Origin of the sequence: Chryseobacterium sp. CH21 (assembly GCF_004119445.1) — a bacterium.
Taxonomy (GTDB): Bacteria; Bacteroidota; Bacteroidia; order Flavobacteriales; family Weeksellaceae; genus Chryseobacterium.
On sequence record NZ_QICI01000034.1, the window covers coordinates 1 to 57671 of the forward strand.

The window sequence follows — 57671 nt, forward strand, 5'->3', positions numbered from 1 at the left end:
TAAGTATACGATCTACAATGCCGCAGGACAGGTGATTGCAAACGGTATCTTACTGAACAACCAGATCAATGTAAGTAAATTGATCAACGGTGTTTATGTGATAGATATTGAAGACAATGGTAACACTGTTCAGAAGAAATTTATCAAAGAATAGATAAGTTTAAATTTCAAATAGAATAAGCCTCCAGCAATGGAGGCTTATTTTTTATAGACACTCTCCCACAAAGTGTGTAAGTTAAAAAGTCAGGGCTTAGATTTTATAATCTGAGCCTTTCTTCAAAAATAATCATAAATTGATTGAGAACAATACCCCAATTCTGGATGGGCATGGTCCATTTTTTAGTAGCTTCTTTTAATGCCAAATAAACTGATTTCATTACGGCATCATCCGTAGGAAAAGACATTTTATTTTTGGTGTATTTACGGATCTTTCCGTTGAGATTCTCAATTAAATTGGTGGTATAAATGATTTTACGGATCTCTAAAGGAAATTCAAAAAATACAGTGAGCTCATCCCAATTGTTTCGCCAGGATTGGATAGCATAAGAATATTTGCTTTCCCATTTGTCTGCAAAATCATTGAGTGCCTGTTCAGCTGCTTGTTTTGTTGGAGCTGTATAAATATATTTCATATCGGCAGAGAATTCTTTTCTGTCCTTCCATACCACATATTTGCAGGCATTTCTGATTTGATGGACAACACAAATCTGGGTTTTAGATTCAGGAAAAACAGAAAGGATAGTCTGGGTAAATCCATTTAAATTATCGGTAGCGGTGATGAGAATATCTTCCACACCACGAGCTTTTAAATCTGTGAGAACACCCATCCAGAAGGCTGAGCTTTCATTTTTTCCAAGCCACATTCCCAATACTTCTTTTCTCCCGTCCCGATTTAATCCAACAGCCAGATAAACAGTTTTATTAATGACTTTTGAGTTTTCCCTTACTTTGAAAACAATCCCATCCATCCAAACAATGAGATACAAATCTTCAAGCGGGCGGTTCTGCCAGCTCATCACTTCACTTGCAATGGCATTGGTGATTCGTGATATGGTGGAAGTAGAAACCTCAAAATCATACATCTCACGGATCTGTTCTTCAATGTCTGATACGCTCATTCCTTTAGCGTAAAATGAGATGATAATATTCTCCAAACCATCGATAATGTTGTGCCTTTTGGGAACTAATGCGGGCTCAAAATTTCCTTCACGATCTCTGGGAACTTTAATTTCAGACTCTCCAAACGACGACTTTATTTTCTTGCTTCCGTGACCGTTTCGGTAATTTCCAGTGGTAGATTTCTGATGCTTCTCATTATCCAAATGAGAGTCCAGTTCTGCATCAAGCATATGCTCTACAGCTCGTTTGTGCATTTCTTTGAAGAAAGAAGTTAAATCTTCTCCACTTTTAAAGGACTTATAGAAATCCTTATTGTTTAATAATTCTTCTTTGTCGATCATAAATATGTAATGGTTAAAAATAATAAAAAGTTATTTCCGTAAAATTTTTTGAGCTCTTAGGGCTCTAAATTTTCCAGAATAACTTTTTAACTTACACAGTTAGTGAAACACTACCTTTTTATACTATGATCTCAGGGAAATTACTCTTCAGAAATTATTTTTTGCATAAAAAAACTCGTTAGAAAAGCTTCTAACGAGTTCTTATTTATTCAATACTGAAAATCACCTTTTCAGTCTGTTCTTTCAATTCTTCCAGATTGGTATTGTTATACACGATACAATCTGCCATTTTAATTTTATCCCTTTCAGGCATTTGTTTTTCCATCACAGCCTCTACCTCTCGATAGGTTTTGTTATCCCTGTCCATTACTCTTTTAATTCTGATATTATCCTCAGCAGTTACCAAAAGAGATTTGTAACATTGTCTGTTAAGTTTTAGTTCAAACAAAAGAGCTGTTTCTTTAAAAACTAAATACTTGCTTTGTTTTTTGACCCAGTTTTCAAAATCAATCTTTACTGCGGGATGTATAATTTCGTTTAAATGCTGAAGCAGATCTCTGTTATTAAAAACTTTATCGGCAACAAATTTTCTGTCATACAACCCATTTTCATCATAAGACGCTTCACCCAGAAGTTCTTTGATTTTGATTTTCAGATCATCACTTTCATTAACGATCGCTTTAGCTCTGTCATCGGAATAATAAACCGGAAAGCCGAATTCTTCTATAAAGCGTGCAACTGTAGTTTTTCCAGAGCCTATTCCGCCTGTTAAACCTATGATCTTGGGTGCTGGTTCCGGTTCCGCCTGTTGTGTTTCTGAATGTAATTCTTCCATGATTAAAAATTAATATCCAAAAACATCATTAAAGCTAAACGTCTCATCAAGTCTTACCCCTTTTTCGGTCATTTTAAGACTTGCCAGTTCATGATGAGCATCGTGTTCAAAGAACAATAAATATTCATTGTCTACACACTGTTTCAGGAACTTTGCTTTCTCTTCCATTGTTAAAAGAGGTCTGGTATCATATCCCATCACATATACCGGGTTGATATGTCCTGCTGTAGGAATAAGGTCTGCAGCAAAAACAACTGTTTTTTCCTGGTATTGGATTACCGGAAGCATCTGCTTCTCTGTGTGGCCATCTACAAAGATCACGTCCATTTTCAAATCTGGTGCAAAACCATAATTTCCGGTAGTAGGAAGAGGTAAATAGTTAAGCTGGCCGCTTTCCTGCATTGGCATAATATTTTCCTTCAAAAAGCTGGCTTTTTCTCTCGCATTAGGCTCTGTTGCCCATTGCCAGTGATTTTCATTAGTCCAGAAGTTGGCATTTTTGAAGGCTGGTCTGTATCCGGTTCTGTCATCATTCCATTCGATAGCACCACCACAGTGATCGAAATGAAGGTGAGTAAGGAATACATCCGTAATATCCTCCTTTATAAAGCCGTATTTTTTAAGATTTTTATCAAGAGTATCATCTCCCCAAAGAGAATAATGTCCGAAAAATTTATCATCCTGTTTGTTACCAAGACCACAGTCTACAAGGATCAGTTTTTTTCCGTCTTCAATAAGCAGGGAACGGGTTCCCAGCTCGATTAGGTTTTTTTCGTCTGCAGGATTCGTTTTTTCCCACAAACTCTTCGGGACGACTCCAAACATAGCACCGCCGTCCAGTTTAAATTTTCCACATTGTATTGGATATAACTTCATATGTATATTTTGATTATTTTTTTATTGCTTTCATTTTCTCCGCAATTTTTCTTGCGTTATCATCAGATTGTTCAAGTTGAGTAATAATGTTGTTAAAATCATTCTCTTTTCTGTTCTGAGAAAGTTTTTGTTTGATAAATATTTCGGTCGGAATTATTTTAATCCCGAAAGCACCCTTCATTTCCTTTTCCACAAATTCTCTTCCCATGTCTTTTACCATCATTGGGCATTGCTGAAAACTTTCGTACTTGGAAGTCAATTTGTCCAAGTGAGCATACAACTCATCATGATTCATTATTTCAACTTTTCCATGGATCTGCACCGCTTCATAATTCCAGGTGGAAACATTAATATGATCATACCAGCTGCTGGATATATAAGTATGGGCCCCTAAAAAATCACAAAGAACTTCATCACCGTTTTTTAAGGTTTTAGCCTGTGGGTTAGCTCTTGAAATATGAGTTTCAACATACCTATTTTCAGGATCATCTTCATTGAGCATCATCATAGAATGAGTGGCTCTTATCTTATCTACGGAAGAAACCAGTAAAGCAAAAGAATTTTCTTTGATGATCTTCCTCATCACATCAAAATCTTCACTTCTGTATAATTTCGGTATAAACATATACTAATCAATTCTCATTAACTCTAAACCCTAAACTTTGAACTTAGAAAAGCTCTCCCGGATTTTTAGGTCTTGTAATATTTAAATGTTTGTAAGCCTTGTCGGTCACTTCTCTTCCTCTCGGAGTCCGGATAATAAACCCTTCCTGAATCAGAAATGGTTCATAAACTTCTTCCAGCGTTTCAGGATTCTCTGCAATAGAAGTTGCCAGAGCAGAAATACCGACCGGTTTTCCTTTGAAGTTTTCAATCATAACACGCATGATCTTATTATCCATTTCATCCAGACCAAATTCATCCACATTCAGAGAATCCAGAGCATATTTTGTGATCTTAATCTCAATTTCACCATTCCCTTTGATCTCGGCGAAATCACGTACTCTTCTTAATAATGCATTGGCAATCCTTGGTGTTCCACGGCTTCTTCTGGCAATTTCTATCGCAGCATCTTCGTAAATGACTACTCCTAAAACCCTTGCACTTCTTTGAATAATCATAGACAAAAGTTCAATAGAATAATATTCCAGCCTGCTTTGAATTCCGAATCGGGCAAGCATTGGCTTCGTAAGCATACCACTTCTTGTAGTAGCTCCTACTAGTGTAAAAGGGTTGAGTCCAATCTGTACACTTCTTGCATTAGGCCCTGTTTCCAGCATAATATCAATCTTGTAATCTTCCATTGCAGAATACAGGTATTCCTCTACCACAGGAGAAAGACGGTGAATTTCATCGATGAAAAGAACATCATTTTCTTCCAGATTGGTCAATAAACCAGCTAAACTTCCGGGTTTGTCCAGTACGGGACCCGAAGTAATCTTACAGTTTACTCCAAGTTCATTGGCGATAATATTGGCTAGTGTAGTTTTACCCAATCCCGGAGGACCGTGTAATAAAACATGATCTAGTGCTCCGCCACGTCTTTTCGCAGCGGTAACAAAAACCTCAAGGTTCTCCAGCGTCTTTCTCTGCCCCGCAAAATCTTTAAAGCTCTGGGGACGGATCTGTTCTTCCTGCATCAGCTCCTCTCGTGAGTAGTTTTCCTTATCTGGATGTAAAAAATCTGGCATTAATTCATTTCATTTACTTCAAAGATAGCAAATTTCGACTAAGGTTGAAGGGCAGATTGAGAAAACGTTTAGATTGATACGGAGGTTTAAGCCAGTGTTGAAAATGAGAACACCTAAGATTTAAATAATTGGGATATTTTAAGTATTTTTGAGAGGAAAAATTATTAATAAAAATTAATAAAATTTTGAATGTTTAGAAAACAAGGATTGATGTAAGAATTGATCCGTGCGAATCTAAACGTTACACTAACTTTAAATCAATGAAATTAATAGGACCATTTAAGCAGGTGGTAACGCTTGCTAACTTACCCTTAAGAGGAAAACTTTCCGATGAACAACTGGAAATTATTGTAGACGGAGGAATTGTAGTAGATCAGAATATTATTCAGAAAGTTGGAAATTTTGAAATATTAAAAGCAGAAAATCCCAGCATAGAAATTGAACCGATTGAAGGAGAGCAGATTGTTCTTCCTGCTTTTGTAGATTCACATACCCATATCTGTTTTGGAGGAAACCGCCCCAATGATTTTGCCATGCGTAATGCAGGGAAAACCTACCTGGAAATTGCAGAAAGCGGCGGTGGAATCTGGAGTTCCGTGCAGCATACAAGAAATGCTTCAGAAGAAGAATTATTGAAAACTCTGGTAGAAAGAATCAACTTTTTGATTGATCTGGGAATTACTACCATTGAAGTGAAGAGCGGTTACGGACTGGATGTGGAAAATGAGCTGAAAATGCTTAGGATTATTAAAAAAGCACAGAACGAAACCAAAGCAACTTTAGTTCCTACCTGTCTTTCCGCCCACTTAAAACCGAGAGATTTTGAAGGAAGCAACCCCGAATATCTGGAATATATCATCACCGAAATTTTACCAAAAGTAAAAGAAGAGGAGCTAGCGAATAGAGTAGATATTTTTATCGAAAAATCTGCTTTTCAGCCGGAAGAAAGTAAAGAATTCTTACTGAAAGCAAAAGAATTAGGCTTTGAAATTACCGTTCATGCAGATCAGTTTACCCCTGGAAGCTCAAGAATTGCAGTAGAAGTAGGAGCGAAGTCTGCAGACCATTTGGAAGCCACAATAGATGAAGATATCCAATTTCTGGCAGAGTCTGATACCGTAGCAACAGCTCTTCCGGGAGCAAGCTTGGGACTGGGAGAGAAATTTACTCCAGCAAGAAAGCTATTGGATGCAGGAGCTATTGTAGCCATTGCAAGTGACTGGAATCCCGGTTCTGCACCCATGGGAAATTTAATTACCCAGGCATCTATTTTAGCTACTTTCCAAAAACTAACTACTGCTGAAGTGTTGGCAGGAATGACTTTCCGTGCTGCTTATGCATTGAATCTTGAAGATAGAGGACAGTTGGAAACCGGGAAAAAAGCAGATTTTGTCACTTTTAAAATCAACAACTTCCAGAATATACTGTATAATCAGGGGAGTTTAAAAGCTGAGAAGGTGTATATAGATGGAAATCTGATATAAAAGTATTATTTTGAAGGCAATTAAAAATTTTATAATTTATTTGGTATTACTTGTAGTATCTTTTAATGTGACTATTTTTTGCAATCCCTTTGGAATAATGATGAAGTAATAAAAGAAGTGAAGGTCTCAAGAATATTTTATTCCGGATTGGCCTTTGTATCTTTTCTATTAACAGCTCTGTTATCTTTTTATTTTTTTATCAGAGCCATATTTTGTATTTTACAAATAATAAAAAGTGCATTCGTTATCTTGGTGGGTAAAAACGGACAATTAAAGAAATAGTTTAATTTGATTGCACTTAAAAAGCAACCTACAAATTGGAATTATTTAATAATGAATAATATTTGGCAAGGCAGATTGGACGGAGAAGAGCTTCTCTATCACAGATTATTTCAAAGAGTAAAAGAAGAACGTAATTACGACAACATTTCTGCAGGAGATTTTGCATTGCATGGTTTTGCTGTGGATGAAGGAGTAAGGAGAAACAAAGGCCGTCAGGGGGCGAAAGATGCTCCGGATGTAATCAGGAAAAATATGTCTAATTTTCCTGTAATTCTTCCTGATTTTTCTATGCTGGATTTTGGGAATCTTACCTGTGAGGATGGAAATCTTGAAAATACTCAGAATAATCTTGCCAAAAATGTCTCCAAAGTCCTTTTGAAAGGAGGGAAATCTCTTGTTCTGGGCGGAGGTCATGAAGTGACTTATGCCCATTATCTAGGTGTTAAAACAGCCTTTCCGGAGCAAAAAATAGGGATTATTAATATTGATGCTCATTTTGATAACCGACAGCCGGAAAAAGGAGTAGGACCGAGCTCCGGAACAGGATTCTGGCAGATTGCACAGGATGGTCCCATTAATTCTTTGCATATCGGAATTCAGAGAAACTCCAATACGTTGAAGCTCTTTGATACAGCTCATCAATATGGGATGAAATATATTCTGGCAGACGAATTATTTTTTGAAAATCTTACCTCGATCTATCAGCGTATTGATGAACTGTTGGACAATGTAGACTATGCCTATCTTACCATTTGTATGGATGTTTTTAATGCATCAATCGCTCCCGGAGTTTCTGCTGCGGCATATAATGGTATCTTTGCAGATACTGCTTTCATGCATTTTTACAGACATATCTTAAAAAATAAAAAATTGGTGGCACTGGATGTAGCGGAAGTTAACCCTTCTTTCGATATCCAGGACAGAACCGCAAGACTGGCAGCATGTCTTGTGAATGAATGGCTAATGATGTAAGATAAAGTTATATTCTTCCGATAGAGAAAATCATTATTTTATTGACCCTTAAGGAATGGAATTTGCTGATTTCACCGTGCTTTTAAAATAAAAGCGCTCATAAATTCATTAGCTGAATTTAAAACAGAAATTTATATTATGGAACAATTAATTGAAAGCAAGCTTATTAAAGCAGATAAAGCGTTTTCAGTGTGGAGAAAAGTGCCGTTTGAGGAAAGGCAGAAGTTAATTGCAAAAGCAGCGGAAATTTTAAAGAATAATTCGGAGAAATTTGGAAAAATAATTACAACAGAGATGAATAAACCCATTTCAGAATCTATTTCTGAAGTGGAAAAGTGTGCTTTAATGATGAATTATTATGCAGCCGCTGAAAATATTTTACAACCTGAAAAAGTAGAATCAGAATTTGCTTATTCTGAAGTTCACTATGCTCCGAAAGGGGTGATATTAGGCGTAATGCCTTGGAATTTTCCTTTTTGGCAGGTATTGAGATTTGCGACTCCTGCCATTTTAGCCGGAAATACAATCGTTTTAAAACATGCTTCAATTTGTTTCGGAAGTGGAAATGCCATTGAGGAAGTTCTTTTGGAAGCAGGTTTTCCGGAAGGAGTTTTTCAGAATCTGGAAGTAGGGCATAAGGCTGTAAAAGAAATCCTTGAGCATGATGCTGTAAAAGGAGTAAGTCTTACAGGTAGCGGAAAAGCAGGAGGAGAAGTAGCTTCAATTGCGGGTTTAAATATCAAAAAATCTTTGCTGGAATTAGGTGGAAGTGATGCTTTTATCATTTTTGAAGATGCCAATCTGGAGGAAGCGGCAAAAGCGGGAGCAAAATCCAGGCTTCAAAACTGCGGGCAAACATGTACTGCTGCAAAAAGATTTATCATTGATGAAAAAATCGAAGATAAATTTTTACCTATATTCATTGAAGAATATAAAAAATATGAAATCGGAGATCCTTTAGATAAAGAAACCAAATTGGCTGGAATGGCAAGACCGGATCTGGCTGATGAATTAGAAGCTCAGTTCAACAGAGCGCTGGAAAATGGTGCTGAAATTATCATTCCTCTGGAAAGAGTTTCTGAAAATGAATTTAAACCTGGTTTAATCAGAGTTCAGGAAGGTAATCCTATTTTAAAAGAAGAACTTTTCGGGCCTCTTGGTATGATTATGATTGCAAAGAATGACGAAGAAGCTCTACAGATGGCTAATGATATTCCTTTCGGACTTTCGAATTCGGTATGGACAAAAAACAAAAACCGTCAGTTATTCTTCATTGAAAACCTTGAGTCAGGAACGGTTAATATCAACCGTATGACAAGTTCTGATCCACGTTTTCCATTCGGAGGATCAAAAGCTTCAGGGTATGGTACAGAACTGTCTTTATTAGCTTTAAAAGAATTTGTGACAGCTAAAACTATCGTAGGTAATTAAAAGGGAAAAATGTTATTCTTAGGAGCTTAGGGATCTCAGTGATTCTTCACTTCATTCCGTTTCGTTCAGAATGACAAACTACCATTATAAGCTAGAATTATATTTTACATTATACATAAAAACTCCCGGAAATTCATTTCCGGGAGTTTTTTATATGCTTTAACAAAAAGTAATTTTGCTTATTGCTTATTGCTTATTGCTTATTGCTTATTGCTTATTGCTTATTGCTTATTGCTTATACTGTAGTCAGTCTCAATGTATTTGTTTTTCCACCTTCATATGATGGAGTAGCATTGATATTAATTACGAAGTCTCCTGTTTCGATATAACCGTAATTGTGCGTTAACATATTTACCTGAATGATTGTTTCGTCCGTAGATTTCTTCATATCATAGTAATAGGCATGAACACCCCAAAGAAGGTTCAGCATGGTGATTACTCTTCTGTTCCCGCTATATACGATAATGTGAGAGTTTGGTCTGTGTGCTGCAAGCTGGAAAGCTGTATAACCAGAGTGAGTAAGTGTTACAATAGCAGAAACGTTTGTTGTTTTAGCAATTCTTACTGCGGCAAGACACACCCTGTTTGTAATGAATCTTTCGTCAATACAGTTATAATCTTTTTCGATAGGCTCATTTTTGTGTTGGTAAAAATGAGTTGTTTCGATATTCTTTACAATTTTAGCCATGTTTTCCACAACCTGTACCGGATATCTACCTACAGATGTTTCTCCGGAAAGCATTACCGCATCAGCTCCGTCCAATACAGAGTTAGCAACGTCATTTACTTCTGCTCTTGTTGGCGTTAAGCTGTTGATCATGGTTTCCATCATCTGGGTAGCGATGATTACCGGCTTAGAATAGAATCTAGCTTTTTCTACCAAGTTTTTCTGGATGGCAGGAACTTCTTCCATTGGAACTTCTACTCCAAGGTCTCCACGGGCAACCATTAATCCATCACATTCAAGAAGGATTTCATCGATATTTTTAACACCTTCAGGTTTTTCAATCTTCGCAATAATCGGAGTCTTGAATTTACCGTTTGGATGGCTTGCAATTAATTCTTTCAGGTCAATGATGTCCTGTGCGTGACGTACGAAAGAAAGAGCAATCCAGTCAACTTCCATGTCAAGCATGAAATTAGCATCCTGAACATCCTTTTCTGTCAAAGCAGGAAGAGAAACATTCGTATTAGGAAGGTTAACTCCTTTTTTAGAACTTAACGGACCTCCTTGAATGGTTTTCGCTTTTACAGTATCTTTTTCATTGGTTTCAATAACCTCCAACATTAGTTTCCCATCGTCAATAAGGATTCTTTCTCCTACTTTTACATCTTGTGGAAACTGTTGGTACGTCATATACACCTTTGTGGAATCTCCCTCCATCTTTTCATTGGTGAAGGTAAGAATATCACCCGGATTCAGGTAAGACCCTTCTTTTACAACTCCCACTCTCAGCTTAGGTCCCTGAAGATCTCCCAGAATTCCTACTGAATAACCATACTCGTTGTTGAGCTCTCTAATTATTTCAATATTTTTTCGAACTAAGTCGTAATCTGCATGGGAAAAATTTATTCTGAAAATATCAACACCCGCTTTCATTAAATCTAACATTACCTCCTTCGACGATGAAGCAGGTCCTAGTGTTGCGATAATTTTTGTCTTCTTTAAATACTTATTCATAATACTGGATAATTTGATAAAGTTCCTCTTCAGAACTCAGTGTATAATCTTGAATTGGAAACACAAGATTTTCAGGGAGCAAAATTACGGAAAAATCAGGAAACTGTTCCGAACTATGCAGAATATATTCCACATCTACCTGATTATTTAATAAAAATTTAATGTTTTCTTCTTCTGTAAAGAGTTCTGTCTGAATTTTTTTTTGCTTACTTTCAGAAGATTTATTGGAAATGAAGGTAAAACAAGTCTTGGAAAACTTGTGGTAGGCTTCATATCTTGGGAAAAAATAATCATAATATCCCCCATGAAAGACAAGGTCTTTCTTTCTTGAAAAGCTGAGGTTGTTGGTTTGATTTATTTTGTAGAAAAACTCATGAGCAGGTATATCTTTGGCTAATCTTACCAATCCTATGGCAATATCTTCAAATTCTATATCATCAAGATCATAAAGTTTTTGGATTTCCAAGTATATTTTCCTTTTTATTTAAAATATAAAATGCCCTCTGTGCTGCCTTTTCCTCTGCTTTTTTCTTGGAAGTCTCTGTTGCATTTGCAATTTTTTCGTCTCCCAGCCATACATGGCACCTGAATACTATAGATTTATTAGCTTGTATCTCCTCGCAGGTTTCGTATTTTATATTAACCTTCTTCTTCTGGCTCCATTCAAGAAGGAGACCTTTATAGCTTACAATTTTGTTTTCAAGCTTATTGATTTCGGAAGGGGTCAGCAGTTTTTCCAAAATAATCCTTTTGCAGGTATCATAATGGAAGTCTAAATATACAGCACCAATTAAGGCTTCGAATAAATTTCCGGAGATATTTTCACCCAAAGCTGCAGAACTGTTTTGCTTTTGCAAAAGGTTGGTAAGTTTGAGGTCTTCTCCTAATTTATTGAGATTTTTCCTATTAACAATTTTAGATTTCATTTGTGTCAGATATCCTTCATTAGCCTGAGGATAGGTCTGGAACAAATGACAAGAAATAATTGTACCCAAAACAGAATCTCCTAAAAATTCAAGCCTTTCATAGTTGCTGTCTTGATTTTTAGAAGAATTTTTCAAAGAAAAAGCTTCGCGGTAAAGAGCGATATTTTGTACCTCTGTACCCAATACTTTTTTAAGTTCGGTACTGAGAAAATACTCTCTCTCCGTTAGTTGTCTTTTTCTTTTTTTGAGAAGGAATTTAGAAAAGTATTTCTGTAACTCCATTCATTGAATTTAGATTTTCTTAAATAGAACGCAAGCATTATGCCCGCCAAATCCAAAAGTATTGCTCATGGCTACTTTTACATCTTTCTTCACAGCTGTATTAAACGTAAAGTTTAGTCTGCTGTCAATATTTTCATCATCAGTAAAATGGTTGATGGTAGGAGGAACAGTACCATGAATAATAGTTCCCAATGCAGCAATAGCTTCAATAACACCAGCAGCTCCTAAAAGGTGGCCTGTCATTGATTTTGTAGAATTAATCTGAATGTCATAAGCGTGTTCGCCTAATAATCTTGAGATTGCATTGGATTCTGCGATGTCTCCTAATGGAGTAGAAGTACCATGCATATTGATATGATCTACTTCATCAGCAGTTAAACCTGCATCTTCCAGGCAACTCTTCATTACCAGATAAGCACCAAGGCCTTCAGGGTGTGGAGCGGTCATGTGATGTGCATCAGCGCTTAAACCTCCTCCTAATAATTCCGCATAAATTGTAGCACCACGTTTTACGGCGTGCTCATATTCTTCAAGAATAATACATCCTGCTCCTTCTCCTAATACAAATCCATCTCTGTCTTTGTCAAAAGGTCTTGAAGCTGTTTTAGGATCATCATTTCTTGTAGAAAGTGCCATCATTGCATTGAATCCACCGACACCACTTGCTGTAACGGCTGCTTCAGAGCCACCGCACACAATTACGTCTGCTTTTCCTAGTTGGATCAGCATTTTGGAATCAATAATAGCGTTTGCTGAAGAAGCACACGCAGATACAGTAGTATAGTTTGGCCCGTGGAAGCCATACTCAATGGAGATATGCCCAGGAGTGATATCCGCGATCATTTTCGGGATAAAGAAAGGGTTGAATCTCGGAATTTCCGTATTGGCCCATCCTAACACTTCTGTTTCAAAAGTCTCTAAACCTCCGATTCCGGAACCCCAGATTACTCCAACTCTGTTTTTGTCCACATTGTCTTCAATAATTCTGGAATGTGATACAGCTTCTTTGGCTGCAACAAGTCCCAGCTGAGTATTTCGGTCCATTTTTTTAGACTCTTTCTTATCGAAATGCTGTAACGGATCGAAATTTTTTACCTCGCAAGCGAACTTTGTTTTAAAGTTTGTGGCATCAAAAAGAGTAATCGGAGCGGCACCGCTCTCACCTTTCACAAGATTTTCCCAGTATTCTTTTGCATTATTTCCTATTGGTGTTATTGCTCCAAATCCGGTTACAACTACTCTTTTTAATTCCATAAACTTTGTTTAATTTCTTTTTTGTTGAAGAATATTATTTATTTACTACTTCTTCGATGTAAGCGATAGCGTGTCCTACAGTAGTAATTTTTTCAGCTTGGTCATCAGGGATCTGAATGTTAAATTCTTTTTCAAATTCCATGATAAGTTCAACTGTATCTAGTGAATCAGCTCCTAAATCGTTAGTGAAGCTAGCTTCAGGAGTTACTTCTGTTTCTTCAACGTCAAGCTTATCAGCGATGATAGCTTTTACTCTTGATGCAATGTCTGACATAGTAAATTATTTTTTTAATTGTTAGATGGTGCAAATATATAAAATTCTTTACGATAAAACATTTTTTTAGTCTTTTTTGTGGAGAGGAAGCTTTCATTTTAGGTTGTGAAGTTTTAGTGTTTTAGTTTTCAGGTGGTTATATTTATGGGGACGGCATGAAGATCAATTTTGATTTCAGATAAGTGTTTTTTTTAGAACCGGAATATTTGAAATAGCTCATGATTTTGATTATTTGATTGAACCCCGAATAGGAAAATAGCTTTTTTTCATCTGTATCCTTACTCAATCATTAAATATAGGATGTTAATTTTTTGAATTGATAAATTCTATTTTTGGGAGTGATTATCTCATTATGGTTCTTCTGAATGAAATGAATTGTCTCCGACAGCTATATTATGATTTTGGGTTTTGGGCATTAAAAAAGAGAATCTGGTATTTAGATCCTCTTTTTATAGTAGAGCTGGAGAAACTATTTTATGGTTTGTCCATCAATGTGCTTATTTATTGACCAATATGTTTTTTTGGTATATATAATGCCTGTCAAATAATGGTTTCTGAATCATAATAGATAGACAATTTTATGCACCAGATTAAAAAATAATTTCTTCAGAATTTTTGGATGTTTTAAACAATTTTTTGAAAAAGTTTAAAATAATGTTTAATATTTTTTTCATATTAAAGAATTATAATTTGGAATATTAATTAGACACTTTTTGTTTTATTCTTCTCTACCACAATATGTTGATTGAGTAAACTTGATTTCTTAATATATATTTAATGGATAGAGTATATTATGGAAGTAATAAATGTTCAAACCTGAAACTGCAATAGATTATAAATGGATATTGTGTTATCCGGCAGAATTATTTTTCATTCCTATGGTGCTCAGGGTTTCGTATAATTTATTTCTATCCTGTTTAGGTAGTGGGGTTGCGTAGTAGGATAATTACCTGCCATCATCCAAGAGTCTGGATTGTTTAATGACTTTTAGTACAACATATAGGAGCATTGTAACTACGCATCCTATAATAAAAATGTAATTTAATTTCTCATGCTTTTTTACCACTTTTTCAATTATATCAAAAAAGCAAAATATGAGGAATAAAGCAAATAACCCATTTTTTTCTTGTTTGAGTACTTTCTTTATACTAAATGAAATATTGGACTTTTTAAATAAAAAGATATTTGGAATAAAAGTAGGAGTTTTGCTTGCCCATTCTGTATATTTATTTGAAAACTTTTTTTCAAGAAACTGTTCTTCTGCAAAAATTATTCTCTCATAATAAATCCAATAAAATAAAACAAAAAATATTACAAACCACAGGTTTCCAATAAATAATGCAAGACCTAGCCACATAAAAAAATTCCCTAAATATAATGGATGTCTCACTATGCTGTAGATGCCGGTACAATTCAGACTTTCAGCAATTTGCCCGTCGTTGGTGTTGCGTCCGGAAGTATTTTTAGCACTGTACCCTATAGTGTATACTCTAATCCCTAATCCTATAAAACTAACAAATAAACAATATATTTCGAAGTACACTTTGTAATTTCCAAAAAAGCTTTCATGCTGATTCGGTTGTAGAAATACAAGAAATCCAAACAAAAGAATTATTAATGGAAAATAGCTTCTATATTTGAATAGCCAACCACCCTGGTATTCCAATTCATTTCTTAAAATCATAGTTGTTGTTATTTTTATTTTGTAAAGTCATTGTCTTTTTAAGAGGTATAACAAGGTTATTTTTATTGATAACTCTATTATACTCTGCAAAACTATTCCTTAAGCTTTTCAAAAAAAATAACCTGTGTTATAATTTATATAGATGATTCAAAAAAGGAAATTACTTATAAATCAGAGGGGGATATTATTTTTTGTAAAATCTTTTAATACGCGATAAAGACTGAGGGTGTATACTCAGATAACTTGCAATATAATATTGAGGAATGCTATTAAGCAGATTAGGAAATTCTTTTAAAAAGTGTAAATACCTTTTGCTGGCATCCTGCTGGAGCCGTAGTATTTCTCTCTCTTCTTTCAGGATTAAAAATTTAACTAACAGAATATTAAAAAAGTTAGCCCAACACACTTTCAGCATCAATTCATCCATAAAGGACTTTGGCCATTCAAAAATAATGGTTTCAGTAAGGGATTTGCAGAAATTCCAGGAAGGTTCATTGCTTAGGTAGCTATATATAGAATAAGATCCAAAACTAGGTCCTACCAAAAAGTTACGGATAACTATTTCACTTTCCTTAGTATGAATCCCATAGCAAAGAATTCCTTCTGCTACAAATATAAATTTATTACAACGTTTTCCGGGCTCCATAAATGGAGTGCCTTTTTCTAATTTTTTTACCTCTGCTTTAGAGATGAAAATCATTCTTTCTTCCTCTGGAATGGACAGTTGTGTAAGAATAGTATCTAAAATTAATTCTTGCTTTTTCATAAGATGCTTTTGTTTTTGTATACGAGTTTTGCAAATGTTTATGAATGTATAAACAATTTTTCAAAAGTTTTGGTATATTCTCGGACACAAAAACAAAAAAGAGAAAATGTAATTATTTAAAATTCAATAAATTACAAATTCTCTTTAGCTTAAAAAGTGGAGTTGGAGGTTTTCGAACCTATTATATTTTAATATAATTCAAAATACGTAAGTGTTTTATTTATCAGTATTTTGGCTATATTTGTATAAACTAATATACTTAGTTTTTATGTTTAAATATAGAACAAGTAGCACCCAAACTGGCACCTGATGAATTATACTTTCAAACTCAAGCAACCCAATGGTACAAAAGAAACTTTAATTTATTTCCGTTCGTTTTTTAACAGCGAAAATAAAAACTTCATATACTCTACAGGTGAGAAAATAAAACCAAACGAATGGGATTTTGAAGGTAGGCAACCTAATGACTTAAACGGAAGAACTAAGAGGGCAGAAATTCATCGAAGTGTCAAAATGCAGTTAGATCGATATAGCAGTTATTTTACTGAGATTGTAAATCGCTATAAGAACATAAATGAAGAACTTACTGTTGATATTCTTAAACAAAGATTTGATGAAAAATTCAAAAAAATTACTGTTAAAAGTGATTTCTTTAGAATATACCAGGAGTTTTTAGAAGAGAAGGAAAACGATTACACTGGAAATTTGATTTCAAATTCAACTTTAAAACGATACAAATGTAATAAGACATTACTTGAAGAGTTTGAAAACTGTTATAAAGTTAAGGTTAGTTTAGGAAAATTTGATGATAAACTTTATAACAAATTTTTGAAATATTGCATTGAAGAGAAAAAGCATTCTGCAAATACTTTACATAGAAATGTTGGTTTATTAAAGACATTTCTTCTTTGGGCTTTAAATAAAAAATATACTTACAATAACAATTTTATTGCCTTCAAGAAACCTGCTAAATTTACAACTGATGAAATAGCTTTAAATTATGATCAAGTTGAATTCATCTATAATTATGATCTCAGTGAAAACAAAAGATTGGAAAAGGTACGTGATCTTTTTATTTTTGGTTGTACTACAGGAATGAGATTTGGCAATTACAGTACGATTTCAAGAAGTGATGTTGATGGTGATTTTATCCGAGTGATTGACTTAAAAAGCAGATCTAAAAGCTTAGCAATTCCTTTAAACAGTATTTCTAAATCAATACTTGAAAAGTATGATTTTAACCTGCCTAGTATTACAAATCAGAAGATGAATGAATACATTAAAGAGGTTTTTAAAAAGTTAGAATTCACTGATGAAATAAAGAAAACTATGAAATACGGTGATGAGTTAGTAGATCTAAAAGCTGAATTTTGGACAAGAATTTCCTCACACACTGCAAGGAGAAGCTTCATTACAATAATGAAGAACAAACGGGTTCCGGATAAAGTAATTATGAGTTATACAGGTCACACAAGTTTAGAAGTTTTTAATGCTTACTATAGACCAAGCGAAGAAGACAAGATCAATTATATGAACGAAGTTTTTAAATAATCACTACTTTAGATTATGGATCAAAAAAAGCTTTACGGACGTTGGTACTTTTGGGAAGAATTTGTAGGATATCCTATGATCATATATTATTGGTTAAAGGGAGAAAAAATTCAAAAGCTGTTAGCAAAAAGAATTGAAATAGCTAAACAGAAATCCTCTCAGCTCATTATTAATGAAAAAATGAAGAATGAGTTTTTGATTAAATATGAAAAGCTGGACAACTTCTTCAGTTTTCACTTCAAAGATATTGATACGTCAAGAAATCACAATTTTGAAGAGAAGATTCAATACTGCTTAAATCAATATAAAAAAGAATCCACCAGTTTGATAAGTTCAAGTAGTCTAATGAAGTTACATAGTAATTTTTTAAGTGGTGCTGAAACTACACTTTTTCTATATTTTGCTTTGGACAGCAAAACTAAAAGAGATATACGCTTATCAGATATTATGATTGGTGAAAACAGCTCTAAAATTTTTATTGCTTTTCTGAAAGGCAAAAAATTCATCGATGAAAATAATAATCTGCTTGTAGATCAGAAATCTTCATTTATAAGAATTCACCGTCTTTTAAGGATAATCATATTATTAATCCGGATTTTCAAGACACTACTGTTATTGAGGCGATGGAAAATGAATACAATACGAATTTTGACAAAGGAACATTTTCGAGAGCAGTAACTGTGAAACCAAATGATTTTGAAGAAAGTATATATCAGGAATTATATAAGTTATTTAATATCAGGAATTAAACTTTACGCAATTGAGTAAAATTGTATCATTAATTATTCGAATTATACAATTTTGTCTGCAAATGAATACGACAAATTATGCAGACAACAAATCCATTTCAAACAATTCTTGACGAATTAGAGGAAGTGAAAGACTTACTCTATTCTCTAAAAAAAGAACCTGAAATTGAGTTGAAAAAGAAACTGTATTCTATCAAAGAATGCTCAGAAATTCTCAAACTTGATTATCAAACTGTTCGCTCGCACATTTTAAAAGGAAATATTAAAGCGGAACAAATTGGAAGATTCTACAGAGTTAACCATTTTGATCTAATGAGTGCTTTAAACGAAGTTAAATCGCTTAAGTACAAGAGATAAATAGAAATCATATTTATCTAAACATTTTATTCTATACAGTATTTCCTGTACGGTATTAAATCTTTAAAATTATGAGCGAAAAAATTCCCTACCTAAGAGTAGGCACAACCTACTATAAAACCATTGAAAAACCATTAATTTCCGGTGATAAGATTTCAATATTAGTTCGTTGGAATCGTGAGACCATTGTTAGCGACCATGGTAAAATCTACTTTTCGAAAATTCCAAAATATGATGGCTTTTGCTGTATTCCATCGCACCTGAATTATGAGCAGATCATTGCTGGATTTTACAATATTTATAATGAAATTCCTTATCAGCCAATCGATGAGAATACAAGTTCTGAAGCTTTAGAAAATAGAATTCAATTCTCACTTAGATTTATGGAACATATATTTGGAGAGCAGCTGGAATTAGGACTGGATTATATTAAGATCTTATTACAATATCCAACCCAAATACTTCCGATCCTTTGTTTGGTAAGCAAAGAAAGATCTACCGGAAAATCTACTTTCATCAAGTGGCTGAAATCTATCTTCGGATTAAATATGACCTATATTAAAGGAGATTCTTTCAGCAGCCAGTTTAATTCGGACTGGACTTCGATGCTCATTGTCGCTATTGACGAAGTATTCTTTGACAAAAAAGAGATTACTGAACGTTTAAAATATCTTTCGACAACAGATAAAGATAAGAAGGAGGCAAAAGGGAAAGATCGTGAAGAAGTAGAATTCTTTGGCAAATTCATTCTTTGTTCCAATAATGAGGATAATTTCATTCAGATTGATGAAAATGAGATCCGATTCTGGATTGTCAAAGTAAAATCAATCAAAAGCGAGAACACTGAATTTTTGGATAATTTAAATAATGAGATTCCTTTTTTCCTTCGTTATCTGATTCAAAGACCTTTTCACAGCCGTAAGAAAACACGAATGTGGTTTACGGATTCCCAGATCAGAACCAAAGCCCTTCAGAAATTGGTTTGGAAAAACAATAATAAACTGGAATCTAAAATTATTGAACTTTTGTATGAGTTTTTTGAAAATACAGAAGACAACGAAATACACTTTATTCCCCAGGATATTTTCAATATGCTTGGAAAAATGTTTAGCAAACAGTATTGGACGGTCAACGATGTCCGGAAACTTTTAAAAGAAAACTGGAAACTCGAACCTCAGAACAATTCATTGGCTTACATCAAATATGATATTGATTACAGCGGAAGTTTCTATCAACAAAATAAAATAGGAAGGTATTTTACAGTGGAAAGAAACTTTATTCTACAAAAATTTGATGAAATGATGAGTTGATAGATAATGGATTTAATATCAAATCTTTACAACTCATCAAAAGCCTCATCAAATTTTTAACCCTTGGTTTTTGATGAGAGGCTGATGAGAATACTATTTTAAAGTTTGATGAGACGATGAGACTTTGATGAGTGTTTAAGTTGTTGTAAATAAATTAATTAGAGCGTTTTCTTATCAATTCATCAAAAATTACACAGAATCTAACCCGTCCGCTTGAACCGACAGGAAAGCTATTATTTATTACTTAAAATTAAAAATTACAAATGAACTGCAAACAATTCAACAGCATACCGTTGGAAGAAGTCCTCCTTTCTCTCGGACACCTTCCAACGAAACAAAATGAGAAAGAAGCTTGGTATCTCAACCCCTTTGCCAGCGAATCCCAAGCCTCTTTTAAAATCAATAAAAGTCTAAACTACTGGTATCTGTTTTCTGAAGGGATAGGGGGTAGCAATACTGATTTTATGAAGAGGTATCTAAACACTTCGGTAAATGAAGTTTTACTTTGGGCAGAAGGTCAGGGATTTTCTTCTTTTCAATATCAAAAAATTTCTAATCAGAAGTTGGAAGACCAAATTAAAAATTATGAAATAATTGACGTAAAACAAATCCAACATCCTGCACTCATAGAATATTTAAAGAGCCGAAAAGTTGAAGCTCAAAGTGAATTCTTAAAAGAGCTTCATTATAGAATGAACGATAATAACTATTTCGGAATTGGTTTCAAAAATGATTCTGGCGGTTATGAAATTCGCAATAAATATTCAAAAATCTGTTTAGGTAAGAAAGACATCAGCAGCATAAAAAATGGCTCAGATTCACTTCGCGTTTTTGAAGGCTTTTTCGATTTTATATCCTTTAAAAATGTAGAAACCTTCTTAGAAAAAGGTTCTTCTGACTATATCATTCTGAATTCGGTATCAATGATTTCTAACATTAAAAATTCACTTATAAATTATGATAAGATTGAGCTTTATTTTGACAATGACGAAGCCGGAAACCGTGCCATCGAAATGATTAAAAATGAAAATCAAAACACAGAAGACTGCGGGGTTTTGTATTCAGATTTTAAAGATCTGAATGATTGGCTAATTCACAAAAATCCATCCAATGAAAGGCAGATGATATAAAGGAGAAGATGAGTGAAATATTTGAAAGTGAAATTCGGTAGGTAGTTAGTGCAAAAAGTACCCAAAGTTTACAATAAGCGTGGCCGCTGATTGCAAAATTGGGCTTTTTGATTTCTTCCTATCGTCAGAAATATTTTTGAAAACACAAAATTAATATAATGGAAAAAGATTTTTTGAAAGAATTTATAATTGAGATTGCCAATGAAAATGAAAAGAAAATTGCTCAGGAAAAGAAGAAAAAATATTTTCAGGAATTAGGTAAAAAGGGTGGATTGAAGAAAAAGAATTCCCCTCATTTAAGCAAAGTGATTTCTTTTCGAGTGACGGAATTTGAATATGAAGAGAATATAAAAAATGCAATTAAATATAATATTAAACTATCTACCTACGCCCGGATGGTGTACATGGAAAAAGAGCTCAAGATTAACGAATTTCAAACCGATGAGATATTACTGCAATATGGAACTTATTTCAAAAAAATAACGAATCTTTTGCGAAATCGAGAATGGAATCTTTTTGAAAATAAAAAAGAAATTCTACAAGAAATTGAAATTATCATTGATCTGATCAAGCAGTATTTATATTCTAAGAAAAATGAATAATTCAGCAACAACCAGAGCGATCACAAAAATAGCTTTGGAATATAATGGCAATGATAAAGGAACAGCAGAAATGGTGGCTTCGAATTATCTTTTGAGTGATACTGCAGAAGGACAGTATCAGGAAATGAAAACTGTAGCCGAACGAAATCCTAAGGTGAAGAAATGGGCATTGACTGGTTATATCTCTCAGCCAGATGAGATCGGTAGAAAATTAAAGGATGAAGAATTAACACAAATTGCGATGAAAGCTCTTACAAAAGTGGGAGCAACAGACCGAAATCAATATAGACTAGATATCCACAATAGTACGAAACATAAGCATATTCACTTTGTCGTTAATAGAATTGATAGTTCGGGAAAATGTACTGTCAGATCACACGATATCGGAAGAAGATTTGGAGAAGCTGTTCGAGAAGTTTGTAAAGAGAAAGGTCTATTGACTGATATTGAAATTGGAGTTAAGAAAAAATCCGAGATGTTGAAAAGTTTAACCGAGGCTATGAGGTCTGAAGATAATTTTGATGAGCTGATATTAGCAATGAAGAAAAAAGGTTTTGAAATTCAATTGTCTTCAAATGTCAAGGATGGAATTTCGGGAATGCGCATTATAATGACAAAGGATATAAACCTTCAAACAGTCCGTCAGTACAAAGGCGGTTATAAATTATCTGAGATTTCAAATAAGTTAAAAATTTATGAAATAAAATCTTTATTTGAAATGAAAAAAGCGGTTAGGGAAGCACAAAAATATGCTTACAGCTTAGAAGAATTTCGGGAAAATCTTAAGCAAAAAGGATTTTCTGTAAAAATCCAATATGACGGGGAATTTAAACCCAATCAAAAAAATCAGATTAAAGATATATGGATAAATAAAATTAATAGCAGTCAAGAAAAAGACGGATTCTTTTTCCGGGAAAATATGGGATTCTCTCTTTCTGTTATAGATTCTAATTTAAGTAATCTGATAAACTCATTAAGTCAAAATAATGTAAAAAATGATGATGCTACTCATTTGAAAGCAGAGCCAAAAGAAAGCTTAATAGAAAATGCAGGTGTATTATTGGGTGACTTCCTTAAACCAACCTATGTTCCTCAGGATGAAGAGGAACTATGGAAAAGAGGCGAAAATTAAGAAAATAATTAAAAATAAAAAAAATAAATATGGAAAATGAAAATAAAGTGTCTAACAGTAATGGAATGGAGCTTTTAGAAAAGTTGATCCAATCAAATAAGGAAAACATTGAACAAAATGTCGAACTCAGGTTTGCCATTGAAGACCATACGACTTTATTACATAATTTACAGATGAGTTTGGAAGGAGGACAATCTCTCTGTGATGAAACTGCATCCCTCTTTAAATTGGAGCGGGCTAAAAGAGCTGAATTCATTGCCAGTATTCCAACTCGGGTAGAAACAGTTCTCTCAAAAGAAACTCGTAATTATTTGGATGATTTTCAAAATAATATAAAACGGGGAAAGAAATTTATTTGGGGTGGAATTGGAATTTTTGTTATTGCAGTTATAGTATTGATTACCTCCATTAACTTCGCGAGCAATTGGTACAAAGAAAGCATAAAAGCCAAAAGTGAATTACGCCAGGATATTTTAAAAGAAATTGCTGATGAAGGAAAAAAATCTACGATGAAAAAGAGGTGATGATATTGAGCGAAAATACCCAAATAATGCAATTGTGGATGAAAAGTAATCCTAAAAAAGCGGAAGATTTTTTAAGATTTAAAGATGGATTTAAAGCCAGTAAAGAAAATAGATGAAAAAATATTCCTTATTTGTGAGATATTTTAAAATGAGAGCATAGAATGTAAAAGGTTTTTACTGAATCAACGAACCATAACTATAGAATTTAAACAATATTTCCTTCGACCAATTTCAGGGGTAATTTTCCTGGCAAATGGTATTAATATAATTGACTCCATTGGAAAAATAGACTCCTGCATAATACCTCAAGCAGGAGTCATTCAATTACCTAAGTGAATTTAAAATCTTAGCATTATTCTAAATCTTCAATATCAGCCTGATCTATATTGTAATTTTTTAATAGCAAGTAAGCTTTTTCAGATATTGCTAAATCATTTTTTTTTGTAATAAAAAAGTCATCTCTATATGATTCCCCACTTATTTTAGCCCAAAAGAAGTTGGGTAGTTCCTTATTTGAATGTAGCTCTAAAAAAGTTTCTGATTGAGATAATATAACATCATCAAAGCTTATACCTGTGAGTTTCTCATGTTCTATGCCTGTTCTAAGCTTTTCTGTTACTATGTAGCATGGAAAAGATTCTAAAATATCATCTCCTAACCAACCCTCAAATTCATAATGAAGATTTATAATAAGAGGAGGAAAAAAAGAATTATCTATTTGGGTTTGTTCACCTAAGCCTCCGGCTACTTCTGGTTCAATAAGTTTATACATTATATTAATTATTTTAAAAATGAGAATGCTATATAAAGACAGCTTCACATAAAATATATTAGATATTTACTTCTCTTCAAGTAATTCTATAAATAAATCTTTTGTAATTTCAAATTTATTATTCATAATTATCTAAGTATTGTTGTAATAAATCATTAACATTTTCTTCTTCCAATTCATAATATTTATCATCCAATTCATTTAGCTGATCGAATAATAAATCGTCAAAATCTACAATTTTTGAGAATTCTCTGTTAAAAATTAAATGTCTAAACTTATCTTCTGTAAAATATTCCTCGTTGACAAGGTGAGTTGCAGAATCTAACAGATCGGCTCTTTGAGGTGCCTTTATTAATTTTAAATTTTTAATAGCTAAATAGGCAAATTGCCCATAAGAGTTGAAGAAATATTGATGAAATCCTCCATTTTCAATTTGCCAATTAAGGAAGATAACAGTGTAAGCAACTTGTTGTACCTTGGGCAAATTTAAAACATAATTATACCAGACATCACAGTCGTTTAAAATTTCTTCATCTAATTCTTTTACTGCTTCAGAATAAGTTTTATCAATAATATTCTCCATTTTATTTATTTTTAGCAAAGTTTACTGTACATCTTAAAAAAACAGAGCATTGAATTTCAATGCTCTGCTCTCATACTTTGGGTCATAAAATTAAGATAAAAGAATCTTTATTAATGCTTCATCTTCAATCTGTTTTGCAAAATCCAGTGTAGATCTACCAGTATTATTTTTTAGATGTTGCTTCAATTTATTTAATTATTGTTATTTCACACAATGATTTTTATATGAAAGCCCAAGAAAAGATGTGAAGTCTGTTATTGGAACCTCCTTATTTGAAGAATCATCAAACTTTTGAACAGCACCATCTCTCCAATGAGTAATAGAGCTTTTTAATACACTCATCTTTGTACTACAATTGATCTGTACATAAAACTCAGTAAATGCTATTCCAGGATTATTCTTTATGGTTTCTTCTATTTTGTGCCATACATAAACTTTATTCCCATCCTTTCTTTCTAACTTTTCATATATTTTGCTATCATATTGCCCTTTTGCCAGAAATTTATACTCATTTATTTGTTGAGCATATATTGATAAAGATGCAAGCAAACTTATCACAAATGAACTTTTCTTACTTATCATATTTCATTTTATTAATAAATGTTTATTATTTTTCCAAAATTATATTATTAATTTTTGTGGTATCGACCTTTATAGGTAATTCATTAATTTTCCATCCATTTAAAGGAATTTTGGAAGTATTATATATTGGATAAATATCTAAAATAACATTATTTAGAGGTTCTATTGAATCAAAAACTAAAAGATATTTTTGTCCCTTCTTTAAATCTAAATTTATTGTATTAGCATATTTTATATTATTTACAAAATATTCATAGTCTACACCTATTCCATTGGTATTTTTGTGATGCCAGTCACTTACTACTAATGCTGTAGTATATTTTTGCCTATTTGATACATTTCTAAGGCCATTTACTGAGCTAAAGTACCAATAACCAATCACGACTATGACTATGGAAATTAGAATAAAATGGAAGTTCTTATTGATTATTTTGTTCATTTTTTTATTTTATTTTCTATAATAACATCTGTTGTATTAAAGTAAATTCCAGGTAAAACGGTTGTACCCAAATAACCACTAAGGTAGCCATTTGTCAAACCATTATAATTTCCCACTCCCATTCCAAAAATACCAGTTAACGCTTTTGCGCTATTTACAGTAATATCATTCATAAATCCTTTTTTTCCTCCATCATAATATGAAGTACCAAAGTTATTAAGCATATTACCTCCGTAATTTAACCAATTCACTTTGATAGCTCCTAAGCCTTGTCCACCTCCTATAAATGCATTAATACCAGTTTGTTTCCAGTCAATGCTTCCTTTTATAGTTTTTTGTAATGTCATATCCGCAACTCCTCTTATTAAAGCCCCCTGCAGATAACTAGTTGCTGTTTCTCCTCCAAGTGTAGCAAGATAGGATCCCACAAATGGTGCGGCTAAAGCACCTCCAAACATTAAATAAAAATTTCTTTCTACTTTATCTGCTCCTGTTCTTGCAACTTCACTATAATAAAAAGCTCTATTTTGTTGCAAATTCCATTCCCTGAGTGCACCAGTGAGCTTACTCTTCATAAGATAACTGTTGTAACCATAATTTTTAGAATTATTCCAGGTAGATCTATTTCCATGAACATTTATAAGGAGCATTGTATAGGTCCAGTCTCCCATACTGAAAAATATCATCTTCAATATTTCAAAAAAACTATTTTATTTGTGCCAGCTATCCAAATATCAATTCAAATTTCTATTCATATTATTAAAAATAGAGTATTGATTTTCAATACTCTATTTATTATCAATGCTTTTGGCGCATTAACCAAAGTTAGTACTTTATAATTTCTTATTTATATGGGCTCCAATCTATTTGGCTCATCAAATAGATTGAATATATAAAACTAATTATTATAAATACTGAAATTCCAAAAACAACCCAACTACCGAGATTGTTTTTACTTTTAGGGAGTTTATCAAATTCTACATAATAATTTTTCCACTTATCATTATAATCAATAGTAATATATGATAGAGTTGAAAAAAATAATGCAATAATTATATAAATTCCTTTGGAGAAATTAATTGATTTATCAATGAAAATATTATAGTAATTTAAATGGTAATTGTAAACCAAAATTCCAAGACAATAATTACGACACCCGTTTTAAATGATGTCATGAATCTTCCACCTGATGCATCAGAAGTATATTCTATAGTTTTATAAATCTTATAGAAAAAATAATAATAAATCTTTTTAATATTCATAATCAAAGCTTTTGTGCTCCATAAGGAAATACATATTGATGTGGTAAACCACTATTTTGATTTAAGTTATTAAATGACTGCTGTCTTTGAGCTGTATCATTTATTGCACCTCCCCATCCTCCAGGATAGAAAGAATCTACACCATAGTAAAATATACTTACTGCAGCTCCTGCTGGTCCACCAAAAATTCCTAATGCACTTACATAAGTATTAACACTTGCTTTTGCTGGATGAACCGCATTTTGAGAATTCCTGTCCTTTGACCATTCAATCATACCGTAGGTATCTAAGGCAAGCCCAATGCCTGCACTACCATATCCAGTCCAAGTTCCAATACCTTTTAATCCTGTTGTCTTTGTGTAGGCATTTTTAATAAAAACATTTCCGTTAGCATTAACGCGGTATAACTTTATGGTTGAGCCTGTAGTTGTCACTTTTGCCTGCCCTGCAAAATTTTCTAAACTTGCTGCTGCTGCCAATCCCCAGTTTGCCCTTCCTCCAAAGCTATACCATTCCAGAGTATTATCTGGTTATAAGGGTGGAAATTATAATAAGACTGTCTAATTTCGGGAACATTACTGGCATACTTATTCATATAATTTCTAAACTGATCTGCCCAACCGGACTTATTACCTGACAGCACTACAGGAGGCATTGCATATATTTTTTTCAAATCATAATAATTGAGACTGTCCAACAAGTTTGGACAGCCCCAATTACATTTTATGATTGATAATATAGATAAAATGAAAAAGTAAAATTGATAAGTACGAGAGCTATTATTCCAAATACAATCCAATTACCACGATTATTTTCATTTTCTGTAAGTTTATCAAACTTATTAATAATATTTTTCCACTGTTTTTTACTGTGGAAAATAAAATAATCTATAATAGTTAATATGAGAATAATTATCATCCAAATACTATTTGGGAATATTCCCGAATCAGAGTGAAAAAGTATATTATAATAGTTGGAAAAAGAAAAAATTATAAATATTTCTAAAGTAATAAGTACTAAACTTGTTTTAAAATCACTCATAAATTCTCCTCCAAATTCTTTCGAAGTATATTCTATTGATTTATAAATCTTATAAAAAAGATAATAGTATGCTTTTTTATCATAATTAAAATTTTATGCACCATTTGGAGCCATTGTTCCCCAGTCCATGTGATAATTACCTTTAGTTTCAGCTGCTTCAATATCATTATGAACCCCATTCCAACCATTAGGATAGAATGCATCAATACCAAAATAAAAAATACTATAGATAGCACCTGCAAAACCACCCCATGTACCAACAGCTCCAACAACTGTATTTATTCCTGCCTTTGCCGGTTGTACAGCATTAGGTGAGTTAGGATTATTTTTATATACCTGCATACCTTTAACATCCATTGCAACACCTAAACCAAAGGAAAATTTCCCTAGCATACCTCCAATTTTGCTTATTGCTGTTGTCTTCGCATATGCATTTCTAATAAAAACATTTCCGTTACTGTTAGGTAAATATAATTTAATAGATGAACCCGTAGTTGTCACTCTTGCCTGCCCTGCAAAATTTTCTATACCCGCAGCAGCGGTTGTCAATCCCCAGTTTGCCCTTCCTCCAAAGCTATACCATTCCAGAGTATTATCGGGCTGATAAGGGTGGAAATTATAATAAGACTGTCTAATTTCCGGAACATTACTAGCATACTTATTCATATAATTTCTAAACTGATCTGCCCAACCGGACTTATTACCTGACAGCACTACAGGAGGCATTGCATACGTCCAGTCTCCCATACTGAAATTACCCCCATAGCTTACGTTAGAGTTGTACGCAAGACTTCCGCCTCCGCTTCCTCCTTTAGGACCACCGTCATAGCTTGTAAATCCTCCACCATCACTGAACCAATAAGAATTTGTACCTTCAGGAGTCGCTCTCCACATTTCATCCACTATTTGCTCTGTTGAATACCTGCCATCTGGATCCATCATATTAATAGGGTTGTTCATCACATAAGCATAAGGATTAGTAGAATGATAGCTTTCTGCCAGCTGGTCTATACCATTCCATCTTCCAAGATCCGGCATATACTGTCTCCAGCCATAATCCAGATTACCAGTACCCTGTAATTCTTTACCATTGTAAAGATATTTAAATTTATTATTACTTGTATCTCCTGTATTATAACCAGCATGTTTTAATCCAAATGGATAATAATTATTTTCTTCAATAATTACTGGCTGTCCAACGCTTCCTTTTGTATAAGACAATCTTATATTTCCCAGTTGGTCTTTATACTGGTACACGTACCTGCTATTTACAAAGTCATAGTATCCTTCCTCATTAGCCAGCACAAAGGAAGTCTGTGTTCCTGTAGAGCTGTTGACAGTGTACTGAAAAGCCCCCAAGTAATCTGTTACGTCCACATTCTTTGTCATCTGTACTTTAGTACCATCAGAAGAATAAACATATTTCAGAGTCTCAGTTTGAGATGTAGAAGGAACTATGGAAGGAAGATTCAGAAAATTATAAGAAATCTTTTCCAACTTTTTGTCCAGATGTTGCGTAAGGTTTCCATTGGCATCATATCTCATCACAGCTCCTTTTCCCCGGGCAAGCGGATACCCGCTCAAGGCATTTCCTTTTCCTGATTCGGCAACAGATTCCAGTTGGTTTCCACCACTTATATAATTATAGGTAAGATCGTCCATCACCTCAGCGGTACCATTCACAGCACTTCCCGTTCTATTCAGTGAAATGATATTTCCACCAGTATCATAGCCTATCACCTCACTATATTCTTTAGAATAGGGGTTGGTTGCAGTTTGGAAGAATCCTGCCAATAATCTTGATGCCCCATCATATACATAACCATATCTTCTTAATGGCTCATTAGCACCGGAAGCTGTTTTCCAGTCTGTTTCTGCAATACTTCCGTTATATTTCGGTTTCACCCTATGATGAACAAAAGAGTTGTTTGGTACTTCTGCTCCCTCAACAGTATTATATTTTACTCTATAGGCAAATAACTTACTTCCCATACTGTTTATATCGGAACCATTAATCCCGGTAAGCCATCCATGGATGTTGTAAGAATAATCAATGCTCTGAAGTGTACTTCCTGTTTTCTTATTAACGATTTGTCCCAGATCATTATAGGTATAGTCAGAAAGAAGCTCTTCCGTATTGGATCCAATCTGCTGATAATGTTTCAGCAGGAAATTCTGAGGACTATATACAAACCTGTCTTTTACCGTAATCTGAGTATTAGATGTATTTTTTGAATGGAAAGTATAGGATTCCTTTGTTTTCCCTGAAAAATCCAGTAAAGCTTCTGTACGGGTAAAACCACCCAGATGATTACCTTCATAGGTCCCGATCACCCTTCCCAAAGTATCATACCACAGTACCGATGAAGTCCATTTTTCATTTTCGATATTTCTTGTAATGGATGCCGTAGGAAGAATTTTAGTACTTCTTACAGATGACAAACCATTGACAGTAATATTCGATGGTACAGCAGCAAGGGTGTTACTTCCTTGTATTTGTTGAGGCCTATCAGGTACCCCTGCAGGATACTCATCATAATAATTTACCTTCAAGACAGTTAAACTTCCATTAGGAAAAGCTTCCTGAGTATAGTATATGTTGAGATTATTCTGAGCGAACGGTGAATTGCTCGATTTTTCATTATTAAGTACGTTAACCGAAATATTATTCAAGGTTGCCTGAATATCTGCTCTTGAAGCAGTTGAAGGAAAGAAACCGTAGTATAAAGACCTTCCAAAGGCATCATATTTTGTGAACATCCAGCCCTTTTGTCCGAAATTGTTCGTAGTGGTTCTTAAATTTCCATCTTGTCCAAGTACCTGCCTGTTCTGTTTATCAAAAACAAAATATTCCCAATCCTTCCCCGGTACTTTTTTCTCAACAAGCCTATAGTATTGGTCATATTTGTATTGATAACATAATGTATTTAATACTGCCTGAATTTGTGCTAGAGTACCAGATACTGCTGCCTTGGGAGGGATTATAAATGATATATTTCCAGTGTCATCATATACATAATAGGTATCAAGATTCTCAGAAGAGCCATCTATTTTAGTATTGATTTGGCGGAGCATTATTTTTACTCCCCGAGAATTGGTAAATATTTGATTTTCATTTCCATCCTCATCTTTTGAAACGGTCTTAAATAATGTACCAGCCTTATAATATCCTCCTGAAGTAAAGGCATCATCTGCTCCCGATAGGAGAGAGACATCATAGATACCTGCTGTCGGATTCCAGACTGTTACAGCCCGAAATCTCTTAATTTGCCCATCGGTATTAAGTGCATATTCCATTTTTTGAACGTGTGTTCCAGTTAACTGCCATTCAGTTCCAGGCATTGCCTGTTTCTCCGGTCTTCCCAATGGAGATTTTTCATAAGCTGCTTCCGAATAGGCGTTGGGAACACCATAATAGGTATTTACTGTATTTCCATTCGTTGCTGGTAAATAAGCCCCATTCTGTGAATCTGCGGGTAGTGGGAGATAAGATTTAGTTTGTCTTCCTGAAGAATCATATGCAATAGGAACTACAATGTCTTTTGCAGACGGAGATCCTTTTATTGCAATATTCTGAACAGGCCTTCCCAATCCGTCCATATACTGTACAGTCTGGAGCTGCCCAGCTCCAGACTGTTCTGAAGTAACAGCTTCCATATAAATTCTGCTGTAGATGTAGTTCTCACTCTGAGTTAAACTCTGCGCTTTGCCCAGAACAGAGAGAAAGAGAGAGAGTGACAATATAATATTTTTCATTCTATTAGATTTAAGATGTTAAGGTTGTGGCTTGTTGTTGTACTTATATTCCTTTAGAATATTTCCATTTACATCGGCCACTGTTTTCAGTCTCCCGTTTTTGTCATACTGATAAATCTCTCGAATACCATTAGGAGGAGTAGTAGTGGTAACACCTATTAAAGGATCATAAGTATAGGTTGTAATCTGAAAATTTTTCAAAGCTGTATTACTTCTGAACAGATCTAACGCTTTAACAAGTTCTGTTTCAGATGAGGCATCTTTGTCAGCATTTGATTTTAAAACAATATCATCTGCTAAGGTTCCTATATCTGTGAGTCTGGCACCTTCTATTTTTGCAATAGGCATGGTTTGGTTATATCCCCAGATTAAGACAATAGGAAATCCATTTCCTGAATTCTCATCAACATTTACCATATATTGACGTATATTCCCATAGCTATCATAAACCTCATATTTTACAGTTGTTTTACTGCTTCCATTATCTGTATTGCTGACCTTTAATGATATTGGATCAAATCTTCCCGAGTTAGTATAGAAATTTTCTGTTTTAGCTGTAGCTTTTCCATCTATTTTCATCTCTGTTTCCAACGGAACTGAAAAAATATTGGCATCCATCATCTGTGTTTTATTTTTATCTGCTGCATACCTGATCCATTTTTCTGTGACAATTCCATCAGAAGATGTTTCTTTAATAAAACCTGTTTTAAAGTTCTCCGGATTAAAACTTGTTTCACTTATAGTCTTTGCAAAGACATTCCCTGAAAAATTTTTTGTAGTGATTTTTGTATTCTTGATGTAAGCAGGCTTAGTATACATTTCTGCAATACCATCATATGCACCTATTTTCAGATCAGGAAGATTTTGAAGTGTCTCAAATTCTGTCTCGTATTCTAAAGAGGATAATAAAAGGTTTTGGGCATTATATACCTCTTTCTTTTCTAATACACCGGATTTTGTTATAGGATAATATTGCCAAAAGCTGGTAGGGTTTCCATCCACTGTATATGAAGTTTTTGAATAATCATCCGGATTTTTGAAATAATACTGTACAAAACCGTTTTCTCCATCACTTACAGATACATTTTTGTACAACACATAGCCAGGAAAAAAATTATTAGTACTTTCTGCTTCATTTCTAAAAATATAACCACTAGAGCTAATAGGGTCACTGAATGAGCCATAATTATATTGCTCTGTTTTCGATGGAACAGTTTCTGTATTACTCGTGTAATATTTGATATTTTTGAGTCTCGGACCATACTTATAAGTACTGATCTTGTTAGGATAAGGTCCATTTTTAAGCTTTATTTGGGACATTAGGAGTTGTGCTTTACCGCCTGTTCCTGAAACACTTATTGTATAAGTACCGGGTAATAATTGATAAATAGACACTTGATTGGAAATACAAAATGTACTCATCACTTCATTACTTTTTTTCAGCGTATAAGTCAAATCAAAATGATAATGTCCTCCAGGTTGAGGATTACCTCCCGGATCAGGCTGATCATTAGGATCAGGGGTATCTGGAACCCAGATTCCCGGTGGATAATATTCACTAACAAGAAATTGTAATGCTACTGATTTTGTCACTCCCGGGGATCCTGTAACTGTGAGGGTATATTGTAAACTCTGATTAGTATCTACATTAAGTACCGGAACTAACGGCTCCCAATCCTGTACATATGGATCGACTATTTTCCCCGTGCCCATTGCATTTTCCAGATACTGTGGTGTACTTCTATTAAAAAAGTAATCATGAGCCTCATAATTATATTCAGCTATTCCACCCATAGGATAAATAATTCTTTTTAGTAATCCCGGCATCTGGTAAGAGTCGAAATTGCCAGGTGTGGAAACAGGCTCAACATAACAAAAATATGTATTATTCTCATTAAGAGTCTCTTGATAAGGATTATATACAAAACTTGTTTTTTCATACTCTATCTGATCTTTATTAATCTTTATGAGTTTATCAAGAAGTCTTCTTCCTATCTCTTCAGTATTATCTGTGGGGGTAGGTGGATAAAGTTTAATCCAGCTGTATATGAATTTATATCCAGAAATTACAATTCCCCAAGTATCTTTCAACAGAATTTGTGATATACTGTAAGGATCATTCATTGTTTTTTCCTTTGTTTCATCATATTGATAATCTATGCTTACCGAGCCTAAGCCATCAGCATTTATCTTTGAAAGTTTACAACTCCGATAGACAATAGGAGAATTCGGCTCTGAGGAAGCATGCTTGCTATCTTTTCTATATTCAAAGCTTGCAACAACCGTATTATCTGGCATTTTGATCTGGCTTAAAAAGAAGGCTGACCTGTACGGCAGAACAGCATCAGTATTACTACTTTCACTATAATCAGTAAAGATATACTGATATCCGTTTTCATCTATAATGGTAAAACTTAATACTGTAAAATAAATTAGTGCTGTGGTATCCCTGATATAGGTTATTTTTACTTTATTCGCTGAAAGGCTTTGAATATCAATGCTACCTGTAGTCGTATTTTTGTTAAATTTGAATTTTCCTGAAACTCCCGGTAAATTATAATAGTAAACATCATCAAAAATTTCCGGGGAATTACTCTGAGGATTTTCACTGTATTGAACCTCATTTAAGGAGCCTATAATTTCTCTTGAGATTACTCCTCCGGCAAAGAGAGACCAACCTGTGCCAGTTTCTCCAGCAGGTTCCAGCTGTTTTACGTTCATAGAATTATAAGCCAGTGATAGTGGCAAAGAAATATTCTTGGAGCGTGTAGGCAGCTCAAGCAAAGGGATTGATATATTTGATGTACCACTGGCTATTGAAGCCGGAGTATTGTTATAAGCTGCTAAAGAGGATACAGACGCCACAGGATGAGCAAAGTCCCCAAAATTAATTTCTGGAGTTTGAGCCCTTAACATATTGGAGATTATAATTCCGATGAATATTCCTGTAAATTGTAACAGCTTGTATTTTATATTTTTTTTCATGACATTATTTTTTGATAAGCTTAGCATTTGCTGTTTTATTGTTGTCAGCTTTTACAGTCACCAAATAGATACCTTGAATTAAGCTCTGAGTATTTAATTTTGTGACTTTATTAGAAGTTATAATATTCTGAAGTTCTCGACCGCTCATATCATAAATTTTAACCTCAGCAGTTTTGAAAGTAAAACCTATATCAATGTAAGCGAAATCTGAAACAGGATTAGGGTAAATTTTAATATCATATTGTGGGAGAAGATCACTCACTTGTTTATCTCCCAGTTTTATAATCTTCCAGTTCTCCATTCCAAGCTCTTGTGCACTTGTACCTGCAAGTACAATAGAACCATCCTTATTCAGTTTTAAATCAGAAAGTCTTTCTTCTTTTTGCCTAGATTCTCCCTTGATATATTTTCTCCACGATTCATTCCCATGCTGGTCAGTATAAAGCAGCCAAAACGTTTCATCATCCTGTTCTATTCTTCCCTCAGCTTGTGTATAACCACCTAATAAAATTCCTTTCGTAGATTTGTCATCTGTTGAATGAAGAACATTCATACCCATAATTATATCGCGATTCCCAAAATTGTAGGATTTCTGCCATTGCTCTTCCCCTTTTTCATTTAAATAAATGAGCCAAAGATCTGTTCCTTCTTGAATTCCAACCGTTTTATTTCCTGACCGCTCAGATCGGGATTCTCCACCGATCAAATATCCAGAAGAGGCTACAGCCAATGTTCTTATATGATCATCTGCTTTCCCTCCAAGGTTTTTTTCCCATTCAACTTTCAAATTTTTATCGATCTTTATAACCCAGAAATCTCCTTCTCCATAATTTTCCGTATTCTTTGTACCTCCTGCATTGCTTCGGGAGTATGCTCCAAGTAATGCACCTCCATCACGGGTTGGAATCATCTTTTGCACTTCATCTAATCCTTTTCCGCCTAAAATAAGCTGAGATAATTCTTTTCCGTCTTTATCTACTTTTGTAATTAGTACATCTTTAGAACCGTAACCCTTTGAATCCTGAGCTTGTCGAAGAGTTATAACATTCCCAGCAATAAAAAATCCTAAATCTGTAGTTTGAATGACGGCTCTTACTTCTTCATCTGATAAACTTCCTAAAGTTTTCTGCCATAATTCATCTCCAAATTCATTGATACGTATGAGCCAGATATCCGAACCTCCTTTAGAATCTTCTTTTTTATCTAGCCCCTTTCCCGAGTAAGAAGTTCCCGCCAACAGAAATCCTCCATCCTGTGTAGCGACTGTTGCTGATAAATAATCATGATTTTCTCCTGAAAAGTATTTTTCCCAGACTTCTTCTCCCTGTTGGTTCAGTTTAACCAAATGGAAGTCATAACCATTGTTTTGTTTACTAACTTGTTGTAATTTTTCGCTCTGAATAGAGCTTCCAGTAATCAGGTACTGCTGATCTATGGTAGTAGTAACCTGGCTTAGAAAATCCTGAGTACTGGACTTTATATCACGCTGCCAGATCACTTCTGATTCTTGGCCGGAAACGCCTAGAAATGTACATATGGTAAATGCACTGAAATAAAGTTTTTTCATTGTTTTTAATTTTTTTTTTGGTTTAAAACTAGTCTCAATAAGGTGTACTTCACCTTTATTGATATGACTCTATGCGACAGGAAAAGTTTATCCTGATGGGTAGAATGTTTTCATATTGGCTTGTTTTTAAAAATGGTGATATAGCCTGATTAAAAAATCAGGATTTACTTATTTAGTCACAAAGACCTTAGGCTTTATAGCCCTACACGGAAGAAGAAAGGAAATTTCTTATACAGTGCATACAAGAAATTAAGTTAGAGGGACATAATTTCTTTTCTCTCATTTGTCTCGGTTTCCCAGCAGCGAACTTAGGTACTATTGCTTCTTTAAACAATCCGTAAAATCACGGTATTTTATAATATTATGTTGAGAAATAAAATAAAGTAGTTTCATATTTTTTCATTTTAGATTGGTGGTTTTGTAATGGCTTACATCTAATAACAAAGCTATCACTTCATAGCGACAGATCATGTCGTATTATATTATAACTCCGAAAAATTTCTCTTATTTTAAAAAAAAGAAAGGCACGGAGCTAAAGTCAATTTGTATTAGAGGTACCGCTAAGAACCCAGCAACCAGAAAGACTCCGCCCATGCCCCTATAGGATCACACGGGCGTAAGTCTGTCATTTAAGGTTGCTTTGAAAATTAGCGGTTTTCTAATACCTAAATAACAGCTTACGCTTGTTTCGTTAAAATTATTGAAGCTAAGATATAACTATTTTTTCAACCATAGATGAGGGAAACCGTAAAATCTGTGATCAATAGAATTGGAGGAAATAAACTCCATAAAAAGAAAATATTAGAAAATAGAAAGACTTATAGTATAGAAATTCCATAAATTCGACAGATTTGCAAATTATTAAGAGAATTTAAGTCTTTACAAAAAATATCATTAAAATTATAAATCTAGCAATTTTAAGTAGAGAAGATATAATAATTCTTAGGAAAAAATGTAAGTTTGTTATTATGTCCATGTATGTTACAAAGATGGTTCAGAATAAAAATAAAAGCACCTATTCAAGAGATTCAGGAAAACTATTGATAAGAATGGACCTAATATCAAACTGTTTTTACCGATGGATACGTTGGTAGTATTAAAGAAGAAAGAGAAGATGTTTCAAACAAACTTTTTGAATGATCATATATTTCAAATTTTATAAATATAAATTATCTTGACAAAGAATCTGACTATAATTTTGAATAATTATGAGAGATAACTTTACATCTAAAACAAAAGAGATTTTAGCAAAACGAGTGGCTTGGCGCTGTTCGTTTCCAGGATGTGGAAGAATTACTGTTGGAGCTGGTCATAAAGGTAATAATACTGTAATAAATTTAGGCGAGGCATGCCACATTTATGCTGCTGCTCCACTTGGCCCACGCTATAATGAATCTATGTCTCAAGAACAAAGAAGTTCTATTGATAATGGCATATGGTTGTGTAAACATCATGCAAAAATTATTGATTCTGATTACTATAATTATTCAGCAGAGACATTAATTCAATGGAAAATTCTTGCAGAAAAAAAGGCTTTTAATTTATTAGAAAATTTAGAGAAAGAAGTATTATATCATATTCCAACAACTTTTGTTGCTATTGGTAGTAATATTGTTATTGACGCAATTTGGAGATCTGCCAATGATGGAGTATGGATATTTGAAATTGTAAGCTTTATCCTTGGAGACATTAATGATGTCATTAATTTTAATGATAATGAATCTGTAATAAATAAATATATTATTATAGAAACACAAGGAGATGGGAGACTAATTTCAGGAAATCTAAACTGGGAATTCTTAGATAACAAATACACAGTTTCACTATCAACTTTCGAAAAATCTCAACGAACAACTCCTTACAACTTGGCAGATATATCAATGGGTTTTGAATTTGAAAATGGAGATTTTAAATTGGTGAAAGGAGAAGATGCTGCCAAGCAAGCAATAATGATCGCACTAAGTACAAATTTTGGCGATATGCACCATACACCTTTATTTGGCTCTTTTTTCTCATATTACTATTGGAGATTTAAAGATGATATTGTAAAATTAGAGCGACTAATAAAACTCGAAATTTCAAGATTAATATCTATTCCGTCTCAAGATAGACTAAATGGAGATGATAGTCCCCCACTAAATTTCATTAATAGGATACTAAAAATTGAGATAGTGAGTTTAGAATTAATTGATTTACAAATCCCTATTAAATTTAAACTTGAATGGGGAGATGGTAAATGCTGGGAGAGTTTAATTGAAATTCAAATTGGAGAAAAAAATAGATTTTTTTAATTTATAATACTATAACTAACCAATAAGATGGAAAATATAAAAATATCTTTTAAGCCGACAGAAAAAAATTTGTATGAAATTAAAAGTTGGATCGATTACCCTGAATCTAGTATGAGTACTATTTATAATTGTTATAAAAATAGCTCATTAATTGTTGCAACAGTTGATGATATAGCAATTGCATATTATGCTCTTAACATAAAAGAAGTTAGTGTTTTTATTTCGTTAGCAGAAGTCAAAACTAATCTTAGAGGTAATGGCATTGGGAAGCTAGTTCTTAATGAAATAGAAAAGAATCTACAGCATAGTAAGTTCAAAACATTATATTTATATTGTTCCCCAAAAGAATCTCAATTCTATTGGAAAAAGCAAGGTTTCGATTATTTTCCTGAAAACTCAAAGAAGAATAGAACTGATAAAGTAGAGATGTTTAAACTTATCAACCCTGTTCTCCAAATTGATAATGGTATTAGTATAGAGGGAGAGGAATATTTAGAAGTTTGGAATGATAAAAGTTGTTATGTAGAAAGTCAAAAACCTAGTTGGAAGTGGAAGATAGAATATTTAAATGCAGAATCAAGTATTTTAAAGGTTCCCTTTGTGTTTTTCGGAGATAGAAACTGGAAGATAAGATGGAGTAGGGGTAGTACAATTTTAAAAGAAAGTGACTATAAATATTTTGATAGACGAAATGAAGTCAGTGAATGTATGTACATAGAAAAGATGCCTAATCCCTAGAGAATCTTATGATACTCTAAATTTAATAATTAATATGAGAAGAACTATCATCTTTCAAAAATATTAAATCTGGATTTCATATCAATTTAAAAGACAGTGAATAGGATTTTTAAATAAAATGAAAGAGTTTGCCCCCCCCACTTTTTCAGTAAAACACTTCAATGAATTTTATGACTGTATATCAGTTTTTTATAACTATTTTCTGTTTCATTGATTATATTTAAAAATTCGTTGACTGAATATGTAGAGAGGTCAGGTATAAATTTACTTTGAATACATTTAGTTTCTCCAAAAGAGTTACTTACTAGTAATCGTAACAACAAAAATTCACTTATATCTTTATCAATGCAATAAATGTAGTTTTTGTGTTTCTTTTCAAAATGATTAACTGTGGACATTTTATAACCCATATCTTTTAGATCATTACCAAATAAAATATTTATACTTCTTTTCATTTGCTTATTATTTATACTGGGAGTTCAATTTCGTTTTCAATTCGAATTGCTTCATAAATTTCCAAATTTGAATTTAAGATTTCAATTGATACTACTAACGAATATGGGATTTCACTGTTAGATTTATCCCAGCCTTTATGACCTCTAATAGCGAAATTAATATCTTCTGGCAACTCATGCGATTTTATTATAGTCCAGTCTTTTTGAACAGTACTATTCGTTCTGCTAATTCCATCTACCTCGCCTCTTTTGTCACTTTTTATTTTCCAGTTCCAGCTTGACATCGCATTTCTAAAATCTCTGTCATAAGTCGTTACTTCATTTTCAATTTCTTTAAGAACATAGTCTTTAAATTCGTCAAACACTTCTCCAACTTTAGAACTTGTCCAATCTAGCCAAGAAGACAAATAAGATTTAGTTTTCTGTCTTGTTCTTCTTACTTTTGCAGTGTAAGAAACAGTCACTTCAATTAATATATCATATTCTTCTGCAGGAGACCTTAAAAACTCTGGAATCTTTAATGAATAAATATGTCCTTCTTCTGCCCTAATATTTCCAGTGTTATAAAAAGTTATACGTTGCTCATTATTTTTCGTTACCCTTTCCAGAGAAGGTATGCCGTAACCGAAATGTTTTATGCTAGTTGCAGAAGGGTTTTCAAAATATGGTTCCGGCAATCTAGCACCTTGCACTACTAATCCTCTTAATAAATTTACATTTTCTTCAGGATAAAGTTTCAAGAGTTGCGAAACAATATATGAAACTTTTGGAGTTGCAAATGAAGTTCCTACAATATCATTTCCAATTGCTGAACCTCCGTGTAAAGTAGAGCGTACTAGTTCTGGAGATAGTTCATTTTTAATTGAAACAATATTACCTATCTTAGAAATTCCTAGTCCTCCACCATATTCAACAACATCTGGTTTTATCATTCCCCATATACCCGTTCCAATTCTTGAAAAGGGCGATATAGTATTCTCATTTCCTAACGATTTAAAATCATCATCATCAAACGATATATGATTTATTGATCCTACAGTAATAGCAAAGCTACTTTGCGCAGGATTTGCAATTCTACAAAAAGGTTCATTTAAATAATCCGGATAATTTTTTCCTTCTTCTATATAGCGATTAATACCAAAACCTCTTTCATCACTAATTGAAATATTTCCAGCAGATATTAAAAATAGTATGTTTTTTTCATTTATAAGTGTGTCAATCGTGGCTGCCCAAGATGACATATGTTTAGTCCTAGATGGTAAACAAGAATTTACGGAAAGGTTAAACACTCTACAATCTTCATTGTCAGCAATTATTTCCTGCATTAGTTGGGCAGGAAGTTTATCCGTAAGTTTATTATCCTGATTTAAAATTCTTAGATTTCTTATATAGCAAGGGAGTTGATACGGATTGGAGACATTACTAATGCCGTATGGGTACAAAATTGCTCCTGCTACACGAGTTCCGTGCCCCCCACCTTTTACATAATCTGCCGTAGAAGTGTCTCCGATAATATAAGATTTTGAGTTCTCAGAAATTATAGCTGAGGAAATATATTTATTCCCTTCCATTATACCACTATCAATCACTCCTATTTCAGGGGCGTTTTCTTCTGGTTCAATAATTTCAATTTCGAATATTTCAGTTTCTTCAGATTCTGAATTTACACCTACAATTTCATCAACCTCTGAAACTTCAAAAACAAAAGGATAGTTTAATACTAAGTCTTTTAGACCCTTTCCATTAATTTCAACTTCGCAACAAAAACTATCTTCCAAATCAATAAGATTGCTGGTAATAGTACCGTAGTAATTAATAAATTCTTCAAATTCATCTTGTCTTTGAAGAAACCTTTCATCACGCGCGATAAGTTCTTGAGTATGTTTTTCCAACCTTCCTACATAACCCTGCTTATTTGGATCTGGGGCTTTTGCCAGCGGTTTGTCAAATGCAACCCCAATCTCTAATTTATAAATAGTACTTTCATCAACACTTTGCCATATAGATTTTAAATAGTCCGAAAGTATATGATCAGGCTTCCATTGATTGCCATCTATAATTTCCCAAAATTCTGCTATTTGACCTCCTCCGTGTTCGGCAATTAAAAATTTATTTATCTTTTCGTCCAAAGACGCAAAACTATCTAGAGAAGCACCTATAATATAACCATCATCTTCTTCTGAAATTATTTCTATTCCAAATTGTTTTAAATCAAAATCGTAATTAATTAATTTTGGATTTATTTTAAGAAAAATAGGTATAATATCAGCATCTAGAGGAGCCAAACCATTTTGTTCTCTTACCGATAATTCATTATTCCAATCAGTCTTTAATTGAGTAGTTTTGTTCAGTAAATTACCAGAATGACTTCCTCGATTACGCTTATTTTCCTCTGTAATTGGGTTATTGTTAGGGCCTCCATTTAAACGAGGTTTCCCTGAAACCTTTTGAAGGAATTGTAGATGAGGGAATTTTTCCATAAAACTATTTGTTAAAAGCTAAGTTTTCCTCCAGTGCTTTGTCCAAATCATTTACAGAAATATCTTTGCTAGAATTTATAATAGATTTTTTTGCGGCATCATTTGCTATTTTAACAACAAGTGCATATGATAATCCTTGCATCTTAGATGCACATTTATTAAGATCAATCTCTTTACTAAGTCTTAGAGCTGAAAATGTTATTTTAAGTAAATCAATGATTTCATTTTCATTTGGCCTAGGTAATTCAATGATTTCATCAAACCTTCTAAATAAAGCCTTATCTAAACTACCTTCTAAATTTGTTGTGGCGATTAAAATTCCTTGACCTTTGTACTCTTCCAGAAGTCCTAAAACTATGTTGACAATTCGGTGGATTTCTCCAATATCATTAGATTTTGAATCTCTTTGCTGTCCTATAATATCAAACTCATCTAAGAGCAATACGCAAGGGTAGTTTTCGATACTTTCAAACAACTTATTGAGATTTGAAGCTGATTCCCCTAAATAAGAAGAGATTATTGTGTCGAAACGAACTTTATAAAAAGGTAGGCCTAAATCCCAAGCAATTCTTTCAGCTGTCATACTTTTTCCGCACCCTGAACTACCATATAAAAGTATTTTTTGACGGGGTCTAAGACCGTGGTGAGCTAATCTTTCTCTTGCTATATATTCTTTTTCAATCCTCAAAACTTTTTCTTCTACAGAAGGGGCAAGAACCATATCGTGTCTTAAAAAATCATTTTCGATATGAGTAGCTAGAGGTAACTTATACCTTCTGTCCGCAGGAATAGAAAATGTTTCGTCTTTACTTTTAGTGAGTTTTAATACTTGTGATCTATTTGGTTCAATAACTTTTGCAAGATTGCCTTCTAAAATTGTATCAAGTCTATCTGCCAATTTCAAATGTCCCTTTTTTCTTTCATCCTCAATAATAGAATAAGCTATCCTTACCAGAGGCTCTTCTTTGTTGCCTTCGATAGATTTAAATAATCTGGTAAGTAGGGTCTGGTTCATAGATTATGTGTAATTTTAAATTGCAAATTTAAGCATTCAAATTTACATTCTAAATATATAATAATTTAAGGTAAATTAAAAAATAATAATCCACCTCTTAATTTACAAAAAAACTTTATCTAAATGAGCTGATTGGATTGCAGCTTAAATAATGTGAAATCTCGTCAATTAATAAGATATCTGCGTAGCTATTGACAAAATTCTACAATTTGAATTAGCACCTTAACTGGCATCTAAGATTAGAAAAACCTGTAAATTAGTGGTTTACAGGTTTTAAAGTGGAGTTGGAGGGATTCGAACCCTCGTCCAAACAAGCAATACATAAGCTTTCTACATGCTTATTCTACCATTGGTTTTCGACTGATAGCAGAGGATAGACACCCAACTACAAGCTTATCTTCTGAATTTTTCGAGCTTTAGCCAAAGCTTCTAAAGCCTTATTTCCGCATTCCTATATCCCAGAATCAAACGCCGCAGAACAGAGCATTTGTGGAATATCTTGCTTCCCTACTGAAATCTTCGGGAAAACGCTTGATCTACTATACTTCGATATTAAGCTGCAAGAGCGAACTCTTCGTTGCCAGTTAAAATTTTGTAGCAAGGGATTATAGAGATCGCGCTACGGTTCTCTGCATGCTTACTTACCCATTGGTCTTGCTGTCGAAACCAGTCAACCCCATGAATAAAGTGAATGCAAAGATAATGCTTTTTGTTTACATTTCATTAATATGCGTGTTTTTAAATGAGAATTGATCATATATTAAATGAATTGAATTCGTTGGAATTTGAATATGTAGTCATTGTGGATAAAAAATTTATTATGTGTTAACTGCCTTTAATACTGGGTTTGTTAAAAGACTTCATGTGGAGTAGTCATTGTTTGTAGTATTATATTTTGTGTTGTGAGAAAAATTGTTTAGTTTTGCAATCCAAAATGAGATGTAAAATATGTTAATAATTCCAGTAAAAGATGGTGAATCCATCGACAGAGCTTTAAAAAAATACAAGAGAAAATTTGATAAAACAGGAACTGTTCGTCAATTAAGATCTAGACAAGCTTTTATCAAGCCTTCTGTAACTTTGAGACAATCTAAGTTGAAAGCTGCTTACAAGCAAAGAGCGCTTAGCAAAGAAGAGCAGGCTTAAGATTTTTTCTTAACCATATATTAATTCACTTCTTAAATTCTTATATTTGAGGAGTGAATTTTTATTTTTATACCTATGATGCTGGAAAAGTTTTTAGAATACTTACAATTCGAAAAAAGATATTCTCCTCATACCGTTACAAGCTACAAAAAAGACCTTGAAGACTTTTCCCATTTCTATCTTCGAACAGAATCCTCCGACAATTTAGCCAAAGCAGACAAGAAAATTATCCGAAATTTTATTGTTGAACTAAGTGAAAATGATATTTCCAAAAGAAGTATCAATAGAAAATTGTCCTCTCTTCGTAGTTTTTATCTTTATCTTTTAAAAATAGGTGAAATTAGTGTTTCTCCTACAGAAGGTATCTCTTCCCTAAAATTTTATGCTGAAAAACAGATTCCTATGTCTAAAGAGGAAATGGAAGACCTTAATGATAAGGTATTTGAACAGATGCATGATGTGCTTGAAAAATGTATTATGGAGGTGCTTTATCAAACAGGGATGCGTAAAGCTGAGCTTTGTGGCCTGATATTTGAGAATGTTGATTTATATGGAAATGAATTAAAAGTAATAGGAAAGGGAAATAAAGAAAGGGTAATTCCTATTTCCAATGAATTGTCTGAACTTCTTAAAAGTTATCTGGAAATAAGAAATCCACAGACAGAATTTAAATCATATTTTTTCGTGAATAAGAAAGGGAAAAAACTCGGTGAAAAATTTGTTTATGTGGTAGTTAATAAGTACCTTAGTCTTATAACAACGAAAGAAAAAAAAAGTCCTCACATCCTTCGGCATAGCTTTGCTACACACGTTTTGGATAATGGGGCGGAGATCTCCAAAGTGAAAAAAATATTAGGGCATTCCAGTCTTGCCAGTACTCAAGTCTATACGAATGCTAATATTGAACAATTGAAAAAAGTGTTTAATCAGGCTCACCCTCGAGCATCAAAAAAAGAAGAATTATGAAGATTTCAGTTCAATCAATTGGTTTAACACCACACGAACCACTAGAGTCACACATTGACAAAAAAGTAAGCAAATTGGATACCTTTTATGACAAAATTCAGGAGTGTAAGGTATTTTTAAAAGTAGAAAATAACGCTGATAAAGCCAATAAAACTGCTGAGATTATTTTGGCGGTTCCGGGAGACGATATTGTAGTAAAGAAGACATCCGCGAGTTTTGAAGAAAGTTTGGATCTTTGTGTTGATACAGCTAAAAAGCTACTAATCAAGAAAAAAGAAATGGCTTAGAAAAAAAAGTTAAAAAAAGTTTATAAAATATTTGAGAATTCAAAAAATCCGTTCTATATTTGCACTCGCAAAAAAGGAACAGCGATCTTTTGAATTCTTTTTTATATTTGCCTCCATAGCTCAGTTGGCCAGAGCACGTGATTTGTAATCTCGGGGTCGTGGGTTCGAATCCCTCTGGAGGCTCATAAAATATAAACTTTTGGGGAGATTCCAGAGTGGCTAAATGGGACTGACTGTAACTCAGTTGCTTCGGCTTCGTAGGTTCGAATCCTGCTCTCCCCACTTTATATTTTTATAAAAAAACTTGCAAGATTAAATAAGTTTTCTTAGTTTTGCACAGCGTTTACCAATAGTTTTGGAAACAAAATTGCGGAAGTAGCTCAGTTGGTAGAGCGTCAGCCTTCCAAGCTGAATGTCGCGGGTTCGACCCCCGTCTTCCGCTCAAAAAATTACCTGATAAAAGTGATTTTTTTTAACACTGAAATCTGTAGAGTAGAGTTTCTCAATCAATTTCAGTCTTTTATTAAAATGCCTCCATAGCTCAGTTGGCCAGAGCACGTGATTTGTAATCTCGGGGTCGTGGGTTCGAATCCCTCTGGAGGCTCATTTTAATATAAAATATCTGGGGAGATTCCAGAGTGGCTAAATGGGACTGACTGTAACTCAGTTGCTTCGGCTTCGTAGGTTCGAATCCTGCTCTCCCCACATTTTATATTATTAAAAAAGTTGCAGGATTAAATAAGTTTTCTTAGTTTTGCACAGCGTTTACCAATAGTTTTGGAAACAAAATTGCGGAAGTAGCTCAGTTGGTAGAGCGTCAGCCTTCCAAGCTGAATGTCGCGGGTTCGACCCCCGTCTTCCGCTCAAAAAAATCACGCTACTCAGTGTGATTTTTTAGTTGATGCCGACTTAGCTCAGCGGTAGAGTGCTTCCTTGGTAAGGAAGAGGTCACGGGTTCAAGTCCCGTAGTTGGCTCTCGATTTTCCCGAATTTCTTCGGGATTTTTTTATGCCCAAACTTATTATAAAAAATAAAGGAAAATCAATTTTATCCTTAAGAAGATCTTATCGTTAAACACTTGCTTAGGTAAGATGTCTAATTTACTCCATCTTCAACATTTTCACTCATGTATTTTAAATATTGAATTTGATGCCTGAAAACTTTTAATTCCTCTATAGAATAACAATCATAAAATTTTCGTTAAATTCGTGTAAAATAAATTTTTGATGAATATTCTTTTATTAGAAGACGATCTCATTCTGTCTGCAGAACTTTGCAGATTTTTAGAATCAAATAATTTTAACTGTGATAAGATCTATGACGGAGAAACTTTTCTCCGCCAGATAAAAAATAATACTTACGATCTCTATCTGCTGGATATTAATGTTCCAAAAATAAATGGACTTGATGTCTGCCAGACGATCCGTTCTTTTGATAAAAATACTCCCATCATCATCATTTCTGCCTATGGAGATATTTCTGATAAAAAAGATGCTTTCACCCGATTGGCTGATGATTATCTTGTAAAACCATTTCAGTTTGAAGAACTTCTTTTAAGAATTAATTCTTTGCTGAGACGGAAAGCTCCTTCTGATAATTCCGATCAGGAGATCATAAGAATTGATGATCTTATTATCAACAAAACAGAGCAGAAGGTCTATCGTGGAGGAAATGAAATAACCCTTACTTTAAAAGAATTTCAGCTACTGGTTTACCTTGCAGAAGCGCAGGGAAGAACCGTTTCAAAGCAGCAGATTACAGAACATGTATGGGAACACAATTTTAATACGAATACCAATACGGTAGAAGTGTATATCAATTTCCTGAGAAAGAAAATTGATAAAGATTTTAAAATTAAACTGATCCATACCCGTTCTGGATTCGGATATTACTTAAGTCCATTATAAATGTCTTTAAAAAGAAAGATAGCTTTAACGATCAGTATCGCCTTTTCATTACTTTTTGGAATGGTGATGGCCGTTATTTATTTATCTTTTAATGATTTTAGAAGGGATGAGTTTAAAGAACGATTCAGGCAAAGGCTTGAATTTACTTCCCATTTTATTTCAAAATCTAAAGATTTTGAAGAAGAGGCACCTGTTTTTTTCAATGAAAATTCTGATAATATTCTTTTAAATGAAAAGATTTTAATTTTCAACGAGAAAAAAGAATTGATCTACAGTACCATCAAAGACCGGAATGTCATCTGGGACAGTGCAATGCTTAAAGAGCTGGATAAAAAGAAGGTTATCTATACCGAAAAGACCGTTCCGGAGATCTATGCCGCACTCAGGACAATTAATGGAGAAAACTATTATATCCTTACAAGTGCCTTTGATACCAATGGAAAATCAAAGTTGGGATATCTTAAATATCTTTTGGTTACAGCCTATGTGATGAGTACGATGCTTATTGGTTTCTTCAGTTATTATTTTGTGGAAAAGTTCCTTCGTCCGTTGGAGGATCTGAACAAAGAAATTTCTGAAGTTACAGCTCATAAACTGACCACACAGATTCCTGTTGAACAGTCTAATGATGAAGTGAGCGTTTTGGCAAAATCATTTAATACAATGATTGGAAGGCTGGATGATGTATTCCAGTCTCAAAAAGATTTTACGGCCAGTGCTTCCCATGAGATCAGAACTCCTATAACAAGGATGGCTTTTCAGTTGGAGAACCTGATTAAGTTTGAAGAACATTCTCCTGAAACATTGTCTTCTTTACAACAAATTCAGAGAGATGTATACCAGTTGTCGGATTTGACGAATTCACTTTTACTCCTTACAAAATTTGATAAAGAAAATATCCAGAGTATTTATGAAGAAGTGAGGATTGATGAAGCTATCTTTGAAGCTTTTGAAGCAGTAGAGAAAAGTTATCCACACCTTAAGCTGGATTTCATGATTAATGAAGACAGTTCAGAAAATGCTTTTTTGACGATAAAAGGGATTCAGTCACTACTGGTGATTGTATTTATTAATTTGTTTAAAAATGCAGCTGTATATTCAGATAATTCCGAAGTGAACGTCATGATTACTGAAACCAATGAGAATCTTTCCATTGAAGTTATTTCCCACGGAAATACCATTTCTGAAGAAGAGCAGACGAAACTATTTGAAGCTTTTACAAGAGGAAATAATGCCCAAAATATATCAGGATCAGGACTTGGTCTTAGAATTGTAAAAAGAATCCTGGAATATCACGATGCTGATATCATATATTCTTCTCCTAAAGACTATATTAATAAATTTACCCTGTTTTTTAAAAAATAGAAATAAAAGCAACTGAATACAAAAAAGCAGTTGCTTTTTTGTTAAACTCTGGATTGGATTTTTAATACAAAATTCAACAATTGGAGAAAAATATACTTTATTTCTTCAATGGATTTTCTTTGAAACGGTCTGTTCAAGCCTATTTTAATATTTTTTTAAGCGTCATTTAAGTTTCTTTTAATCGCATCAAAGCAATTTTGTATTTTAAAAAGAAAAATAATGAACAGAATTGCAGTGCTGTGCCTCGCCGTTTCCTCATTCGTGGCGGCACAACAGCAGATGTCTCTTTTGGAATGCGAAGAATCTTTTCAGAAGAACAACCTCCAGCTGCTCGCCGAACAATACAACATTAATATGGCTGATGCGGATATTCTGCAGGCTAAAATCTGGCAATTGCCCCAATTGAGCGGGCAGGTTAATGCATATAACCCTAAGGATAAAAAGCTTTTTGATATAGCACACTCAAAAGGAGCAGGAGTTACACAGTTGATCTATATGGGAGGTAAAAAGAAAAATGAAATCGCTTTTGCCAAATCCAATAAAGAACTTGTCCAACTTCAGTTTTCACAATTGCTGGTTGATTTAAGATCCCAGCTTCGTTCTGCCTATTTCAATCTTTACTACGAAAAACTGAAATTAGAAAATACCAACAGGCAATTAGGGTATATGAATGAACTTTTAAATGCCTATCGTGTACAGTCGGCAAAAGGAAACGTTTCCCTTAAAGATGCCGTAAGATTACAAAGCATAGTAATTCAGCTGAATCATGATAAACTGGAGATCAATAAAAATATTCTTGATTTTGAACAGAATTTAAAAGTTTTAACAGGAGTTTCAGAAGAAATAGAACCAATAATGTCGGAAGCCGAAGCCAAAGAAGCTCTGGCAGCACAGCCATTCGGTGATGAAAATGAACTGAAAAGCAAAGCGCTGGAAAATAATGCTGATTATCAGTACAACTTGAAACTCATAGATAACAGTAAGCTGTATGCACAATGGCAGAAATCATTGAATGTACCGGATCTTACGGTTGGAGCAGCATGGGATCAGGCAGGAGGAACTTTTAATAATGAAACGAATCTGACTTTGGGAATTCCTTTGCCTTTATGGAAAGCAAATCAGGGGAATGTGGTGAAAGCAAATTATGCCATTCAGCAGAATCAGAAAAATGCAGACTTTCAAAAGCTGACCCTTGAAACGAAAGTTCAATCTGCTTATAAAACCTGGAAAGCACAATATGATCAGCTTCAGGATGTAAAAACCACAGATCTCCAGAATATGGAACTTGTCTACAACGGAATGCTGACCAATTTTAGAAAAGGAAATGTAACTCTAATTGAATTCACAGACTTTATGGACAGTTATAGAGAGACAGCCCTTCAGATCTATGATATGAAAAATGAAATCATGCAGTCGGCGGAGCAGCTTAACCAACTAATACAAACGAAAATTTTCTATTAAAATGATGAAAACATATATTATCCCCGCATTGATGGTCCTTTCATTAATAGCCTGTTCCAAAAAAGAGGAAGAAAAAAATATTCACGCCAAAAAAGGATTTGAGCTGAGTAACACGATGCTCAGTTCTATTTCTTTAGCAAAAGTTGAAAAAAAGAATATAGAAGATGAATACAGCTTTTACGGGAAGATTTCTGCAGATAAAAACAGTTATATAGACGTTTATCCGCTGGTAGGAGGGAATGTGATGAGTGTAAATGTAGAATTGGGTGATTATGTGAAAAAAGGGCAGATACTGGCAACCATAAGAAGTACTGAGCTTGCAGAAATTCAAAAAGATGTAAGCGATGCAAAAACAGATTTGGTAGTGGCTAAAAATAATCTTCGTGTTTCTAAAGAACTTTACGAAGGAAAACTAAATACGGAAAGAGATGTCCTGGAAGCCAAAAGCCAGTTACAAAAAGCCGAAGACCAATTGCAGAGAGCAACAGCAGTGAGCACCGTTTACAATGTGAAAACCGGAAATATCTACAGTGTTGTAGCACCTATCAACGGTTATATTGTTCAGAAAAGTATCAATAAAGATATGCAGCTGAGAAGCGACAGAAGTGATAATATCTTTGATGTAGCCAATACCACTAATGTATGGGCCATCATGAATGTCAACGAATCTGATATTGATAAAATTAACCTTGGAATGAAAGCCCAGGTATCCACACTTTCTTATCCGGATAAAATTTTTGACGGAAAAATTGATAAAATATTCAAGATTATTGATCCCCAGACCAACGCCATGCAGGCCAGAGTGGTATTGGATAATGCCAATGGACTGCTGATTCCGGATAGTAAGGCTACGATAAAAGTTTCCAGCCTGGAAAACAATACTACATTGGCGGTTCCATCCAAAGCCGTGATCTTTGATGATAATAAAAGTTTTGTAGTGATTTTTAAATCCAGAACAGATGTGAAAATCAGAGAAATCAAAGTATTGAAACAGGTAGGAGAGGTCACCTATATTGCAGAAGGCCTGAAAGAAGGAGAAGAAGTGATTACTAACAATCAGTTGCTGATCTATCGTTCACTGAATAGTTAGTCTTATTAAACCATTAAGAATGTTCACATTTTTCTTTAACGGCTTTTTTAGGTCATCAATGTATCAATCATGAATAAATTCATAAAAAATATAATCGCTTTTTCATTAAAAAATAAAGCATTTACCTTTATCTGGGTAGCGATTTTAGCCATCTCTGGTTTTATAAGTTTCAAAAATATGCCTATTGAAGCTTTTCCGGATGTAACCAATACCCAGATTGTCATCATCACTCAATGGAATGGGCGTAGTGCAGAAGAAGTAGAACGTTTTGTCACTACCCCCATCGAATTGGCGATGAGCCCGGTTCAGAAGAAAACAAGTGTGAGAAGTACCACCATGTTTGGACTTTCCATTGTTAAAATTCTGTTTGACGATGGGGTGGATGATACTTTTGCCAGAAATCAGGTCAATAACCAGTTAAGAACCATTAGCCTTCCTGATGAGGTAGACCCCGAAGTACAGCCACCCTACGGGCCAACCGGTGAGATTTTCAGATATACCCTGGAAAGTAAAACAAAAGACTCCCGAACCCTGCTTACCCTCCAAAACTGGGTGATAGACCGTGCTTTAAGAGGAGTTCCGGGTGTTGCAGATATCAACGTTTTTGGAGGACAGGATAAAGTTTTTGAACTAAGTATCGATCCGAGAGCATTGGATAAATACAACCTGACTCCCCTTCAGGTATATGATGCTGTCACGAAAAGTAACCTGAATGTAGGAGGAGATGTGATTGAAAAAAATGGCCAAGCCTACGTAGTAAGAGGTATTGGTCTCGTAAAATCAGTAGCGGATATTGGAAATATTACCATTCAGAATGACAGTGGAAACCCTGTTTTGGTAAAAAATGTAGCAGAAGTTCATGAGAGCTCTATGCCTAGAGTAGGGCAGGCTGCGCTGAATCATCATGATGATACGGTGGAAGGAATCGTTGTCATGAGAAAAGGGGAGAACCCAAGAGAAGTCTTAATAGGAGTAAAGGCTAAAATTAAAGAACTTAACGAAAAAGTACTTCCAAAAGATGTCAAGATGGTTACATTCTATGACCGCGACAATCTGATGGATTTTACAACCCACACCGTAATGCACAACCTTATTGAAGGAATTGTACTCGTAACGGTAATCGTTTTAATATTTATGGCAGACTGGAGAACAACCCTGATTGTTTCCATCATTATTCCTCTGTCCTTGCTGTTTGCCTTTTTATGTTTAAAACTGGCCGGGATGAGTGCTAACCTGCTTTCATTAGGAGCGGTAGACTTTGGAATTATCATTGACGGAGCCGTCGTCATGGTGGAAGGCCTCTTCGTAATGCTTGATCATAAAGCGAAGCGTTACGGAATGGAGAAGTTTAATAAACTCGCAAAAGGTGGCTGGATCAAGCAGACCGGAACCGGATTAGGAAAAGCGATCTTCTTTTCAAAATTAATTATCATCACCTCTCTGATTCCTATCTTCTCATTCCAGAAAGTGGAAGGGAAAATGTTTTCTCCTTTGGCTTTTACACTGGGATTTGCATTAATGGGAGCTTTGATATTCACCTTAACATTGGTTCCTGTTCTTTCACACATTCTTTTAAATAAAAATGTAAGAGAAAAAAATAATCCGTTTGTTAACTTCTGGGACAGAATCGTTTTAAAAGGCTTTAATTTAACATTCAAGCACAAAAAGATGAGTATGATTGTGGCAATTTCCTTTTTGGCTGTCACTTTATTCTCAGGTAAATTTTTAGGAACAGAATTCCTTCCGCAATTGAATGAAGGGTCATTGTGGATTACTGCAGAAATGCCAATGAGTTCCTCACTAAAAGAATCTCTGAAAACAGCAGATCTTTTAAAGAAAGATATTATGAGCTTTTCCGAAGTGACAGATGTTCTGGCACAAACAGGAAGAAGTAATGACGGAACAGATCCCAACGGATTCGGATTTGTACAGTTCGCCGTAAACCTTAAGCCAAGGGAAGAATGGAAACGTAAAATTACTTACGATGAATTGATCAATGAAATTGACAAAAAGCTAAGAAGTTATCAGGGAATTACTTTCAATTATTCCCAACCTATTTCGGATAATGTAGCAGAAGCGGTAGCTGGTTTTAAAGCAGAAAACGGAATCAAAATCTATGGTGATAATCTGGAAACCCTGGACAAGCTAGCTCATGAAGTTTTATTAAAGATTAAAGATGTAAAAGGGGTAAAAGATCCGGGAATAATTAAAAATATCGGCCAGCCGGAAGTAAGTGTTGTTTTGGACAGAGATAAAATGGCCGCTTACGGAGTAATGCCCGCAGATGCACAAGCTGTATTGGAAATGGCGTTTGGAGGAAAAACGGCTTCAGAAATGTTTGACGGGGAAAGAAAATTCCCGATCCGTCTTCGTTATTCCCAGGAATACAGAACCAATGAAAATGATATTGCCGCTTTGATGGTTCCTACACAGGATGGAGCAAAAATTCCATTAAAAGAAATAAGTACCATCGTTAAAGACAATGGAGCCGCATTTATTTACAGAGACAATATCAAACGATATATTGGAGTTAAATTTTCCATTCGTGATCGGGATTTGGGAAGTACAATTGCCGATGCTCAGAAAAAAGTGGAAACCATTGAACTCCCGGACGGGTATTCTGTAGGGTGGACAGGCCAGTTTGAAAACCAACAGCGTGCCTCGCACAGGTTGGCACAGGTAGTGCCTGTGAGTATTTTAATGATTTTCTTCCTGTTGTTTATTCTGTTTGGAAATATGAAAGATTCTCTTCTTGTATTAGCGAATGTACCATTTGCTTTGATAGGAGGGATTATAGCCCTGCATGTTACCGGAATCAATTTTGGAATCTCTGCCGGAGTAGGGATGATTGCCCTTCTGGGAATCTGTATCCAGAACGGGGTAATTCTTATCACGGAGTTTCACCAGAACGTTAAAGAGGGGATGGACATAGATACTGCGATATTAAATGGGGTAAAATCCAGAACCAGACCTGTAATTATGACAGCTCTTATGGCTTCTATCGGATTAATGCCGGCAGCTTTGTCTACAGGAATCGGATCGGAATCCCAGAAACCTCTGGCAATTGTTATTATCGGAGGACTGATTACCGCAACAGTGCTTACCCTGCTTATTTTCCCGATTATCTTCTGGATCTTCAACAGAACGAAAAAGCTCAGCCAAATGTAAATTATCTTTCATTTATATTAGTCAGAAGCGCGGAAAACAAAGTTTTCCGCGCTTCTCCATTATTGAAATAAAAAAAGGATGAGTTTAAAATCCTAACCCCACTGTAAAAGCTTTTACGGTATTTGGGTAATCGGAAACAGAAGTAGCCGCTCCGGTTGTTGTATTAATAGAGTAAATTTTTGTAGAAGAACCTATCGATGCCATTAAATAAGCTTTTTGGCTCATACTCCCAATATCAAAACCATTAGCATTGGTAATGTTGATTCCTAAAGAACCGGTTTCAACTAAAGTTCCGTTATTGGGTGGGTTTTGCTGATACAATTTGTCTGTATTATGATCAATGACAAATAGAGTAGTTGAGGTGGCTCCTGCAATGTTATTCGTATAAGCAGCAGCACTTATCATTGGACTTCCCGGATTTAATGCAAGATCTACGGCCGCAATTGTTCCGTCATTAGGATTAAGGCGGAGATTTTGTCCTGTATTACTCACGACTCTTATTCTGTCCACAGTGGGATTAAAGTCAAATCCGAAATCAGTTCCGGAAAGCAAGGTTGAGAATGGAGAAGCTCCCACAGCAGTAGCAGCACCTGTACCTAAATTAATCGTATACATTCTGCTTGAGCTTCCCAAAGCATACAATTGTCCGTTGGCAGGACGGAAATCTATTCCTAAAATATTCTCACCACTTTGTAATCCTGCTATTGTTTTTGAAACAGGCATCGGACTGTTTGGATTAAAAATTTGAAGATTATTTGAATTATCAATTGCATAAGCTACCGGTTCAGTAGGAATAGCAATATCAATCACTGCCTGTTGAAGAGAACCAATATAGGTTGCCTTGCCATTATTCAGATCCAGAATATGAAGTTTTTCATTTAAAGATAATAGGGCTGTGCTGTTATCATATTTGATGTCAAAAGCAGACTGCCCTGTAAAAGTGGTTCCAAGACTTCCTACCTCTACTAAAGTTCCATTGTTGGGAGGATCCTGTTTGTATAATTTTCCTAGCATCGGATCAATGTCATATAAAACAGTAGTGGAAGCTCCAGCCTTACTGTTAGTGTATGCTAATCCCGTTATGGAAGGGTTTCCTGTTCCGTTAATATTGAGATCGGTGGCAGCAACAGCTCCGGTTTCCGGGTGTAAACGCAGATTTTGTCCGGTATTACTCACTAAACGGATTCTATCAACAGTTGGGTTGAAATCAATGGAAGCTATTGTTCCGGAGATCATGGGCGTAAAAGCAGTTGAGCTTACCACTCTTGCTGAAGCATTAGAGGTATTGATGATATATAATTTGCTGGCATTTGATAATGCGTACAATTCTCCCGTGGCGGGTCTGAAATCGATGCTTAGCAATTTTTCTCCGGAGGTAACCCCTGTTACCGCTGTTTTTGATGAGAAAGTTTTGGGATTATTGGAATTAAAACAAACCAGTTCATTCATTGCGGTAATTCCATATACCATAAGATCCGGGCCTTGAGGTGTCATATTTTCTGGCATCATGTTTTCCTCCGAATTATCGCAGGAAAATAATATTGTAGTAGCCAGCAGGGCTAAACACATGTGTAATAGTTTTCTCATAATATTAATTTTTAGTTGTTGTTTTTATATGTACGAGAAAAAGATAAGAATGGATTTACGAATATAATTATCAGTTTTTTTTTGTTCTATATTGTATTCATAATTAATGAGATAGTTTATAATTTTAATAAAACATTTCTAAGGATTTTTTTCAATCCGGAAAAATGTGTAAATTTGCAGTCTCAATACGTTAAATATAAGGTTTGTCCTTCACTGGATGAGAATATTGAAAGTTTTTTTAATAAAAAGTTTTTGGTATTTAAAAATTCATTATATTTGCACACCGAAAATTTGAAAAACAATAAATAAATAATTTTAAATCATGGCAAAGGAAACGTTTAATCGTAACAAACCACACTTGAACATTGGTACTATTGGTCACGTTGACCATGGTAAAACTACTCTTACAGCTGCTATTTCTGCTGTATTAGCTAGCAAAGGTCTTGCTGAGAAAAAAGACTTCTCTGCAATTGACTCTGCTCCAGAAGAAAAAGAAAGAGGTATTACTATCAATACTGCTCACATCGAATACGAAACTGAAAAAGACACTATGCTCACGTTGACTGTCCAGGTCACGCCGACTATGTTAAGAACATGGTAACTGGTGCTGCTCAGATGGATGGAGCTATCGTAGTATGTGCTGCAACTGATGGTCCTATGCCTCAGACTAGAGAACATATCCTACTTTGCCGTCAGGTAAACGTACCTAGAATCGTTGTTTTCATGAACAAAGTTGACATGGTAGACGATCCTGAGTTGTTAGAGCTTGTTGAAATGGAACTTAGAGACTTATTGTCTACTTACGAATTTGACGGAGATAACTCTCCAGTAATTCAAGGTTCTGCTCTAGGTGCTCTTACGGCTGCTACTGCATCTCCTGCTAACACAGAAGATAAGTGGTTCAAAAGCGTAGAAGAATTAATGGATGCTGTTGATACTTGGATCGAGCAACCACCAAGAGATACTGATAAGCCATTCTTGATGCCAATCGAAGACGTATTCTCTATTACAGGTAGAGGTACTGTAGCAACTGGTAGAATCGAGGCTGGTGTTATCAACACTGGAGATCCAGTTGATATCGTAGGTATGGGTGACGAAAAATTAACTTCTACTATTACAGGAGTTGAGATGTTCAGAAAGATCCTAGATAGAGGTGAAGCTGGAGATAACGTAGGTCTATTGTTGAGAGGTATTGAAAAAACTGACATCAAGAGAGGTATGGTTATCGCTAAGAAAGATTCAGTTAAGCCACACAAAAAATTCAAAGCTTCTGTTTATATCCTTTCTAAAGAAGAAGGTGGACGTCACACTCCATTCCACAACAAGTACCGTCCTCAGTTCTACGTAAGAACTACTGACGTTACAGGTGAGATCTTCTTACCAGAAGGTGTAGAAATGGTAATGCCTGGTGATAACTTAGAGATCACTGTAGAATTGTTACAACCAATCGCTCTTAACGTAGGTCTTAGATTTGC

General features: G+C 34.2%; 47 protein-coding genes, 7 tRNA genes, 1 other RNA gene and 1 pseudogene (1 of these 56 running past the window's edge). 30 read left to right on the forward strand and 26 right to left on the reverse strand.

Annotated features, from left to right (window positions below; all coding sequences use genetic code 11):
• Positions 1–10: 10 nt before the first annotated feature.
• Positions 11–154: a T9SS type A sorting domain-containing protein gene (locus BOQ62_RS24250; protein ID WP_353886450.1), complete on the forward strand. Its 144-nt coding sequence runs from the start codon at positions 11–13 to the stop codon at positions 152–154.
• 103 nt (positions 155–257) lie between these two features.
• On the opposite strand, the gene BOQ62_RS05365 is transcribed toward BOQ62_RS24250, so the two are convergent.
• The 5 genes from BOQ62_RS05365 to ruvB form a co-directional block, all read right to left on the reverse strand.
• On the reverse strand, positions 258–1460 hold the full coding sequence (locus BOQ62_RS05365) for an IS256 family transposase (protein WP_129037740.1): 1203 nt from the start codon (positions 1458–1460) through the stop codon (positions 258–260).
• A 205-nt stretch (positions 1461–1665) separates the two neighbouring features.
• On the reverse strand, positions 1666–2295 hold the full coding sequence (gene coaE, locus BOQ62_RS05370; RefSeq protein WP_129037742.1) for a dephospho-CoA kinase: 630 nt from the start codon (positions 2293–2295) through the stop codon (positions 1666–1668).
• A gap of 9 nt (positions 2296–2304) precedes the next feature.
• The gene (locus BOQ62_RS05375) at positions 2305–3171 is read right to left on the reverse strand and encodes an MBL fold metallo-hydrolase (RefSeq protein WP_129037745.1); all 867 of its coding nucleotides are present in this window, start codon (positions 3169–3171) and stop codon (positions 2305–2307) included.
• Positions 3172–3184: 13 nt separating this feature from the next.
• A complete protein-coding gene (locus tag BOQ62_RS05380; RefSeq protein WP_129037747.1) occupies positions 3185–3796 on the reverse strand; it encodes an FMN-binding negative transcriptional regulator in 612 nt (203 codons plus the stop codon).
• A 43-nt stretch (positions 3797–3839) separates the two neighbouring features.
• Entirely contained in the window at positions 3840–4862 is a 1023-nt protein-coding gene (gene ruvB / locus BOQ62_RS05385) for a Holliday junction branch migration DNA helicase RuvB (RefSeq protein ID WP_089689588.1), read from the reverse strand.
• Between the two features lie 260 nt (positions 4863–5122).
• On the opposite strand from ruvB, the gene hutI reads away from it, so the two are divergent.
• The 3 genes from hutI (at position 5123) to BOQ62_RS05400 (ending at position 9031) form a co-directional block, all read left to right on the forward strand.
• Positions 5123–6346: an imidazolonepropionase gene (hutI, locus tag BOQ62_RS05390; RefSeq protein WP_129037749.1), complete on the forward strand. Its 1224-nt coding sequence runs from the start codon at positions 5123–5125 to the stop codon at positions 6344–6346.
• 333 nt (positions 6347–6679) lie between these two features.
• The gene (hutG, locus tag BOQ62_RS05395; protein ID WP_129037751.1) at positions 6680–7600 is read left to right on the forward strand and encodes a formimidoylglutamase; all 921 of its coding nucleotides are present in this window, start codon (positions 6680–6682) and stop codon (positions 7598–7600) included.
• Between the two features lie 138 nt (positions 7601–7738).
• A complete protein-coding gene (locus BOQ62_RS05400; RefSeq protein ID WP_164976689.1) occupies positions 7739–9031 on the forward strand; it encodes an aldehyde dehydrogenase family protein in 1293 nt (430 codons plus the stop codon).
• Between the two features lie 235 nt (positions 9032–9266).
• On the opposite strand, the gene pyk is transcribed toward BOQ62_RS05400, so the two are convergent.
• The 7 genes from pyk to BOQ62_RS05435 all read right to left on the reverse strand — a co-directional run bounded on the left by pyk (position 9267) and on the right by BOQ62_RS05435 (position 15898).
• Positions 9267–10712: a pyruvate kinase gene (pyk, locus tag BOQ62_RS05405; protein WP_129037753.1), complete on the reverse strand. Its 1446-nt coding sequence runs from the start codon at positions 10710–10712 to the stop codon at positions 9267–9269.
• Entirely contained in the window at positions 10705–11178 is a 474-nt protein-coding gene (locus BOQ62_RS05410; RefSeq protein ID WP_129037755.1) for an IPExxxVDY family protein, read from the reverse strand. Before BOQ62_RS05410 ends, pyk begins: the two co-directional genes overlap by 8 nt.
• The gene (rnc, locus tag BOQ62_RS05415; RefSeq protein ID WP_129037757.1) at positions 11156–11920 is read right to left on the reverse strand and encodes a ribonuclease III; all 765 of its coding nucleotides are present in this window, start codon (positions 11918–11920) and stop codon (positions 11156–11158) included. Before rnc ends, BOQ62_RS05410 begins: the two co-directional genes overlap by 23 nt.
• Before the next feature lie 9 nt (positions 11921–11929).
• Positions 11930–13174: a beta-ketoacyl-ACP synthase II gene (fabF, locus tag BOQ62_RS05420; protein ID WP_129037759.1), complete on the reverse strand. Its 1245-nt coding sequence runs from the start codon at positions 13172–13174 to the stop codon at positions 11930–11932.
• Between the two features lie 34 nt (positions 13175–13208).
• On the reverse strand, positions 13209–13448 hold the full coding sequence (locus BOQ62_RS05425) for an acyl carrier protein (RefSeq protein WP_002976354.1): 240 nt from the start codon (positions 13446–13448) through the stop codon (positions 13209–13211).
• 946 nt (positions 13449–14394) lie between these two features.
• The gene (locus BOQ62_RS05430; protein WP_129037761.1) at positions 14395–15132 is read right to left on the reverse strand and encodes a methyltransferase family protein; all 738 of its coding nucleotides are present in this window, start codon (positions 15130–15132) and stop codon (positions 14395–14397) included.
• A gap of 184 nt (positions 15133–15316) precedes the next feature.
• The gene (locus tag BOQ62_RS05435) at positions 15317–15898 is read right to left on the reverse strand and encodes a Crp/Fnr family transcriptional regulator (RefSeq protein ID WP_129037763.1); all 582 of its coding nucleotides are present in this window, start codon (positions 15896–15898) and stop codon (positions 15317–15319) included.
• A gap of 309 nt (positions 15899–16207) precedes the next feature.
• On the opposite strand from BOQ62_RS05435, the gene BOQ62_RS05440 reads away from it, so the two are divergent.
• The 8 genes from BOQ62_RS05440 to BOQ62_RS05475 all read left to right on the forward strand — a co-directional run bounded on the left by BOQ62_RS05440 (position 16208) and on the right by BOQ62_RS05475 (position 23253).
• Complete coding sequence (locus BOQ62_RS05440) at positions 16208–17449, forward strand: tyrosine-type recombinase/integrase (protein ID WP_129037765.1); 1242 nt, start codon at positions 16208–16210, stop codon at positions 17447–17449.
• A gap of 15 nt (positions 17450–17464) precedes the next feature.
• A complete protein-coding gene (locus BOQ62_RS05445) occupies positions 17465–18127 on the forward strand; it encodes a hypothetical protein (protein ID WP_129037768.1) in 663 nt (220 codons plus the stop codon).
• A 149-nt stretch (positions 18128–18276) separates the two neighbouring features.
• Entirely contained in the window at positions 18277–18555 is a 279-nt protein-coding gene (locus BOQ62_RS05450; RefSeq protein WP_129037770.1) for a helix-turn-helix domain-containing protein, read from the forward strand.
• A 71-nt stretch (positions 18556–18626) separates the two neighbouring features.
• Positions 18627–19865: a primase-helicase family protein gene (locus BOQ62_RS05455; RefSeq protein WP_129037772.1), complete on the forward strand. Its 1239-nt coding sequence runs from the start codon at positions 18627–18629 to the stop codon at positions 19863–19865.
• 263 nt (positions 19866–20128) lie between these two features.
• A complete protein-coding gene (locus tag BOQ62_RS05460) occupies positions 20129–20995 on the forward strand; it encodes a toprim domain-containing protein (RefSeq protein WP_129037774.1) in 867 nt (288 codons plus the stop codon).
• Positions 20996–21153: 158 nt separating this feature from the next.
• Positions 21154–21597: a plasmid mobilization protein gene (locus BOQ62_RS05465; RefSeq protein ID WP_129037776.1), complete on the forward strand. Its 444-nt coding sequence runs from the start codon at positions 21154–21156 to the stop codon at positions 21595–21597.
• On the forward strand, positions 21590–22729 hold the full coding sequence (locus tag BOQ62_RS05470) for a relaxase/mobilization nuclease domain-containing protein (RefSeq protein ID WP_129037778.1): 1140 nt from the start codon (positions 21590–21592) through the stop codon (positions 22727–22729). Before BOQ62_RS05465 ends, BOQ62_RS05470 begins: the two co-directional genes overlap by 8 nt.
• Before the next feature lie 29 nt (positions 22730–22758).
• Complete coding sequence (locus BOQ62_RS05475; RefSeq protein WP_129037780.1) at positions 22759–23253, forward strand: hypothetical protein; 495 nt, start codon at positions 22759–22761, stop codon at positions 23251–23253.
• Positions 23254–23605: 352 nt separating this feature from the next.
• Here BOQ62_RS05475 and BOQ62_RS05480 read toward each other — a convergent pair whose 3' ends face one another.
• The 10 genes from BOQ62_RS05480 to BOQ62_RS05525 form a co-directional block, all read right to left on the reverse strand.
• Complete coding sequence (locus tag BOQ62_RS05480) at positions 23606–24025, reverse strand: hypothetical protein (protein WP_129037782.1); 420 nt, start codon at positions 24023–24025, stop codon at positions 23606–23608.
• A 118-nt stretch (positions 24026–24143) separates the two neighbouring features.
• The gene (locus tag BOQ62_RS05485; RefSeq protein ID WP_129037784.1) at positions 24144–24608 is read right to left on the reverse strand and encodes a DUF4375 domain-containing protein; all 465 of its coding nucleotides are present in this window, start codon (positions 24606–24608) and stop codon (positions 24144–24146) included.
• 201 nt (positions 24609–24809) lie between these two features.
• Entirely contained in the window at positions 24810–25190 is a 381-nt protein-coding gene (locus tag BOQ62_RS05490; protein ID WP_129037787.1) for a hypothetical protein, read from the reverse strand.
• 25 nt (positions 25191–25215) lie between these two features.
• Positions 25216–25629, reverse strand: a complete 414-nt coding sequence (locus BOQ62_RS05495) for a hypothetical protein (protein ID WP_129037788.1) — start codon at positions 25627–25629, stop codon at positions 25216–25218.
• A complete protein-coding gene (locus BOQ62_RS05500) occupies positions 25626–26300 on the reverse strand; it encodes a hypothetical protein (protein ID WP_129037790.1) in 675 nt (224 codons plus the stop codon). The genes BOQ62_RS05495 and BOQ62_RS05500 overlap by 4 nt, the downstream gene beginning before the upstream one ends.
• Before the next feature lie 593 nt (positions 26301–26893).
• Positions 26894–27370, reverse strand: a complete 477-nt coding sequence (locus BOQ62_RS05505; RefSeq protein WP_129037792.1) for a hypothetical protein — start codon at positions 27368–27370, stop codon at positions 26894–26896.
• Positions 27349–27546, reverse strand: coding sequence for a hypothetical protein (locus BOQ62_RS05510; RefSeq protein ID WP_129037795.1), 198 nt, complete (start codon positions 27544–27546; stop codon positions 27349–27351). Before BOQ62_RS05510 ends, BOQ62_RS05505 begins: the two co-directional genes overlap by 22 nt.
• A 479-nt stretch (positions 27547–28025) precedes the next feature.
• Positions 28026–31688, reverse strand: coding sequence for a DUF6443 domain-containing protein (locus BOQ62_RS05515; RefSeq protein ID WP_129037796.1), 3663 nt, complete (start codon positions 31686–31688; stop codon positions 28026–28028).
• A gap of 18 nt (positions 31689–31706) precedes the next feature.
• Positions 31707–34673 carry a hypothetical protein gene (locus tag BOQ62_RS05520; RefSeq protein WP_129037798.1) on the reverse strand — a complete coding sequence of 989 codons (2967 nt, stop codon included), beginning with the start codon at positions 34671–34673 and terminating at the stop codon, positions 31707–31709.
• Between the two features lie 4 nt (positions 34674–34677).
• Positions 34678–36240 (reverse strand): T9SS type A sorting domain-containing protein, encoded by a 1563-nt coding sequence (locus BOQ62_RS05525; RefSeq protein WP_129037800.1) that lies wholly within the window; start codon positions 36238–36240, stop codon positions 34678–34680.
• A gap of 1208 nt (positions 36241–37448) precedes the next feature.
• Here BOQ62_RS05525 and BOQ62_RS05530 point away from each other — a divergent pair.
• Together BOQ62_RS05530 and BOQ62_RS05535 are read left to right on the forward strand one after the other, a co-directional pair.
• The gene (locus BOQ62_RS05530; RefSeq protein ID WP_129037802.1) at positions 37449–38531 is read left to right on the forward strand and encodes a hypothetical protein; all 1083 of its coding nucleotides are present in this window, start codon (positions 37449–37451) and stop codon (positions 38529–38531) included.
• A gap of 27 nt (positions 38532–38558) precedes the next feature.
• A complete protein-coding gene (locus BOQ62_RS05535) occupies positions 38559–39269 on the forward strand; it encodes a GNAT family N-acetyltransferase (RefSeq protein WP_129037804.1) in 711 nt (236 codons plus the stop codon).
• Positions 39270–39735: 466 nt separating this feature from the next.
• On the opposite strand, the gene BOQ62_RS05540 is transcribed toward BOQ62_RS05535, so the two are convergent.
• The 3 genes from BOQ62_RS05540 to ssrA all read right to left on the reverse strand — a co-directional run bounded on the left by BOQ62_RS05540 (position 39736) and on the right by ssrA (position 43897).
• On the reverse strand, positions 39736–42204 hold the full coding sequence (locus BOQ62_RS05540) for a S8 family peptidase (protein WP_129037806.1): 2469 nt from the start codon (positions 42202–42204) through the stop codon (positions 39736–39738).
• 4 nt (positions 42205–42208) lie between these two features.
• Positions 42209–43219, reverse strand: coding sequence for an AAA family ATPase (locus tag BOQ62_RS05545; RefSeq protein ID WP_126652426.1), 1011 nt, complete (start codon positions 43217–43219; stop codon positions 42209–42211).
• A gap of 276 nt (positions 43220–43495) precedes the next feature.
• Positions 43496–43897, reverse strand: a transfer-messenger RNA (tmRNA) gene (ssrA, locus tag BOQ62_RS05550).
• 270 nt (positions 43898–44167) lie between these two features.
• Between ssrA and rpsU the strand changes: the two genes are divergently transcribed.
• From rpsU to BOQ62_RS05625, 15 genes are all read left to right on the forward strand, one after another.
• Complete coding sequence (gene rpsU, locus BOQ62_RS05555) at positions 44168–44365, forward strand: 30S ribosomal protein S21 (protein ID WP_045501128.1); 198 nt, start codon at positions 44168–44170, stop codon at positions 44363–44365.
• 78 nt (positions 44366–44443) lie between these two features.
• Complete coding sequence (locus BOQ62_RS05560) at positions 44444–45331, forward strand: tyrosine-type recombinase/integrase (RefSeq protein ID WP_129037965.1); 888 nt, start codon at positions 44444–44446, stop codon at positions 45329–45331.
• Positions 45328–45618, forward strand: coding sequence for an HPF/RaiA family ribosome-associated protein (locus BOQ62_RS05565; protein WP_034693158.1), 291 nt, complete (start codon positions 45328–45330; stop codon positions 45616–45618). The genes BOQ62_RS05560 and BOQ62_RS05565 overlap by 4 nt, the downstream gene beginning before the upstream one ends.
• 109 nt (positions 45619–45727) lie before the next feature.
• Positions 45728–45801 (forward strand) — tRNA-Thr (locus tag BOQ62_RS05570).
• An 18-nt stretch (positions 45802–45819) separates the two neighbouring features.
• Positions 45820–45900, forward strand: a tRNA-Tyr gene (locus tag BOQ62_RS05575).
• Between the two features lie 87 nt (positions 45901–45987).
• Positions 45988–46060: transfer RNA gene (locus BOQ62_RS05580), tRNA-Gly, on the forward strand.
• 88 nt (positions 46061–46148) lie between these two features.
• Positions 46149–46222: transfer RNA gene (locus BOQ62_RS05585), tRNA-Thr, on the forward strand.
• Positions 46223–46242: 20 nt separating this feature from the next.
• Positions 46243–46323 (forward strand) — tRNA-Tyr (locus BOQ62_RS05590).
• 86 nt (positions 46324–46409) lie between these two features.
• Positions 46410–46482: transfer RNA gene (locus tag BOQ62_RS05595), tRNA-Gly, on the forward strand.
• A gap of 39 nt (positions 46483–46521) precedes the next feature.
• A tRNA-Thr gene (locus tag BOQ62_RS05600) sits at positions 46522–46593 on the forward strand.
• A 251-nt stretch (positions 46594–46844) separates the two neighbouring features.
• On the forward strand, positions 46845–47525 hold the full coding sequence (locus tag BOQ62_RS05605) for a response regulator transcription factor (RefSeq protein ID WP_105701271.1): 681 nt from the start codon (positions 46845–46847) through the stop codon (positions 47523–47525).
• Positions 47526–48890: an ATP-binding protein gene (locus tag BOQ62_RS05610; protein WP_129037808.1), complete on the forward strand. Its 1365-nt coding sequence runs from the start codon at positions 47526–47528 to the stop codon at positions 48888–48890. It begins immediately after the preceding gene.
• A gap of 219 nt (positions 48891–49109) precedes the next feature.
• Positions 49110–50351 (forward strand): TolC family protein, encoded by a 1242-nt coding sequence (locus BOQ62_RS05615; protein WP_129037810.1) that lies wholly within the window; start codon positions 49110–49112, stop codon positions 50349–50351.
• A 4-nt stretch (positions 50352–50355) separates the two neighbouring features.
• Entirely contained in the window at positions 50356–51441 is a 1086-nt protein-coding gene (locus tag BOQ62_RS05620) for an efflux RND transporter periplasmic adaptor subunit (RefSeq protein WP_129037967.1), read from the forward strand.
• A 69-nt stretch (positions 51442–51510) separates the two neighbouring features.
• The gene (locus tag BOQ62_RS05625; RefSeq protein WP_129037811.1) at positions 51511–54609 is read left to right on the forward strand and encodes an efflux RND transporter permease subunit; all 3099 of its coding nucleotides are present in this window, start codon (positions 51511–51513) and stop codon (positions 54607–54609) included.
• Positions 54610–54693: 84 nt separating this feature from the next.
• On the opposite strand, the gene BOQ62_RS05630 is transcribed toward BOQ62_RS05625, so the two are convergent.
• Positions 54694–56196 (reverse strand): DUF4394 domain-containing protein, encoded by a 1503-nt coding sequence (locus tag BOQ62_RS05630; protein ID WP_129037813.1) that lies wholly within the window; start codon positions 56194–56196, stop codon positions 54694–54696.
• Between the two features lie 322 nt (positions 56197–56518).
• Here BOQ62_RS05630 and tuf point away from each other — a divergent pair.
• Positions 56519–57671 (forward strand): annotated as a pseudogene (gene tuf, locus BOQ62_RS05635) (elongation factor Tu); it runs 58 nt beyond the window's last position.

Coding starts and splice junctions, on each gene's coding strand:
- BOQ62_RS05365 (WP_129037740.1), bottom strand. CDS start 1,460: ATGATCGACAAAGAAGAATTATTAAACAATAAGGATTTCTATAAGTCC.
- coaE (WP_129037742.1), bottom strand. CDS start 2,295: ATGGAAGAATTACATTCAGAAACACAACAGGCGGAACCGGAACCAGCA.
- BOQ62_RS05375 (WP_129037745.1), bottom strand. CDS start 3,171: ATGAAGTTATATCCAATACAATGTGGAAAATTTAAACTGGACGGCGGT.
- BOQ62_RS05380 (WP_129037747.1), bottom strand. CDS start 3,796: ATGTTTATACCGAAATTATACAGAAGTGAAGATTTTGATGTGATGAGG.
- ruvB (WP_089689588.1), bottom strand. CDS start 4,862: ATGCCAGATTTTTTACATCCAGATAAGGAAAACTACTCACGAGAGGAG.
- hutI (WP_129037749.1), top strand. CDS start 5,123: ATGAAATTAATAGGACCATTTAAGCAGGTGGTAACGCTTGCTAACTTA.
- hutG (WP_129037751.1), top strand. CDS start 6,680: ATGAATAATATTTGGCAAGGCAGATTGGACGGAGAAGAGCTTCTCTAT.
- BOQ62_RS05400 (WP_164976689.1), top strand. CDS start 7,739: ATGGAACAATTAATTGAAAGCAAGCTTATTAAAGCAGATAAAGCGTTT.
- pyk (WP_129037753.1), bottom strand. CDS start 10,712: ATGAATAAGTATTTAAAGAAGACAAAAATTATCGCAACACTAGGACCT.
- rnc (WP_129037757.1), bottom strand. CDS start 11,920: ATGGAGTTACAGAAATACTTTTCTAAATTCCTTCTCAAAAAAAGAAAA.
- fabF (WP_129037759.1), bottom strand. CDS start 13,174: ATGGAATTAAAAAGAGTAGTTGTAACCGGATTTGGAGCAATAACACCA.
- BOQ62_RS05425 (WP_002976354.1), bottom strand. CDS start 13,448: ATGTCAGACATTGCATCAAGAGTAAAAGCTATCATCGCTGATAAGCTT.
- BOQ62_RS05430 (WP_129037761.1), bottom strand. CDS start 15,132: ATGATTTTAAGAAATGAATTGGAATACCAGGGTGGTTGGCTATTCAAA.
- BOQ62_RS05435 (WP_129037763.1), bottom strand. CDS start 15,898: ATGAAAAAGCAAGAATTAATTTTAGATACTATTCTTACACAACTGTCC.
- BOQ62_RS05440 (WP_129037765.1), top strand. CDS start 16,208: ATGAATTATACTTTCAAACTCAAGCAACCCAATGGTACAAAAGAAACT.
- BOQ62_RS05445 (WP_129037768.1), top strand. CDS start 17,465: ATGGATCAAAAAAAGCTTTACGGACGTTGGTACTTTTGGGAAGAATTT.
- BOQ62_RS05450 (WP_129037770.1), top strand. CDS start 18,277: ATGCAGACAACAAATCCATTTCAAACAATTCTTGACGAATTAGAGGAA.
- BOQ62_RS05455 (WP_129037772.1), top strand. CDS start 18,627: ATGAGCGAAAAAATTCCCTACCTAAGAGTAGGCACAACCTACTATAAA.
- BOQ62_RS05460 (WP_129037774.1), top strand. CDS start 20,129: ATGAACTGCAAACAATTCAACAGCATACCGTTGGAAGAAGTCCTCCTT.
- BOQ62_RS05465 (WP_129037776.1), top strand. CDS start 21,154: ATGGAAAAAGATTTTTTGAAAGAATTTATAATTGAGATTGCCAATGAA.
- BOQ62_RS05470 (WP_129037778.1), top strand. CDS start 21,590: ATGAATAATTCAGCAACAACCAGAGCGATCACAAAAATAGCTTTGGAA.
- BOQ62_RS05475 (WP_129037780.1), top strand. CDS start 22,759: ATGGAAAATGAAAATAAAGTGTCTAACAGTAATGGAATGGAGCTTTTA.
- BOQ62_RS05480 (WP_129037782.1), bottom strand. CDS start 24,025: ATGTATAAACTTATTGAACCAGAAGTAGCCGGAGGCTTAGGTGAACAA.
- BOQ62_RS05485 (WP_129037784.1), bottom strand. CDS start 24,608: ATGGAGAATATTATTGATAAAACTTATTCTGAAGCAGTAAAAGAATTA.
- BOQ62_RS05490 (WP_129037787.1), bottom strand. CDS start 25,190: ATGATAAGTAAGAAAAGTTCATTTGTGATAAGTTTGCTTGCATCTTTA.
- BOQ62_RS05495 (WP_129037788.1), bottom strand. CDS start 25,629: ATGAACAAAATAATCAATAAGAACTTCCATTTTATTCTAATTTCCATA.
- BOQ62_RS05500 (WP_129037790.1), bottom strand. CDS start 26,300: ATGGGAGACTGGACCTATACAATGCTCCTTATAAATGTTCATGGAAAT.
- BOQ62_RS05510 (WP_129037795.1), bottom strand. CDS start 27,546: ATGCCTCCTGTAGTGCTGTCAGGTAATAAGTCCGGTTGGGCAGATCAG.
- BOQ62_RS05515 (WP_129037796.1), bottom strand. CDS start 31,688: ATGAAAAATATTATATTGTCACTCTCTCTCTTTCTCTCTGTTCTGGGC.
- BOQ62_RS05520 (WP_129037798.1), bottom strand. CDS start 34,673: ATGAAAAAAAATATAAAATACAAGCTGTTACAATTTACAGGAATATTC.
- BOQ62_RS05525 (WP_129037800.1), bottom strand. CDS start 36,240: ATGAAAAAACTTTATTTCAGTGCATTTACCATATGTACATTTCTAGGC.
- BOQ62_RS05530 (WP_129037802.1), top strand. CDS start 37,449: ATGAGAGATAACTTTACATCTAAAACAAAAGAGATTTTAGCAAAACGA.
- BOQ62_RS05535 (WP_129037804.1), top strand. CDS start 38,559: ATGGAAAATATAAAAATATCTTTTAAGCCGACAGAAAAAAATTTGTAT.
- BOQ62_RS05540 (WP_129037806.1), bottom strand. CDS start 42,204: ATGGAAAAATTCCCTCATCTACAATTCCTTCAAAAGGTTTCAGGGAAA.
- BOQ62_RS05545 (WP_126652426.1), bottom strand. CDS start 43,219: ATGAACCAGACCCTACTTACCAGATTATTTAAATCTATCGAAGGCAAC.
- rpsU (WP_045501128.1), top strand. CDS start 44,168: ATGTTAATAATTCCAGTAAAAGATGGTGAATCCATCGACAGAGCTTTA.
- BOQ62_RS05560 (WP_129037965.1), top strand. CDS start 44,444: ATGCTGGAAAAGTTTTTAGAATACTTACAATTCGAAAAAAGATATTCT.
- BOQ62_RS05565 (WP_034693158.1), top strand. CDS start 45,328: ATGAAGATTTCAGTTCAATCAATTGGTTTAACACCACACGAACCACTA.
- BOQ62_RS05605 (WP_105701271.1), top strand. CDS start 46,845: ATGAATATTCTTTTATTAGAAGACGATCTCATTCTGTCTGCAGAACTT.
- BOQ62_RS05610 (WP_129037808.1), top strand. CDS start 47,526: ATGTCTTTAAAAAGAAAGATAGCTTTAACGATCAGTATCGCCTTTTCA.
- BOQ62_RS05615 (WP_129037810.1), top strand. CDS start 49,110: ATGAACAGAATTGCAGTGCTGTGCCTCGCCGTTTCCTCATTCGTGGCG.
- BOQ62_RS05620 (WP_129037967.1), top strand. CDS start 50,356: ATGAAAACATATATTATCCCCGCATTGATGGTCCTTTCATTAATAGCC.
- BOQ62_RS05625 (WP_129037811.1), top strand. CDS start 51,511: ATGAATAAATTCATAAAAAATATAATCGCTTTTTCATTAAAAAATAAA.
- BOQ62_RS05630 (WP_129037813.1), bottom strand. CDS start 56,196: ATGAGAAAACTATTACACATGTGTTTAGCCCTGCTGGCTACTACAATA.